This window comes from Candidatus Acidiferrales bacterium, from assembly GCA_035515795.1.
Taxonomy (GTDB): Bacteria; Bacteroidota; Ignavibacteria; order Kryptoniales; family JAKASW01; genus JAKASW01.
In genome coordinates this window covers 1-57,671 of the sequence record DATJAY010000010.1, presented here as the reverse complement: position 1 = coordinate 57,671, position 57,671 = coordinate 1, and the positions used below count along the sequence as shown (strand labels likewise).

Here is a 57,671-nt window from a genome sequence, read left to right as displayed (position 1 = left end):
AGCAATTCAATAAATTTCTGCAGGAATATCCGACATCTCCGTCTGCTTCGCAGGCTCATTATTATCTCGCGATGTCGCAGTTCGAACAAAAAAAATTCACGGCAGCATCCTCTAACTTTCAGAATTTTGCCATGCAATACTCGAGCGATCCGCTGGCGCCGACGGCGTGGGTGAACGCAGGAGAGTCCTACGCGAAGGACGGAGATTATGCGAACGCTGCATTATCATATGAGCGCCTGCAGGTCTTTTATCCAAAGGATAACCGCGCAGCAAGCAGTCTCTCCAGTGCCGCGAAATATTTCGAGCTCTCCGGAGACACGTCTCGTGCTGAGATTTCGCTTCTGACCCTCGAGCAGGAATATCCCACGAGTCCAGGCTATTTCAAGGCGACTCTACAGCTCGGTAATCTGTATTTCAGCTCCGGCCAGGAGCTTAAAGCTGAGGACCAATTCAAGGCGCTCCTTTCCTCGGACAATGATTCGGTGAGAGTCATGGGTTTGGTCGCACTCGGCAGACTGAACCGATTACGCGGAATGTCAGTTCAGGCGGGAAAATATTTTGACGACGCGATTCGAATGAACATAAATCCTCAAAGCACGGACGCCTTGTTGGAACGTATCGAGCTCGAGATGGACGCCGGAAATTTTTCCTCCGCGCTGAAGAGTGCGGACCAAATCGATGTTGACGGATTGACAGCTGATGAAAAAGACAGGCTTGAATTCGAGAAGAGTTATGCCTTGCTCGCGACGGGAGACGATGCGGCATTCAAGGACATTTCCGGCAAACTGAAGTCGCTTCTCCCGGAGTACAAACTAAAGATTGCAGATCTCCTACAGACTAGGAAGAAGTATTCAGAAGGGTTGACGGTACTCAAAGGTTTTCCTTCCAAGGAAACAAATGAACGGGTTCTGAATCTCTACGCCGAGCTTGCGTTCAAAGCGAAAAGAATGAAGATCGCGGACTCGCTTCTGACGATTTTGATTCAGCGCATGAGAACACCGGACGTTAAATATGTCGTGAAACTAGTAGATATCGAATCGAAATACTTGAAAGATACGGAGCTTGCGAGGAGGACATTCTATCAATACCAAAATATTCTCAAAGACAGGCCGGATGCATTCTTGTATTATGCTGCCTGCTTCGATGAAAGCGACGCCAATTATGAAGACGCGATCGACAACTATCGTAAGCTTCTAACATCATATCCGGAGTCCGATTATGCCGATGCCGCCGACAGCGCTTCAAATTACGTTTCAACTTTCAAAAATATCGACTACAAAAATGCAGTTGCCGGTTTGGCGGCGATCGTTTCCGAGCAGGCGATTTCGCCTAATGCAGGCACCCTTTTTGAAATCGGGGATCTCTTCGAAAATGATTTGAAAGATTACAGGAAGGCGGAAGATATTTTCCGCCGGATCATCTCAATCTCGACAGGGGACACTCAAAGGGCGGCGCAGTACCTCCTCGCGAATGTACTGGAAAAAGTTTCGACGGCGAAGGAAGATGAAAAGTCGGAGCCGTATTCGATTTATGAAAAGCTGTCCCTGTCTCCCGAGAATGATTCGGTCGCGGAAAATTCTCTCTTCAAAGTGATCGAGATGCAGATCGAGTCCCGCGATTCAGCCGGAGCCGGGGATTCCGCGGCTTCATTCCTGAAGCGCTTTCCAAACTCGGTTCACGTTCCCGAAGTGAATTGTATACTAGCGAAAACATTTTACGGCTCTGCAGATTATCATGAAGCTATCGTTCAGGCTGAGCTTGTTCAAAGCGATCCTTTTGGTGACGGGACACTTGCGGATGCCCAGCTTGTAATTGCCCGATCGGAGATGGCCATCGACTCTCTTGATGCCGGGAAAACGATTCTCGAAAATTTTTTCAATTCTCAACCGCCTAAAAAATATTTACTGAAAGGACAATTGCTTTACGCTGAACTCTTAAAGAAAATGAATCTGGATGCCGGAGATGCTTATCTGTCGGTCCTTGATGAGCTTCAACCTTCTGCATACAAGGAAAAAGTGAAGTTACAGTTTGCGGATTATTTGTACTCAACGGAGAAGTATGACACCGCATGCTCAACCTATCAGACTATCGGCGATGATGAACCATGGCAGACCATTTCTCCGGATATCCTTTACAAGATGGCTTACTGCAAATTGAGATCGGGAAATTTGAACGGAGCAAAGGACCTTTTTGGAGAAGTAGTGACGGGTTCGGCGAATACGCCGCTGGATGATTCGGCGCGTCGAGAAGTGACGGACTCATACTACCAGCTCGGGAAAATTTATGAATCGCTTGGCGATAAACGGATGAGCGCTGCGTTCTTCGAAAAGTTCGGCGACATAGTGGCACTCGCGAATGCCGCGGAGACGTATCTCAAGTTAGGCGACTATGATAATGCGGCACAGCTCTATAAAAAAATCCTGAGCACTGCGGTCGACACGCTCAGGGCATTTTCGGCGGCGAGGCTGATCGAGATCGATTATAAGACCGACGAGATCAAATCGGCAGACGCCGCTGCGGCAAAGTTCAAGAAAAACTATCCCGGCAAAGACGACAAGTATTTGGCGCAATTCCTCGTCGACAAGGCCGAATATCTTATCCGGAACAAACAATACGAGGAAGCACAGAAGCTGCTGGACAAGGTGGGGAGCGATTATGACGGAACCGCCGCGTACCCTGTCTCGATTCTGGATGGCGCCAGAATCTTGGTCGAACTTGGAGATCTTGTCAAGGCTCAGGATAAGCTGACGGAGCTGCTGAAAAAATTTCCAAACAGCGGGGCGGCTTCGGCGGCTCGCCTTGAACTCGGTGACATATATTACGCCCAGGAGAAATATCAGGATGCAATAAACATATTCAGGGCAATTTATTTCGATTCGCTTTCGGATGGAGATCTTCTGCGTGATGCAATGAGCAGGCTCATCAGTTCGTATGAAAGCGCGGGACAGTATGACGGCGCACTCGATGTCGCGAGGAAATTCATATCGAAGTATCCCGACGACGAGTCCATCATGGATATGAAGATCAAAGTGGGCATACTTTATGAGGAATTGAAATATTTCGATCAGGCGCTCCTCACTTTTCAGAATCTTGCCAAAGAGGCGGGGCGTGATTATCAGGCGGAACTTCATTATTATATGGGTGCGATCTACAACGACAAGGGCGATTACGCAAATGCCATATTGGAGTTTCTCAAGGTTCCTTATTTAGTTTCAAAGGGCGCCGTGATCGATTGGGCGGCACAGTCATATTACATGGCTGGAAAGTGTTACGAGCAAATGAACAAGCCTAATGATGCAATTGCTATGTATCAGAAAATTATAGATAAGCCTCATACCGACAAGCAATTTGTCGACGGCGCACAGAGGGAAATAGACAGAGTGAAGGCATTGCTAAAGTAGTGAAGAATTGAAAGAGAATGGCGAAAAGCGGAATCAGAAAAATGGATTCGGGGAACTGATCGATGTTTGAAAAGGAAATTTCAAGTTTCGCGTTCAATATAGCGAAGCGTTACACCGGCGAGAGGATACCGCTCCGCACGCTTCAATCGGATTCGGAGCTGCCGGCTAATTTTAAGAGGTTTGCCGAGGCTGAGGTGGATGAAATAATCGACGATGAGGAATTCGGGAAGAGCAAAACCGGCAAAGTGGATATGTCTCCCGCGGAGATACAGACACTCTTCAAGGAAATCCGCCATTCCGTCAAAAGCTCTTTCGAGTTTTCCCGAGACGATTTTCTCGACCTGACCGACAAATCTTCAAAGTTCCTGTTCAATTATATCATTCGTCCGCGATGGACGCTGGAGAAATTCCTGTTCAAAGGACTGCGTGATATTTCTAAAGCGAATTTTTACCGGGCAGAGAGATTCCTCAGCGATTACCAGTATTACTCGAAGGGAATAAGTGAATACATGGAGTTCCAGACCAAGGACTCTATCGACGTTGACAGTTGGAGGAAGCTCCACTCGAAAATTGACGAGCATCTTCTGAGCTCGCTGCCGTCAAATGCCGAATCTCTTACCAATCCTCTCCTGGAGTTGTTCGAGTTCGCAGCCGGGTATCCGAAGATTCCGGTAGACGCCCTGGTTCTTTTCTTTAGAGATAAATCTGCGGACGAGATCGTGGACCGCATAGAGTTCGCGAAGGAAGTAAAAGGGTTTCAATCGCTCAACTCCCGCGACGTCGAGTCGCTTCTGCAGGCTCCGGCGAGGGATATGACGCAGACGGTGGACCTGCTCAAGCCGCAAATAGAATCTTCAAAAGACTGGGAGTCATTTGAAAGGAGGGCGGAACGTCAGCATGAGAAAACCGAGATGAAAGGTGCGGATGATAAAAAGGAGGCCGGAGAATACAGTTCGGGGTCGAATCCCCAATCGCAGGCAGAGCCTCCACAGGTCGCCGATGCACTACAGAAAACACCTTCCGTGAGGACTTTGTTGAGCGCAAAGAATGAAGCGAAAATTGTCAAGAAAGTATTCGGAGGGAGCAAGTCGCTGTACCATATTGCAATTCATAAGTTAGATGAAAGCGCAGACTGGAAGGGCGCGTCAAAAATCGTTGAAGGGATATTCATTGATCGTGGAATCAACCCATTTTCCAAATATGCGGTTGCATTCACCGATGCAATTAGTAAAAAATTTAACCACGATGCGAGCACCTGATCCACGAAATTCCAAGATCCATTTCTGAAGCTTCAAAAAATATCGAAATCCTAAAATCAAAAGCCGGTAGACCCTATAGATTCCGGGTTTATTTTTTTGTTGCTTGAAATTATTGGAATCTGGAAAGTCGATGTAAGTATTTTTTTGTCCGACCATGGCACATTTTGTTGACGAAGCAGTAATTCACGTGAGGGCGGGCGACGGCGGCAACGGCTGCGTGAGTTTCCGGCGTGAGAAATACGTCCCGCGCGGCGGTCCCGACGGTGGAAACGGCGGAAAGGGCGGGGACATCGTTCTCGTGTCGGACAAAAACCTTACAACTCTTCTTGATTTTCATTATCGTGCGACGTTCAAGGCGGGACGCGGTCAGCATGGGCAAGGCTCCAACAAATTCGGCAAAAGTGCCGAGGACTTGATCGTCAAACTGCCTGCGGGAACAATCGTCGAAGATGCGGAATCAGGCAAGAAGATCGTCGATATGGTAAAAGACGGGATGGAGTTTGTTGTCGCGAAGGGCGGAAAAGGCGGGAGAGGAAACGCCGAGTTTGCAACTTCTACGGATCGCGCGCCGCGCAGAGCGGAACCGGGAAAATTAGGCGAAGATAAAACTTTGAAACTCGAATTGAAGCTTCTCGCCGACATCGGTCTCGTCGGTTTTCCAAACGCAGGTAAGTCGACTCTCCTCTCTGTTATTTCGGCAGCAAGACCGAAAATTGCGGACTATCCGTTCACGACGCTCGCACCGGTTCTTGGAATCGCGAAGTACAAAGATTTCTCATTTGTCGTGGCAGACATGCCGGGGTTAATTGAAGGGGCAAGCCACGGCAAGGGCCTGGGCATCTCTTTTTTGAGACACATAGAGAGAACGAAGGCAATCGCGGTCCTCATCGAGTCTGTGTCACCGAATCCAATTGAGGATTTTCAAAAGTTGATGGAAGAAATGCGGCTTCACAGCAGCGACCTCCCGAAAAAAGTCAAGATGGTCGTTTTCACCAAGATCGATCTTGTTGATGGTTCGCGGATGGCAGACCTTAAGAAGACGAACTTTCCCGGGAGGCTGAAGAAACATTTTATCAGCGCCGTGACTGATGCCGGTGTAAAAGAGTTGCTTGGAACGTTTTGGTCGATGATCAAGAAATAGTCGCGAAGGCACCTTATCGGGATACAGGTTAAGACAAACGTTGTATTTGCACCCGAACCCCTGCCTTCAAACGTCACCTCATTTTGTCAGTTCGAGGTTTTGCGGTTAATCCGATTCCATTTCTGCAAGCGATGCGCGGATAATATCGATCCCTTTTTCTATCTCGGATGCGGTGACGTTCAACGGGGGTCTGAAACGAATGGTTCGTTCGCCGCATCCTATAATCAAAAGATTTCTGTTGAAGGTTCTCTGGCGGAGTTCCAGCCTCTTCCGCGGAGAAGGCATATCAAACGCACAGAAGAGTCCGCGGCCTCGCGTATTCCGTACAAACTGCGGGAAATCCGATTCCAGATCTCTCAGCCTCGTAAGAAGGAGTTCGCCGATCCTGGCGGCGTTGTCGACAAGTTTTTCTTCCTGAATGATCTGAAGCTGCCGAGTGAAGCGTACCATGTCGGTAAGGTTCCCTCCCCAAGTGCTGTTGAGCCTTCCGGAGGTATTGAAGACATTTTCGATTACCTCGTTAAACATAGTCCCGGCGAGAATGCCGCAGACCTGTGTCTTTTTTCCGAACGAAACGACGTCGGGCTCGACGAAATGCTGGTGCGCCCACATCTTACCCGTGAGGCCAATCCCGGTTTGCACTTCATCAACAATCATGATGATGTCGTTGTCCGTACAGATGTCCCGAAGCCGAATGAAGAACTCTTTTCTGAAATGGTTATCGCCGCCCTCTGCCTGTATCGGCTCGATAATTAGTGCGGCGATGTCCTTTCCAAATTCTACTATTGCCTGCTTGATCTGGTTGAGCGATATTTCTTCTTCCTGTTTTACCAGTTTGAGATTCTCTTCATTCAGGGGGAAGCTGATGGCCGGATTGTGTATTCGCGGCCAGTTGAATTTCGGGAAATACCTTGTCTTGACTGGATCGGTATTTGTCAGCGAAAGCGTATAACCGGTGCGGCCGTGAAACGCTCTCCTGAAGTGAATGACCTTCAGCCTGTTCTCATCTTCGGTCGATCTGTAAAAACCGGAGCTGAGATTTCGTTGCATTCTGAAATCGAAAGCGGCTTTCAGGGCATTCTCAACCGCGAGTCCTCCTCCCTCGATCAGGAAAACGTGAGGAAGGTAATCCGGGATCGCAGTTCGCGAGAATGTATCTATGAATTCCGCCATCTCGACCGTATACGAGTCCGAACATGACGGTTTTTGTACCGAGACATAAGCTAATTTCTCAAGAAACTCCGGCGTCGTCATCTTTGGATGGTTGAACCCAACCGGATTCGAACCGAAGAATGTGAAAAAATCCAGGAACTTTTCTTTGCTCTTTGCATCGTACGCGTAGGAGCCGCTGCTTCGCTTGAGGTCGAATACGATATCGAACCCGTCCACCAGCATATGTTTGCGGAGAACGTCAGCCACATGTTCGGGGCTTATGCCTGGCGAGTAAATGTCGTTATCGGCAGTAGTAATTTTATTTTTTGTTTTCTTAATCTTTTTTGCCGGCATGATTCAACCCTTTGGGAACTTCGCTTTCTGAGTTTTGTATCTCAAATGTCTTCCCATAGAAATCTTCCTTCAGCTAGTCTTTCCGATTTGAAATCATCATCTCTAATCCGGGTTGAAGAATAGAATAATTGCAAGGATAAGTATCAAGACCGGAAGCAGAGAGAAGAACAAAATGTAGTGCAAGGGGCGGTTCAAGATAGGTTCGTCTTCTCGAAAGAGATGCTTGCTGACGAGATGAGAGCCGGCGGCGGATGAGCCTCCGGCAAGCGCAATAAGAGTTATCGATTTTATCGGACCGAGCGAAAACTTCAAGAAAGTTATCTGCGCTGCCATGGCAATCGTTAATCCTGCCAGCAGCCCGTAGAATCCGCCGAGCCAGATTAAAAATGACTTGCTCTGAAAAAGCAGCTTCATCCTTTTAATCCCAGTGTTTTATAAATGTAGTCAACATTTTTCAAAAGTGCATCTAAGCTGAAAATCCCGGCTAGCTCTTCGGGTGAGATTTTCTCAGCGACTTCACGATCTTTGCCCAGCGCCGAGAGGAAATCCTCACCTGTTTCCCAGCATTGCATGGCATTTCTCTGGACGATAGCGTAAGCCTGTTCTCTCGTCATTCCTCTTTCAACAAGCTTCAGCAAAATGTCTTCAGAGAAAAAGAGCCCGTGAGTGATCTGGAGATTCCTCTTCATATTTTCCGGGTAGACGACAAAATTCTTGAAGATTTTCTGAGATTCGAGAATCATGAAGTCCAGTCCCAGCGTCGCATCCGGAAATATCACGCGCTCGACGGACGAGTGGGAAATATCCCTTTCATGCCACAGCGCCTGGTTTTCGAGAGCGGCCATGGCATACGATCGCACCAACCTTGCCATGCCGCAGATTCTTTCCGCATTCACCGGATTCCTTTTGTGCGGCATTGCAGAAGAACCTTTTTGACCCTTTGTGAACGGCTCTTCGGCCTCGAGGACTTCCGTTCTCTGCATGTGCCGGACCTCAAGCGCCATCTTCTCGAACGTGCCCGCAATTACGGCTAGCACAGTCATGAATTGCGCGTGCCGATCGCGCTGGATGACCTGCGTGGAGGCAATCGAAGGCTGCAGCCCGAATTTCTTCGCAACATATTTTTCGACCTCGGGTGAAATGTGCGAATAAGTTCCTACGGCGCCGGAAATTTTTGCGACTGCGATTTCCTGAATGGCGCTCTTGAGCCGCACGATGTCTCTTCCGAGTTCATCGTACCACACCGCGATTTTTAGGCCGAACGTGATCGGCTCGGCGTGTATCCCGTGCGTACGGCCGATCTCGGGGACATCCTTATATTTCAGGCTTAACTCGCCTATGATTTTTTGGATGTCAAGAAGGTGTTTGAGGATGATTTCGCCGGCCTGTTTCAATTGAATTGCCGATGCCGTATCGAGAACATCCGAAGATGTCATGCCGAGGTGGACAAACCTTGCCGGTGGTCCAACATTCTCGCTGACATTCGTCAGGAAAGCGATAACGTCGTGCTTGACTGTTCTCTCAATTTCATCTATTCTTGCGACGTCGAATTTCGCTTTCGCTTTGACTTCGGAAACCGCCTCCGTCGGAATTCTTCCCAGCTGTGCCTGGCATTCCATCGCCGCAATTTCTACATCGAGCCAGATACGGAATTTATTTTCTTCGCTCCAAACGGCACTCAATTCGGCAGGTGAATAGCGTTTTATCATTTGCTGGTTTCCTTTGTTCCAACCTCGAGAGTCAGGGACAATAAGTTGTTGTTGCGGAGAATCTCGAATTTCGCTTTGCTCCCCGGCGGTAAATCGTGGAGCTGCGAAAGAAGTGCGTCGGCATCCCGCACGGGATCATCCTGATATTTTAGTATTATGTCACCCGGATGAAGTCCCGCCTTGTCTGCCGGGCTTCCGGGTTCCACGGTATTCACCATCGCGCCCGAAAATTCGCTCATGTTGAGAGACTTTGCGATGTTTTCATCGACAGTCTGCAGCTTCAATCCGATCCAGCTTACGTGTACCACTTTGCCGTATTTTTTCAATTGTTCCACGATGGCTCTTACTCTGTTTACCGGGATGGCGAATCCGTAGCCGATGTATGATTGACTTACACCGCCGGTGTAAATCATAGTATTCATGCCTATGACTCTTCCGTTCTGGTCGACGAGCGGGCCGCCGGAATTTCCCGGGTTAATCGCCGCGTCCGTCTCGATCATGCTGCTGTAATTTTTTACGCCGCCCATTTGGTCGTCGACTTTTAAGTTCATACCCAGCGAGCTTATGACTCCGACCGTCACGGTCGGTTTGTTGTTGATGTCAAACAGCCCGAAGGGATTTCCAAAGGCTATTGCCCACTCCCCAACAAGGATGCTGTCGCTGTCCCCGAGCCTGCAATACGGCAAGCTGTCTCCGTCGATTTTCAACAAGGCAACGTCGCTATTCAGATCGTGGCCGATTATCTTGGCAGGTCTTCTCGTGCCGTCTGTCATCGTTATGAGAACCCTCGTCGCATTATGGACGACATGTTCGTTGGTTATGATATATCCATCCGCCGAAATCAGAAACCCGGAGCCCAGACTTCGTATCTCAAATTTTTGTCTTTGCATGAACTGTTGGAAGAATGGATTGTCCTGAAAAAACTCACGAAAGAACGGATCAGCGGCAAAAGGACTCATTTGCTGCTCCTGTGCGGTGACATTTATGCCGACGACTGCCGGGCTGATTCTTTGAACGGATTTTGTGATCGCATTTTCCCGCGAAGAAGTCAGATCGTTTTCCTCGGCTCGCACGGATTGTGCCATGACAGTGGAAATTGATGGGGAGGATAGAAACAATACCAAAAGTAAGAGTCTGAGAGTCCCCGTGACGCATCCGGACGGCCTGCTATATTCCATTCTGTAATTCATCTTTTAAGGGAATCATATGTTTTGATAGAACGACGATCAAAAGTAGCGCCGCGAATACTTCAACAATCGGCGCGGCTGCAAATTTTGCAAGGAGCGGTATCGAAGCAATTAGAATTCCAAAAACGCTTGAGAGATATAGTTTTAATTTTGCCGCTCTGAGCGAAATATAGATCGCAAGATAGATTGCGACGGAAAGCGGCTGGACAATCAAAAGCGCGCCTGCCGCAGTTGCGAGTCCTCGTCCTCCTTTGAACTTTATGAAAACTGAGTAGTTGTGACCGAGAACGGCGAAAAAACCGGCCATGACACACAGACCTAAGCGGCCGTCGCCTTCTGAGACTATCGTCGAGCCGGTCAGCCCGAAGATATGTTGTGCTATCATGGTCACGGCGATCCCCTTGAGTATGTCAATTGTTCCAACCGTGACACCGATCAGTTTCGAGCCGGTAACATCATAGGCGTTCATAGCGCCTACATTTCCGGTCCCGTTTCTCAAAATGTCTATGCCTCTTGCCTGCTTTCCAACCACATAAGCCGTCGGAAAAGACCCGATTAAGTAGGCAACAACTGCTAGGGCTAGATTGAACACTAATTATTATAGGCAAAAATGCGCATATTTTCAATTTATCTGCGAAGCCGCAGCGAATTTTGATTTTTGTCTTAGAGAAGAGGTGAAATTGGAATCATGAGATTCGAATGTTGCCTCAAAAACCCATCACGGGAGCTTGAATTTGATTCGAAATCTAGATTTCAAAATTTCTTCAGTATGCTACCGAGAGTATGAAGTCGCCGGAATAAGTGCCGAGAGGCTGCGTCGGTGAGAGGTCAGCCGTGCCGCCGGCCCAGAAATAATAAGTGCCGGTTGAACTGGTGGTGACAGCATCCCCGCTTGAGACTATTGAGGCGTTGTTTTGGTTTGGAGAATTGCCGCCAGCAAGTGAGCAAGTGAAAGGCATGTTGTCCGCGCCGCTTGTCAGATTGGTTGAAGAGAACGAAACGGTGGCGGAGGCATTAGGGCCCGCGTCAAAAGTGAAATAGGCGGTCTGTGCGCCGCCGGTAATCGGGTCCACGCTGATCGACATAACTCCTTGCATGACGAATCCCATATCCATGTCGCGGAGCTTCGTCAGAGTCATCGCTCCGTTGATTTTGATAGTGACATTTGCCGTCGTGGTCGAAGGCTGGGCAAATGATTCCGTCGCTGCAATTGTACACAAGAGTACAAGGGTTGTCAATATTTTTTCCCGCATCTCATGCACAAATAATGCAAGACTTGTGCCGCCCCCTGGAAGCACGAAACAGGTGTTTTTATCAGAAATAAAAAAGGCAGGCGAGAAGAAATCGCCTGCCTGAATTACAAAAAGGAATCACATTTAGTAAGTGACCGTCAGGGTATAGGTGCCAGTGTAAGAACCCGTTGCTTGAGTTGGTGTTAGCGTCGCAGTTCCGCCTGCCCAGAAGAAGTAAGCTCCCGTACCACTTGTGGTGAAAATGCCGGGATTTGTCAGTGGGAGCGAAGTCCCTTGGACATTAACGGTGTTGCCAGAAGCCGTACCAGCGCCCGCGAAACCGATCGTGTTTCCGCCGCTTGCCAAATCAGTTGAACTCCAGCTCACGTTCATCTGAGTGCTTGCAGACGCACCAAGAGTGAATGTCCCGGTGGCGCCAGCGCCCGTAACTGGATTGATTGTCACGGTAGTTACTCCTTGAGGGACTATACCAAAAGATATATCTCGAGTTTTGGTTAACGAAATGGCATTATTGACAGTAAGATTTACAACAGCTGTGGCTTGTGCGAACGATTCGCTCGCGGCAAATGCTGTAAGGAGCACAGCAATAGCTAAGAATTTTTTCATATATTCCTCCGAAGAGTTTTTCAGTTATTGAACGATTTTATAGAAACTCGTTATCTCCAACGCTCTCTGGTGCACGTAATCTAACTCAAGGATGATAACAGTAACAACAGTTTGTGTTTCTCTCTCCAACTCTCCGAGGAGTTCTTCAACCACACAAACCGCCGTTTGGCGGCCGCCGCGTGCGGTGGAGAGCGTCCGCTCTATATTTAGCAACGCTTGTGCCGAAACTCGCCCGCAATATTTTCGGCGTTTTGTAACCTTTGGTTGAAGTTTGAGTTTGTTGCAGTAACAAAACTGTAATACTTTGTTACTTTTTCAAAATAGATCAGCCGGAAGGGAAAAGAGAGTTAGTGACTACTTCTCGAATATGATTCAAATTCAGCGACGGCAGACTTTCTGCCAAACATAAATTGCGGATTTCGAGCGGGAAGAAATCGTTACAGGGATTTCAGAATGAGAGCGATCTCAGATTCCATCGGGTGCCGCATCGACGTTTGTCATGATTCGCAGAATTCCGAATTATCTGAAGATCCGTGTTGACTTACGCGTGGCTTCGTCGTCTCAGCACACATCGTGGGTGGGTATCGAGCCGGTCTATCGCAGCAGATGAGAGTTGCGACACATTTTCAAAGAATGGGCTTGACATTTAATTACGACAGTAGTAAACTTTTCTGCCGTCAAAGTTATCGGTTAAGTTAGCGTTGAAGTGAGCGAAAATGTGACGATTTGAGGCAGTCAGCGAGGATGACTTCCGCCGGTTTAGCAACATGGTACAGAATTTTGCTTCTCCCTTAAGCAGAGGAAAGGAATGCGGTCTCGAGCATTTTTAATGTTTTCTAAGGAGGCATTTAATCTAAATAAACTTCACAGACAGGTGGAGACGTCTGTCTTCTTCCTTCTGGTCGTTGCCGGGACCGCTTCCTCCTTTAACTCGCACCGTATCATAGTTGCCAAGGATGGCAGCGGCCAATTCAGATCGATAACGGAAGCCGTCGACTCGCTTCCGATGTTTAATTATGAACGTATCACGATAGTCATTAAGAACGGCGTGTATCACGAAAAGATCAGAATCGATCAGGACTACATCACTCTCGAGGGAGAGAACAAGGACAGCACCATCATCGAGTACCCTCAGTTGAGGACAGATTGGATTGCTCATAGAGATCCGATCGGGCCCGCCGTCGTGAACATCCATGGCGACGACGACATCCTTCGGAATCTTACGATCAAGAATACCCAGCCTGAGATCGGTCCCCATGCATTCGCGGTATATGATGACGGCACAAGGACTATCATGGTCGACTGCAATATTTTGAGCAAAGGGGCTGATACGGTTTCACCATGGAATTACAAGTCAGGAATGTATTATATGGCGGATTGCAGCTTCAGCGGCTCCGTTGATTTCGTATGTCCGCGAGGATGGTGCCTCGTCAAGAACTCGAAATTTTATGAGGAGAAGAAGGGAAGCGCATCAATATGGCACGCCGGAAGTTTTGACAGAAATCAGAAATTGGTACTGGAGAACTGCTCGTTCGACGGAGTCGAGGGATTTGATCTGGGCAGGCATCATCTCGAAGCACAGTTTTATCTTTTGAACTGCACGTTCTCTAAAACAATGTCGGACACTCCGATATATCGCGTGGTCTACAGCGACTCCGCCGCAAATCAGAGCAGGCCTTTCAACTGGGGAGAAAGAGATTATTTTTATAATTGTCATAAGGACGGCGGCGATTATCCGTGGCTGGCGGATAACCTGAAAAATTCAGAGGGAAATCCTGCTCCGGAGGACATAACACCGTCATGGACGTTCGGCGGAAAATGGGATCCGGAATCGGCCGGCGGTCCGACCGTCGTGAAGCAGGAAGTCGATGATTGTCGTGTGCTTTTCACTTTTTCGGAACCGGTGACAGTTGTCGGAACACCGATCTTAAAATTGAAAGATGGAACGGAATTGAGATACAATTCCGGTGGCGGAACAGTTACGCTGAGATTTGATTCCGACAAGAAACTGATGGATGTCGATTTCAGTGATTTACAAATTGTAAACAATTCAGATATTGGAGGAACAATCGCGAGCGTTCACGAACGTAAAGCAGTGTTCCGCGAGAATCCAAGTAAGTGAACGTTGCGATACATCCGGACTCATTTAGGAAATTTCAAAAAGTTGGAGGTACTGTGAGGAAAAGTTTAATGATTTTGAGTATTGCAGTGTGCATTTCTCATGGTGGCATACTGCTGGCGCAGAACGTCGGTGACTATCAGTCTGCAGGATCGGGCAACTGGAACAGTCTGGCCACCTGGCAAGTGTATAATGGTACTTCGTGGGTGGCGGCGTCTGTGATACCCGATTCCACGAATGTCCCCGATACCTGTGTCATAACTATCCTTTCAGGTAACACGGTAACTTTCAAGGCGACCGACACTCTGCGCAACGTGGTTATTGCCCCCGGCGGTACTCTCATCGACTCGCTTACTTCTGGCGGAAATCCGGTGACTCTCCGCATTGTGAAGCCCGGCATAACGGTAAACGGCACTCTTACGATTGCCGGCTTTGTGACGCAGACCGCTTCTCCATACGGGATCACTTACGGCAAAGATTCATTGCACGTCGGCGGCACTGGCGTAGTCAATATCAACGACACTTCAACGACTAGTTCAACAAAAGGTTTTTTGCCTGCTGCGGTTTGGGCAGCAGGTTCAACTTTGAACATTAACTCCATAGGAGGAGTAACCGCCACTGGCTGGGGTGCAGGCGGTGCACAGAATTTCGGAAACATTAACTACAATGTCACAGGAGCCTACACCGGTAATTTGGGATGGGGCTTTGGAATCGGAAATGTCGTGAGCGGTAATTTTATGGTATCAGCAACCAACAATGGAACCACTGCCGGTCGTCTGCAGTTTTTCGGCGGATCATCCGGTAGCGTTCGCATCAACGGTAACTTGATCGTCACCGGAGGATATGTTACCGGATCGGGAACTGGCAGCAGTGCAACGTTTGACACCGTGTATGTCATGGGTAATTTGAAAGCTACACCGGGCGGCACCGGCGGATTCGCTGTAGACCGCGGAAGCCATGGCGGAGGAAATGACCATTCCGGTGTCGTGTGGTATTTCTATGGTGACAGTGTCACGATCGCGACTACTTCAACAAATACCGGCAACCTGGGAAATTCGAACAGTCAGAATAATACCTACCCATACTATCTCGATTCGAGATTTGTTTTTGCGAAGAGCGGAGTGCAGTATGCGAAGATTAAACCTACCACCTGCACTTCAACTTATGGACTTGACTTCGACGTGATAAACGGTGCACGGGTAAGCATGGTCGATACCTCTTACGTGATTTATCTCAGACTTATCAACGGAACAATAATTTCGCGCAATGCTCCTTTGATGTCCGGATGGTATACTGGCACGGCACTTTATTCCGGCACGATCGAGAATACAAGTTCGTCATATGTCGACGGCACACTGGGAGTTCTGGTGGCCAGTGCATCTGCTGTCACAAAGAGTTTTCCGATTGGCAGCAGCGCAGTCTATCGTCCCGTAGCCTTGAGCCTGACGCAGACAGCGGCGACGCTCTCTATTTACTCGGCGACGGAATTTGACTCAAGTGCGATGTCGCTGGGAAATGCGGGATGGTCGACGCCTGAAGCGTTCTCTCATGTTTCGAAAGTCAGATTTTATAACATCAAAACCTCAGGCGGGTCCGCGTTCACGGGCGGATCTCTGAAAGCTTATTACGGCTCGGATGATCAGGTTCAAACTCCGGCCGACTTGAGAGTCGCGCAGGGTCCGAGCGGATTGGGCACCTGGATCGACCTCGGTGGAACGGGAAGCGGGACGGGAGGCTCGGGACTGGATTCGATCACTACCGCCACGGCGTTCACTGATCTCACAACAAGTACCTTTTTCGCCCTTGCCACCATAGCGAATGACAATCCGATTCTCGGCCTGATAGCAAGCAACGGTACCGGCGGAGGAGATTGGAACAACGCTGCAACATGGAGCGGCGGAATTATCCCTGATTCAACAAACGATGTTATGATTGCCTCGAACGACTCTGTCGTCGTTACATCGACCTTGCCTGCGATCTGCAAAGGTCTGACTATTCAATCGAGAGCCAAGCTCAATGTGACAGCTCCGCTGATGATAAAAGCTGCGCTCACGACTCAGCCGAACGCGTGGTTCTATAACAGCAACTCGAGTCTCCCCTCATTTCCGCTGGCCGCTTCGTACAGCATCGACACGTCTAGCTATTATGTTCACACAAGTTTGGCAGGCACTTCGTTCGGATGGGCGGGTTACGATTCTACTTTTGGTAACGTGATTGTCTCTCGCGGAGGAACCGTCGCGGGAGCAAATCTGTCAATCAACGGGAGCTTGACAGTGCAAACGCCGGGCACATTGAGCGGTGCCGGCCTGAATTCGTTCGTCCACCATGTCCACGGGAATGTCTATGTGGTCGGCGGAGTATGGTCGTGCGTCGACACCAATGGTTCCAACACGATCACAGGTGTGTGGAACGTCGACAGCAGTGTGGTAGTGTCGGGAGGTACAATTGCTCCTTTCTCCAGCGCAGGTACTGCGGGGAACAGAGCCGGCATATTCAACATCAAAAATATTTTGCTGCTCGAACATGGAGCGCAGCTCGACGCCGGAACCAGCAGCAGTTCAACTCTGACCACTGAGACCGGCATAATCAATATCTCGGGCGGCTTCACCGTCGTCGACAGCACCGTCACCTTTGGTACAAATTCCAAAGGCTCACTCGCCATGAACTTCGTCGGAAACGGGAATCAACTCGTGTCATTAGGGAAACCGCTGTTGTTCTCCTCGCCATCGATGCCGTTGACCCTGGACGACACAGTTGCCGCGACTTCGAACCTTATTTTATCCGGAAGCAAATCGTGGGCGTCCACTTCACCGGGGGCCGCAAACGGCGACGGGGCATTTGTCGTGAATGGAATCCTGTCTCTCGGTGCTGCCGACACGATAAAAGGATTGCAATCTTTTGTGCTCGACAGCGGCGCAACCTTCTCCACCGGGAATCCTAACGGAGTTTCTCCAACCGGCAGCATACAGGTAACGGGCGCGAAGTCATACAGCACGAAAGCAAACTTTGTTTATGATGCCACGACACTTGCTCAGGTCACAGGAAGCGATCTTCCGTCGACGATAAACAGGTTGACAATCGTGAACTACGCCGGCGTTACGTTGAGCAAGAATTTGACTCTTACCGATTCTCTCCGCATTCCGAGCGGCGTGCTCCATCTCAGGGCCGATACTCTAACGATGCCAGGGATGATTGGAACTTCAAACATTAACTACATCGTCACAGACAGCCTCGGCGCATTGAAGATAAACGGCGTTGGCCCGACCAAGGTGTTGTTCCCTGTCGGCACGGAAACGGCGTACGATCCGGTCTGGATCGCTAACTCGGGAACCGCCGGTGCGTTCTTTGTCTCGGCTTTTCCTGACACGGCGTTAACTACTAACGGACTCGGAAGAGTCGATGTGGATTGGCAGGTCGCCGGGCCCGCCGGAGGCAATTGCGTCCTCCAGTTTGGATGGATGAGTGCACAGGAAGACACCGTTTTTGCAAAGCATCATTCGGACTATCCGGCGATTTATCTGCTATACAAAGATTCTACGGCAGAGGCCGGCGTTGGAGCCTATTCTACACAATTCACTCAACAGCCTTACACGATCTCGCGCAGAGGGATCACAACGTTCGGCACGTTTGGCGTCGGCCATTTCACTTTGACCGGTGTTGAAAACCAGGAAACCGTTCCGATAGTGTTCAGACTTTTCCAGAACTATCCGAACCCGTTCAACCCGTCGACCACGATAGAGTTTACGGTCGCGAAGGCGGCTCGTACGACCCTCAGGCTTTATAACGTCCTCGGTCAGCAGGTAGCGACGCTGTTCGACAGCGATGCCCAGCCCGGCAAGAAATATGTGGAGCGATTTGACGGCAGCATGCTTTCATCAGGAACTTATTTCAGCGTGCTCGAAAGCGCCGGGCAGAGAGAGATACACAAAATGGTATTGTTGAAGTAGTGTCAACCGGAGTTTGAGAGTTCTCATGAGAAAAGCTTTTCTGTTATTCGCCTTCGCCGTTGTTTGTGTTGCCGATGTGATGGGCCAGACTTCTTCTAACAGTATATGGTCGCTGACATCGAATCAGTCTGCCGTCGTCACAGGCAACGTAAGTGCGGCGGATCAGGCATTGAGCAATATGCAGGTATCATATAGCAGCGGCGCGCAGAGAAGCAGTCCGTCGGGAACGGCGGGGACATGGCCAGGCGAGTCCTCCGAAAACAGCAGCCGGTATATGCAATTCGCTGTTTCTCCAACGCCGGCCTTTGATTTTACGGTCACGTCTGTTTCGCTCTATCTTTACGTTAACAGCGGAAGCGGAATGAGAGCAAACGTTTATTATTCCGCCGACTCGACATTTGCCGCAAGGACTCAGATCGGCAGCACATTTACGCTCTCGAGCTCTGCACCTTCGTCTCCGAACGTTTCCGTTTCCGGAAATATTGATACCGTTAGATCGGGACAGACGTTTTACGTGCGTGTGTATCCATGGTACACAGGTTCAACCACCAGCAAGTATGTCATTGCGAATTCGGTTACTATCTCAGGAACCACTCTGAACAGCACGGTGCCGACCGTTTTTGTTTCGACGACCGGACTTCCTGATTTCGGAAAGGCGGCTGTTGGTGATTCGATTGTCGGCGTGACCTACTCCGTCTCCGGGAGTAACCTTGTCTCAGACATTGTCGTCACCGCTCCTGCAGGTTTCAAAGTGAGCAAAGACAGCATCCTCTTTGCAAACTCGATCAATATTTCTCCATCGGGCGGAACGATTTCAAGCACAAATGTCTACACGGAATTTGCCCCATCATCTGCAAGCGGTTCGATGAACGGCGTAATTACACACACAAGCAGCGGAGCCGCTACAAAAAATGTCGCAGTATCGGGAACTTCTCTCGCTGCCGAACCGGCGGCGCAATCATCGCTGACTTTCGGGACGATCACGGGTAACTCTATCGTCGTCAGCATGTCGGGCGGAAGCGGGAGCAGACGAATTGTTGTTGCTCGCGATGGTGGCGCGGTGACTTGGATGCCGGTTGACGGAAACGCCATCGGCGGAGCAGACAGCAACTTCTCCGCGGCGCTCGATCAGGGTAATGGAAATAAAATTGTGTACGACGGGAGCAACTCGGGTGTGACTGTGGTTGGCCTGGCCGTTGCCTCAACGTATTACTTTGCAGTGTACGAATACAATGTCGTCAGCGGCAATTCTCAAAACTACAATACGACCTCTCCTGGAGTCGGGAATGCAACTACGCTCGAAGCTCCGGGGCTTTCTGTTGCTCCCGCGAGTTTATCGTTCGGCAGTGTCATCGTAGATTCGATATCGGGTGAAAGAACATATTTGCTGTCCGGGTTATTTTTGACGCCGGCATCCGGGAACATCACTTTGACCTCACCGTCAAGTTTTCAAATTTCCACTACAACCGGAACGGGCTTCGATTCGTCGTTGACGATCCCTTACACCGGCGGAACGTTAAGTTCACAGACCATATACGTAAGATTTAGGCCTGGTGACAAAGTAAGTTACGGCGGGAATATTACAAACGACGGCGGCGGGGCGCCCACTGCGAACGTCGCGGTAACCGGAACAGGCGTGGACCAGATCGTCGTACCCGACTCGATTCCTTTCGGTTTCGCATCTTGCGGCGGAGGAACGACGGGCGGGAAAGGCGGCACGGAGATCATTATAACAAGCGGGCAGCAGCTGGAAGACATAATGACGCCGCGGCAGAAAACCGGCGATCCGCGCGCTCCTCTCATCCTCTATATCTCGCAAACAATTACCGGATTTGATTCCGAAGTCGATATCAAGCGGACGGGAAACGTCTCCATCATAGGAACAAGCAGGAATGCGAAAGTCCAGGGTTTCGGTTTTAAGATCGTGGATTGCAGTAACCTCATCATTCGGAATATTACATTCTCAGATTGCACCGCGGGAGAAGGAGACGGTATGTCCGTCGAGGGATGCAACAATGTCTGGGTCGATCATTGCTCGTTCACCGACAGCCCGAGCGTCGACCTGAATGCCAGCACTCACGACGGAGAATTGGACATCAAGAAAGAGTCGTACTTTGTAACCGTGTCGTACAATCATTTTATGAATCATAGAAAAACTTGCCTGCTTGGACATTCCGTCAGCGAGACCGGCGACACCGCTCTGAAGGTGACATACTATTGTAATTGGTTTGATGGTACGTATTCCCGCCATCCGCGCGTGCGTTACGGGAAGACGCATATCATAAACAATCTATACACCGATGTCGGTGTTGTAGGTACGGACTCGGGCGGATACGGCGTCGGAAGCACATGCGCCGCGCACGTTTTCGTCGAAGGAAATTATTTCGATCACACGCCGACTCCGACGCTGATTTCCCAGGTGAACGATCCAGGCGGGACACTCAGCGGGGACCCGATCGGCTACTTGAAAGCGTCGAATAATTATTCCGTAGCTTCCGGCCCTATCGTTGAGAACACGACCGGTTATGATTTTGATCCGCAAAATTTTTATAATTACACTGCGATGGATGCGCAGTCGGTGAAGAATATCGTAATGAAAAGCGCCGGTGCCGGAAATCTAGATTCTGTTTTTGTTCCCGACAAGATCCCCGGTTTTTATCTATCGGTGAGCACTCTGAACTTTGGATCTGTACCGGGCGGTGTGGGGAAGAAAGACACCGTGAACATCTCCAATGCAGGAACAGATACGCTGAAAGTGACCGCTATTTCGTCGACAGATTCGGCGTTTACGTTCGCACCCGCAACTTTCAGCATCGCGCCTTCCGACACTGCACGCCTGGTGGTAACGTTTACGCCGAAGGATACATCCGGTCATTCGGGCTTCATTATCCTCACGTACAACGCGGCAGGTTCGCCGGATTCTATTGCCGTCAGCGGGAAAGGTGTTGGGCCGGATGAAGTGGTCGGTAAGAAATTGCCGGCCGAATTTGCGCTGGGCCAGAATTATCCGAACCCGTTCAATCCGACGACTGTCATCGGTTATCAGCTCCCCGTTGCCGGTCATGTGACGTTGAAGGTATACGACGTGCTCGGTAGGGAAGTGAGGACATTGTTTGATGGAACAAAACAGGCGGGAACATATGAAGTGAGGTTCGATGCGGGCAATCTTCCGAGCGGAGTGTATTTCTACCGGATCGTCGCCGTCCCGTTGGGTCTTACGAAAGGATCTCTTGCGGCGGGAGAGAAGAAATTTGTCGACGTGAAAAAGTTTATGGTCGTGAAATGAACGATCATGTAGAAAACAGTTTCAACAAAAAACAGGAGAGAATCATGGGAGAAGCAATATTGAGTGTAAAACTAATTTTTCAAAAAACAAAAGATGGAGGGAAAATGGTAAGAAGGTTAATGCTTTTGAGCGTCATGGCGACTAGCCTGATGCTCGTTGCGGGAAATGCGTCTGCGCAGATAACAAAGCAGAGCAACAACACCGGAGGCGGAGATTGGAACACCGCCAGCACCTGGAATCCTTCGGGAGTTCCAGGAGCGTCAGACAATGTTGAAATTCTTGGCGGCGACAATGTGACGATGGCTGCAGCCGGAACGTGTGCTCTCCTTCAAATGGACGCCAACTCAACGCTGAGCATAAACGCTGCCGCAGTGTCTATTCCCGGTACGTCATGGAATCTGGCGTCTTCGAGCACCGTAGTACTTACCGGGCCGACGACTGTTCAAACTGCTATGACATACGGGAACTTGACTTACTCTACTACCTCAAGCGGTGGCCCCGCGGCAAATACTACTTTGAACATTGCTGGTAACCTCACTGTTACGGCAAGCACGTTCAGAGGTATTTCTGCGACGTCCGGGACCAACGTTGTGAACGTGACAGGAAATGTTGTTATTGGAACTGGAACGTCAGCGAGAATTACCGCCGTGAACAGCACCGCGTCAACAACTGCAAGCTGCACATGGAATATCGGAGGGAGCGTTTCTCTAACTGGAGCAGCTACTGGCAACCGGGTAATTCTTCAAGAGAGTGCGGGCCCACATAACGGAACCTCGATTATCAATATTGGCGGCAATCTTAACGTTAGTAGTCCCAGCGAGGTGCAGTACAGAAGCAGCACGACTGCGGGCGCCGGTACAGGGACATCGAATCTAAGTGTGAAGGGAAACATCGTGATCAGCGGTACCGGAACTATTCAAACTGCAACCGGCGGCACAGGGTATGTTCAAACGCTTACACTTAATGGAACAAGCGGGCAACAATACACCGGTGCTTCACCCAACGCTTTCGGAGCAGGGCAAACCCTGAGTGTCGTGGATAGTGATATGGCTGGAGTGACTTTTAATAGCGGCTTGACATTGAACACTAATGTTTCAATGACTGTTCAAGGCGACAACTTTACGCTCACGGCTCCTTCGGGAGATGTTTTGGCTACTGGCACTCTAAGCGTGTCAAGGACGATACCGGATAATGGTGGTACTAATTTGCCATCTGCGCTTGATGATGGCGGATATTCACTTACAACAAGATCGGACCAATACTGGACGCTTTCACAGCCAGGGTTTACCACCGGTACCTATAATTTGAGTGTCGATGGAGGAAGCCAAATCGATATTGCTACCCCGAGTGCTCTGAGAATTGTTCATTCGGGTGACGGCGGCACGACCTTCGATCTGGTTGGGACTCATTCTGCTGGTTCAGGAACCGTGGCTAACCGTACTGCCATTCCTGGTGCTACCACAGGACAGTTCTATCTTGGCGGCAACATGACCGATAATCCTCTTCCCGTCCAGGTCACCTCGTTCATTGCTGCGGGGACTCAGTATCTCCACAATGTCACCATGACATGGAAGACCGGCAGCGAGGTGAACAATGCAGGCTTCATTTTGCTGAGGAGAGCTCCGGGCGAGACCAACTTCACGCTCCTTTCAACCTATCAGAGCAACCCGGCACTCAAAGGTCTCGGCACAAGCACGACCGGAAGAACATATTCTTTCACCGATCAAACTGCCAGCGTCATTGGAAATTATGCCTATGAGCTGCAGACTGTCTCCGCAACCGGAGCGGTGAAGAACTACGGCGAAGTGGATGTCGCGGTTTCTAATCCGACCAAGTTCGCTTTGCTGCAGAATTATCCGAACCCGTTCAACCCGTCTACAACTATTACTTACGACGTAAAGTCGACGAGCAGCGTGAGCATCGATGTCTATGATATGCTCGGACAAAAGGTGGCGGAGCTTGTGAACGAGACGAAGGCTGCAGGCGAGTACACCGTATCGTTCGACGGCAGCCGCCTCGCGAGCGGAATTTATTTCTACAGGATGACGGCTGGAAATTATACTTCGACAAAGAGACTCGTCCTGGTGAAATAAGAAATTGACTTAACCCTCGGTTCCCCCTCTCTTTCCAAGAGAGGGGGTCGGGGGATAAGTTAAGGTAAGATCCTGCCGATGGATTCGGCAGGAGGGAGCAGCAAAATGTCAGTCGAGGAATGTCCCGTTTGCGGGACCGAGGAGATATACTCTGAAGGAATTTGTCCGGCGAAAGGACAGGCAAGCGAATCGATCGCTTGCAGAACATACAGGAGTTTGAATTGTGGTCGGCACATTCGCGTTCGTGCCTTACCAGGAAAATCAGTTAGTCCGATAGATGCTGCCGAAAAGCTTCGCAGGATGAGAACTTGATCGCGAGAGGCGTTGAGGCACATTATGAAAGGAGAAATGACAATGAAAAGAGCAGAGAAACATTTTACAATGAGTGAGGGAGCGTTAGAAAGATTTTTTGTTATCTTCCAGCTGTCGGCTTTGGTGCTTCTTTTTCAAGCCGGCTCCATCATGGCACAGCCGATAAGCAGTAATGGAACGGGCGGCGGAGCATGGGGCAGCAGCTCAACCTGGGCGGGAGGGAGCCCGGCGCCGGGTCCCGGCAACGACGTCACCATAGTCACGGGCGATTCGGTTTATACCAGCGGCCCGGTCAGCTGCGCGAGCCTCACTATCCAACCAGGCGCGAAATTAGCTTTAAACGTCGGCAAACTTACCATGACCGGAGACTTCTCCATAGGGGCGAATGCCTGGTTCTATGACAACGATTCGTTGAAAGCCTGGCCGGACAATGCGACATCGTACACGATCGATGCTGCAAGCAACTTTGCGGTAATGGGAGCCAGCGCTGCTACGTTAGGTTCTCAAAGCGCGGATTCGACTTTTGGGAACGTTTATATTTTAGCGAGAACCCCCGGTTTGAGTTTCAGCGCGAACCTGACAATCAAGGGCGACTTGATCATTAGTGATAACACGACCAGCAATGCAATCCGCGGGATCAGCCCGTCAGTGAGGGATAATACGGGCGAAAGTCTTCTGACCCACCATGTCATGGGAAACGTCCGTGTCATCTTCGGAATTCTTTCCGCAGTTGACGGAAAGTTTACCACTGCCAGCTCAAATCCTATAGGCTGTATCTTTAACATTGACGGGAACGTAACCGTCGGCGATTATTCAAACTCGACGCCGCAGGGAAGATTCGGACCTTTCTCAAGCGACGACCAGGGAGTTCCTAATTTTGGTGAGTTCAACATTGGTGGGAATCTTTCTCTTGTTAACGGAGGAAGACTCCATGCCGGAAACAGCACAAGCAATAACTCGGCTAACACAGGCATTATAAATATCGGCGGAAACTTTAGCGTGGACACCAACGCTGCCTTTGCCACAAACTCCAATGGAGAAACTTTTGCGATCAATTTTGTCGGAAACGGGCCTCAGACTGTTTCGCTTGGTAAATCAGTTTCGTTCTCTTCCTCGACTCATCTGATTACTCTGTGCGATACCGTCGGTCCGAATTCGACCGTGCAGTTCACCGGCGGCAAGTCATGGAATTTTAACTGTCCAAGCGCACCGAGCGGGAACGGAGCCTTCGTTGTCTACGGAAAACTTTTATTCGGACCGTCGGATACGTTGAAGGGTTTGCAGAATTTTGTTCTCGAACCGGGCGGAACGCTTGGTACTGCAAACGTGAACGGAATTGATACCACGATCGGAAGCATCCAGGTATCCGGCACAAAATCACTCCCCACCACGGGAAGCTATGCTTACAACGGGAGCGGCACTGCCACACAGGCGGCCGGAGCTGCTCTTCCTCCGACGATGAATGATTTAACCGTCAGCGACTCCGCTGTTGTCGTGCTGGGCGCGAATGAGACAGTAACGGGAACTTTGACGCTGAACACGGGCGGCAAACTCGAACCGGGCTCCCAGACGCTTACCTTGACAAACAAGAAAGCTAATGCCGTGGTCGGGGACAGCGCGTCGTATGTCATCGGCTCTCTGACCCGTGCGGATAGTGCAACGGGTTCTTACCTGTTCCCAATTGGAGACCAGTCGGCGTACCATGGCGTTGCTCTCGATTTCACAACGGCCCCTTCAGCTTCGTCTGACCTGACGGCTTCATTTACAGCTTCCGATCCGGGCGGTTCGGTTTTCCCGAGCGGGATAACCGGCTATTGGAACGGCGGCTATTGGACAGTTAATGCGAGCGGAACTCCTACCGGCACCTTCGACCTTACGGTCTACGCGAAGGAAGCTCTGGCTGTTAACAGTCCCGTTACGCTCATCGGAAAACCGGCACTTAGTGATCCATGGGCTGCGTTGAATGCCACTCAATCTCATGCTTCTGCAGATTCCGGAAACTATGTGACTGAATCGGGAGTGACTGCCTACGGAATTTACGGAGCGGGATTCGGTACGATAGTCGGATTACATGAGAAGCCGAGCGGCATTCCGACGAAGATAGCGATCGGAAACTATCCGAACCCGTTCAACCCAACGACCACCATACAAATCGCGGTGCCGAAGAATGCACATGTGGCGTTGACGATCTACAACGATTTAGGGCAGAAGGTCGCTACCATTGTCGACCAGAACCTGAAAGCCGGCTACTATGAGGAACTCTTCGACGGTTCCACTTACTCCAGTGGAGTTTATTTCGCGAGATTGAGCGTCGGCAATCAGGTGATAGTAGGCAAAATGTTGATGATTAAATGATTCAAAAACATATTTTCAGAAATCCGCCTTCTATTGGCGGGATTGATGCTGAAGTAACAAACTAAACCACTTCATCATCCCCCTCTCTTTCCAAAAGAGAGGGGGATGACGGTGTACCATCAAAATCGGGAGAACCTTGTTCAATAGTAATGGTATGAAAAATTCTCGGCATGTTTTTGTCTTTCTCGCTTTAGCTGCAGTTCTGATTTCGGTTTCTGCGGCAACAGCTCAAGAGATCAGAGATGAAGTCGAGAAATACACTTCAAATCTTCCTTTTGAGATGCCTGCAATACAATTGCCCGACTTTCCGAACAAGATATTCAACGTAAAGGACTATGGCGCAGTCGGCGACGGGCATTCGATGAATACCGCCGCGATTCAGAAATCTATCGACTCATGCTCCTCGGCCGGTGGCGGCACAGTTGTAATCCCGGCGGGGTTATGGCTGACCGGACCTATTCAAATGAAGAGCAACGTCAATCTGCATCTCAATAGAGGAGCCGTTGTCGAATTCAGCCGTAACCATGAGGATTATCCGATCGTGAGCGTACCAGGGCGGGGATGGGTTGTCGAGTCTCCGATATTTGGAATAGGTCTTGAAAATGTGGCCATCACCGGATCCGGTCTCGTGGACGGGAACGGTATCACGTGGAGGCCTGTGAAGAGCAACAAGGTTTCGCCCACACTCTGGAAAGAATTATTGAAATTCGGCGGCGTGGTCACTCAAGACGGCTCCATGTGGTGGCCGTCCCAGGAAGCTGAGAACGGTGAACAATACCTGAAGAATCTCAGGACGACGAAGAGCAAGGACGAATTGGCGGCTCGGGATTTTCTACCCGCCAGAGATTTCTTGCGTCCGGTTCTCGTTCTGTTTATAGATTGCAGGAAAGTTCTGTTCGACGGCACGACTTTCGAAGATTCTCCATCATATGCACTGTATCCCAACTGGTGTGAAGATGTAGTTGTCAGAAACGTGAAAATTAACAACGAATACTGGGCGCAGAACAGCGACGCAATCGACATAAGCGCATGCAGAAATGTGCTCGTTTATAAATGCACGGTGACTGCCGGCGACGACGGCATCTGCATGAAATCAAGTTTGAGAAAAAACGTAAGCAGTCCATCGCTGAAGAACGTCGTCATTGCAGATTGCGTCGTGTACCATGCCCACGGCGGCTTTGTCATCGGGAGCAATACCGACGGAGGGATGGAAAATATCTCGGTGAAGAATTGCGATTATGTCGGCACCGATATAGGTTTGAGATTTAAGAGTTCCAGGGGAAGAGGCGCGCTGGTGAAGAATGTCTATGTCGATCACATTTACATGAAGGACATCGTAGACGAGGCGATACTATTCGACACGTATTATGAAGGGAACGCTCCCGGTGAAGGCGCGCCGCCAAAGAATTTCAGTCCCCAGCCTGTCAATGACAGGACACCGATCTTTCAGAATTTTTATATCGACAGCGTTTACTGCGACGGTGCGAAACAGGCCATCCGCGTGGCCGGCCTGCCTGAAATGCCGGTCCATGACATCACGATTTCTGATTCGTACATAGCTGCCGATAAAGGCTTTGAGTCGAACTTTGCATCGGGCTTCACTTTGAAGAACGACGAGATTCTCCCCAGGAAAGGAAATGTCTTCTCGCTTTCCGAAAGCAAGGATTTTGTAATAGATAAAGGTTTTTGTCCGAAAACTGCGGATGTTTTTCTGTATGTCAGCGGGAAGAATTCGTCGAACATAAGGCTCATCGGCACCGACATTTCTTCGGCAAAGATCCCGGTAAAATACGGGGCTGATGCTGACACCAGCGCCGTCGTCCGACAATAAAGTTCGTTAACGTTTTCTAGAAGGTTAAGATGCTTTTCAAGTTCAAAAGAGTTTCAAAGAAAATAAATTATCACCATGTAATTTCAGTTTTCATTTTAGCATGGTTGTTTTTGTTAAGTGCCGGCTCCCACTTTTCCAATTCCGGCGGCGGCAAAACGGTCGATGAGGAATCGGGATGGAGCAAGGTCCCGGAAATACTCAAACAAATTATCCCGCCCGCTTTTCCAGATCGTGATTTCAAGATAACAGACTACGGCGCAGTCGGCGATGGAAAGACTCTCTGCACCGAATCGATCAACAAGGCGGTTGAAGAATGTTCAAGGTCAGGCGGCGGCAGGGTTGTTGTGCCGAAAGGAATTTTTCTAACCGGCGCGATCCATCTTGAAGATGACGTCGACCTTTACGTGTCGGACAGTGCCATGCTCGAGTTCTCCACAAATCCCGCCGATTATCTACCGGTTGTCTACACCCGCTGGGAGGGCGTGGAGTTGATGAATTATTCCCCGCTCATATATGCCTTCGGCAAGAGAAATGTTGCCGTGACCGGGAGAGGAATTCTCAATGGCCAGGCTGATAATGAGCACTGGTGGCCATGGAAAGGGGGAAAGGAGTTCGGCTGGAAACAGGGAATGCAGAGCCAGCTGGATAGCACTTGCCGCCCGCTGCTGATGAGAATGGGCGACAACGATGTACCCGTGAAGGACAGAATATTCGGCGACCACCATTTCCTGAGACCGACCTTTGTGGAATTCTATAATTGCGAGAGCGTGCTCATACAGGGAGTAACTTTAGAGAATGCTCCGTTTTGGTTTCTCCATCCGACGCTGTGCAGGAACGTCACCATAGATGGAATCAAAACCGACAGCGACGGCCCTAACACCGACGGCTGCGACCCGGAGTCATGTTCGGGCGTGCTCATCGAGAACTGCGTGTTCAATGACGGCGACGACTGCATTGCGATCAAGTCCGGACGCAATGAAGACGGCAGGCGAGTAAACGTTCCGGTAGAAAATATTATCATTCGCGACTGTGCCATGAAGGAGGGACATGGGGCAGTTTCAATCGGAAGTGAGATCAGCGGCGGCTGCTCGAATATTTTTGTCGAGGATTGCAGTTTCGATAGCCCGCACCTTGATCAGGGCATTCGGATAAAATCAAATGCAAAGCGCGGCGGCGCGCTGACCGGCATATATGTCCGGAATCTGAAAATCGGCCAGGTCAGGGAATCGATCGTCAGAATAACGATGAACTATGATCCTCCCGAAGCGGAAGGTTACAAGTATTTCCCGGTTATGAAAAATATTTTCGCAGAAAATGTTGTGAGTCAGAAAAGTGAATATGGATTGTACTTCGATGGGCTTCCGGAATCAAAAATTGAAAACGTCTCGATCAAAGACTGCAAATTCGATGGAGTCTCAAAAGGAGACAGCATCGTAAATGCAATCGGTGTGAGGCTCGAAAAAGTTTATGTCAACGGCAGCCCCGTCCATGATGAAGATGATTCGCAGAAATAAATTCTTTATTAAGTTCTTCTTCAATTAGATAAACGAAATGTCAAAGATAAAACAAATATTTTTTCTAGTGCTTCTTTTGAGCGCGGCTTCTTTTGCTCAAATTTATGTCTCGCCCACCGGCAGCGACTCCAATCCCGGGACGATCGGTCAACCGTATCTGACGATCTCGAAAGCCATGTCGATGGCAGCTGCAGGGACGACGATTTACCTGAGGGGCGGCACATATAACATATCCTCCACTTTGGGCGCCGGAGTCAGCGGTTCAGCGGGTAATTACATCAACCTATGGGCGTACCCAGGCGAGACTCCGGTCCTTGACTTCTCGGGAGAATCTTATTCATCTTCTTCACGCGGTATCGAGCTCAAGAAAAACTATTGGTACTTGAAAGGATTGGTGATCAAAAACGCGGGCGACAATGGGATCTACATATCGGGTTCATACAACATTGTGGAGAACTGCCAAATATCAAATAACAAAGATACCGGCATACAGATAAGCAACGGCGGAAGCTACAACTACATCCACAATTGTGATTCCTTTGGAAACAATGACCCGGCCACTCAGGGACAGAATGCGGACGGAATAGATGCAAAATTGGGCGCCGGTCCGGGAAATGTTTTCAGAGGCTGCCGCGTCTATGATAATTCGGATGACGGGTACGATTGCTATGAGACGTCTTATCAGGTTGTGTTCGACAGCTGCTGGGCCTTTCATAACGGATACAACTTGTGGAATATCTCCGGCTTCACGGGGAACGGAAACGGTTTCAAGCTCGGCGGTAATTATGTGCCAGGGCCGCATATCGTAACGAATTGTGTCTCGTTCGATAATGTCGTTAAAGGGTTTGATCAAAACAACAACACGGCAGGAGTTACTCTCTACAATTGCACCGGGTATCGAAACGGAACTTATAATTTTTCATTCCCGACTGCCCCTGATACCGGAAACGGTCAGGACACTCTGAGGAACGATTTGTCTTTTGAGGGCGGCCAGGGAGATTACAAATTGAACTCCGATGTTGTCCAATCGAACAACAGCTGGCCCGGCCACACGGTTTCACAATCCGATTTTCTGAGCCTCGATACTTCGCTCGCTCGAGTCGCCCGCCTTCCTGACGGTACGCTTCCATCTACTGACTTTCTCCACTTGGCTCCATCAAGCGGTCTGATTGATTCAGGCGCGTATGTCGGGATCCCTTACGCAGGTGCGGCTCCTGATATCGGGGCGTTCGAGAGCGGAATCGGTGTCTCATATGTTGCCTCAAATGGAACCGGTGGAGGAGATTGGAATTCACCTTCGGCATGGAAGAACAATATCATACCGGACGATACTACCGATGTCCTGATCACAAGCGGTGACTCGGTAGTAGTCACTGCGACTCAGGCGGCGAAATGTAAGAACATCGTAATCCAGCCGCGTGCTAAACTAAATGATGCTGCACTGCTGAGCGTGAGCGGCTCACTATCACTCCAGCCAGGTGCTTTTTTTTATAATAGCTACTCGCTGCTTCCATCCTTTCCGCTTGCGCTGTCATATTATATCAGCAGCGGCAGCTACTATGTTCATACCAAAGCGGCGGGGAATACCCTCGGAGCATCCGGGTACGACTCGACTTTTGGAAATGTAATCGTGCAAAGGGGAGGCACAACTGCAGGGAATGATCTGCTGATCAACGGAGACCTGACAATAGAAACGGGGGATACTGTCGGGACATTTGCAGGTGCAAGGACTTCGAGTTTGACACACGTAGTACATGGAAATGTCTATGTCAAGAGCGGACAGATGTCGGCGGTGGATTCCAACGGGACTGCCACCGTATTAGGAGTCTGGAACATCGACGGAAATGTGTCGGTGGGTGATTCCTCTGCTCCGAGTTTTGCAGGCCTGGAACCTTTTTCTAACGTTGGTACTGCAGGGACCAGGACAGGTATCTTTAATATCAGCGGAAACCTGAATATCCTCAATGGTGCGTGGCTCCAGATGGGAAATAATCCAAACTCGACTTCTACGACAGAAATTGGGATCGCAAATCTCAAGGGAAATTTCCTGATCGAGAAATCTGCCGAGGTCGCTGCGAATTCTGACGGAGCGTTTGCATTGAATTTTGTTGGAAACGGATCTCAGTCGGCTACACTCGCCCGGCCGCTATTCGACTCTTCATCATCTTTTCAAGCTGCGGTCTTTGACACGGTCGGGGCAAATTCATCGTTAGCATTTAGCAGCGACTCGACCTCATGGTGGGTAAGGACACAAGGAACTTTTGTGGTGAATGGAGTACTGAGCCTTGCTGCTCACGACACTATAAAAGGAGGCCAGGGTTTCGTTCTCAATGGTGGTGGAACTCTCGCACTTGCTGACCAAAGCGGGCTCGATTCCAGCGGGTGTATTCACGTAACAGGGGCGCGCTATTTCAGCAAAAGTGCCAACTATGTTTTCAACGGGTTAAATTCTCAGATTACAGGAAGCGCCTTCCCCGATAGTGTAAATAATCTAACCGTTGTCAACGGTGCTGGAGTTTCTTTGACAAATAGCATTTCAGTCAAAGGCAGACTCTCCGTTTCGATCGGACAGCTAATCCTAAACGGAAGGAAGATCAATGCTGCATCGGTTGCCGGCGGATCGTCGACGGCTTACGTCAGAACTGACAGTCTCGGCGGAGCGTTAAGTATCCTCAATCTTGATTCCGCGATGTTCCCGGTGGGGACAGCTGCGGGATACGCTCCTTTATGGATAGCGAACAAGAATACGGCGGACGCATTCACGGTCGCTGCCATGGTTGATTCGTCTATTCCCGAATATAAGAACGGAGACGGCGGAAGAGTAAATGTCAGATGGGATATTAGCGAATCCTCAAGCGAAACACCCGACTGTTCGCTGCAATTCGGTTGGGTCAGTGCCGAAGAGGATTCCGCCTTTGCTGCAAACCGAAGTAAAGACGCGGGAATATTTTCTCTTTCAACTCCTGATTCGAATGCGGGATCGGGAAGCTATGCCTGGAATTTTTCTCCATCGGCCGGACAGCCGTACACGGTGTGGCGGGGCGGCATTACGAAGCTCGGTCCATTCGGTGTCGGCGCCTTCGGGGTTATCACCGGAGTGAAGCATCTTGATAAGATTCCGGCGGAGTTTGCATTGTATCAGAATTATCCGAACCCATTCAACCCTTCAACCATGATCGAATTCACCGTAGCTCAAAAGGGTTTTACCACGTTGAAGGTCTACAATATCCTTGGACAGGCGGTGGCAACGCTGTTCGAAGGAAATGCCGAATCCGGGAAAAAATATTCCATTCAGTTTGGTGCATCCGGTTTGTCTTCCGGAGTTTATTTCAGCGTACTTAGGAGCGGCAGAGAAATGCAGCTTCGCAAAATGTTGTTAGTTAAATGAGAGATTTTATGAAGTTGAATACAAAAAAGTTAGTTCTTGTATCGATGATATTATGTCCGCACCTGTTAATTGCCGGAGAGAGAGGCAGATACGATAAACCAAAAGTTGTTATTGCAATTGATTCGACGGGCAATGGAATCGTCGGCGACAGTACTACGGACAATACGAAGGCAATCCAGGCTGCGATCGACAGTTGTTACAACGCCGGTGGGGGAACAGTTGAGTTCATGAACGGGAAATTCATTACCGGACCGATCACATTGAAGAGCAGCGTGATATTTCAGGTTGACAGTTCTGCGGTCATATACGGCACCACCTATGTCAAGGCATACTACCCGGTGGGTTATGACACTACGCAGTCGATGCCTGGCTCACTGCAGCCTTTGATAGCGTGCGCAAAAAATTCGGCCAACATTACCATTACCGGGAATGGAGTGATTGACGGTCAGGGTCTGCCATGGTGGAACGCCTACAATGCGAACAATAACTATCCCCGGCCAAGGCTGATCCAGTTGAGTCACGCACAGAATATCCTTATAGAAAATGTGACTTTGCAGAATTCTCCCCAGTTCCACGTCTCATTGCAGTATTGCTTAAACGTCGTGGTTAGGAACGTTACGATCCTCGCTCCATCGAATTCGCCTAACACGGACGGAATCGATCCTGCCACCTGTCACTTTGTGCAAATTCTCAACTGCAAAATTGACAATGGAGATGATAACGTCGCGGTGAAATCGGGAAATAACGATCCGGCAGATCCCAACGCCGGAACGTCGAACATCTTCGTTTCCGGCTGCACCTTTTTGCACGGCCATGGGTGTTCTATCGGAAGCGAGACGAACGGCGGCGTCGATACCATGGTTGTTACCAATTGCACATTCAACGGAACCGACAACGGACTGCGCATCAAATCATATCGTGGCGCAGGAGGAAACGTCAGAAACGTGACTTACAAGAATATTACGATGACGAACGTGAAGTATCCCATTTATTTCTCGGAATATTATCCGAGCATCCCTGCGCAAACGGATCCGGCACAGGCCGTAAACTCGCTCACTCCGTATTTTCATAACATCGTTGTCGACAGCTTGACCGCGACCGGCGGATCTACATCGAACCCGGGCTGTGTCATTGTCGGTGTTCCCGAAACTCCGATGAAAGACATCTTCCTGGAGAACGTCAACATTTCCGGCAAATATGGATTGGAAGTCCGAAACGCAACAGTATACACGAGCAACGCGACGATAAGTGCCACAACTCCTCCGTCTGTCATCTACCAGGTCAACGGATCAATTAATCCCGTCCTGTTATCTAACGGAACGGGTGGAGGAAATTGGAATTCCCCGTCGACATGGTTGGGCAATGTCGTCCCTGATTCCGCAGATTACGCCGCGGTGGTGAACGGGGACTCGATCGTTGTTGATCAGGCGTTGCAATGCGGCAGCCTTGCGATCAGTTACGGGGGTATTTTGAATGAACTTGCACAGTTTTCCGTCAAGGATACCTTCGCACTCCACGACAATGGGAACTACTACAACAATTGCGCAGGATATCCTTCGTTCCCGCCTGCTTCTTTATATGATATAGGCGGTGCCAGCAATTATGTACAGACGATGAACGCCGACAGTATTTTAGGATCATCAGGATATGATTCGACCTTTGGAAATGTGACTATCATGCATGATGGTACAACTGCGGGAGCAAATCTCACCGTTAACGGGACGCTGAACATCAACGGGAAGTTTATTCTTGGTCAGAAAAACCTTCTCGCGGGTTCTATCAGCGGAGGGTCTCCGACCCACTATATACTTACCAATGGGTCAGGTGTTCTGAAGATACCGGGAATCGTCCTGACTCAAAAGATTTTTCCAGTAGGTACAGATTCGGTCTATGCACCTGTGTGGATTAAGAATGCAGGTACCGCAGACACCTTCAGCGTATCTGTAGATACGGGGAGCGGGTCGACTATGTCGGGGCGTGGTCGCGTGAATCTAAGATGGAAGCTGAGTGAAAACTCACCAGGCAAGGGCAATTGCACGATCCAATTAGGCTGGATGGCGTCAGCGGAAGATACCACATTCTCTGCGATTAGAGCGGCGGAGGCAAGGATATTCTACTTGAGCGACTCCACCGATACGATGGAAGCTGGAACGGGTAGCTATACAACTCAGCTGTCAACTCAGCCGTTCTGGGTTTCTCGCAGTGGAATAAAAACGCTTGGTTCTTTTGGAGTGGGAGATTTTACTCTGACTTCTGTGGAACCGAGGGATGGTGGTACACCTTATGAATTTGAGCTTTACCAAAATTATCCAAACCCGTTCAATCCGTCGACTGTCATCAGATACCAATTGTCAGCGGGCGGTCGGGCTACACTGAAAGTTTATGATCTGCTCGGAAGAGAAGTCGCAACCTTGGTGAATGAAAGACAAAATGCCGGTACGCATTTCGTCACGTTTGACGGTTCGCGTCTCGCAAGCGGCGTTTATTTCTATCGACTTAACGCAGGGAATTTTGTGAAAACTAGGAAGTTGCTGCTGGTTAAATAAAATCTCAAACCAATTAAGAATAGGATCTAAAATGACAGTACATGCAAAAACGAGAAGGACGCAGAAAATCAGGAAGACCCGGAGAAACGGGAAGACGCGGGTCACCAGAAAGGCGCAAAGAAAAGGATCGATTCCGAAACTTGAGAAGGAACTGGGAATCTCCGTATATCCCAATTCAATCAACGAGTATCATGGCACAAAAGTGTTCATGGCTCGCGAAAAGAAAGGGAAATTTCTCTATGCGGTTTCGGACAGCGACGACGAATCTGCGTTCAAGGGATTCGAAGGAGAAGTGATCAGAGCCACCGGTGGTGAGGTCATGAAGAAATGTCCGGTGAATCACCACAATGCCGAAGCTCTTCAAAAAATTTGCCCGTTTACTAAACCGGTAACTATAGGCTTGAAAAACTCCTACGGCTTCGGTGACCGACTCGGTCTGGCAAATCCCGGTCACCTCAGGGCGTTAAAAGGATACAAGTTCATGCCTGTTCTTGCACAACAATCAATTCGTGAGCTGACGAGAACACAAAGAACACCTGAGGAGGTTATGGACGCTGCAGTATGGGCAGCATTTCAGGAGGGATACAAAGACGGTTTCGGTGCTGACGCCGATCACCTCAAAACCACTGACGATGTAGACCGCCTCATGAAGGCAGGATTTACGATGTTTACAATCGATCCAAGCGACCACGTCGTCAACGGTGTGGCAGAGATAAGTGAACCGGATCTGCTGAGAAGAGTTGCCGGGTTGCCATGGAGCGATTTCGGCGATTCGTATGAAAATCTCCTCGCAAGGTACGAAAGTAAATCGACGAAGTTGCGCGGCGGGTATTCGATCACTTCCACAAAAAGGAGCGTCCTCGAGGCGTGCCTGAAGTATATGGCAGCTATCATCAATGTCAAGAGAATTCATAATCACCTGAAGACCAAACACGCCGACCATGATTGCGAAATCGAAGTGTCAATTGATGAGACCGATACCGTGACCACGCCTTTTGAGCACTTCTTCATCGTGAATGAGCTGAAGAGGATGGGAGTTGGTTTCGTAAGCCTTGCACCGAGATTTGTCGGAGATTTTGAAAAAGGAATCGAGTATAAAGGAGACATAGAGCTTTTCAAGGAGCATTACCTCCAGCATGCTGCCATAGCCGAATATTTTGGATTCTACAAGATCAGTTTTCATTCAGGCAGCGACAAGTTCAGGATCTATGAAGCCGTCGGCGCAATGAAGCAGACCCGCATTCACGTGAAGACTGCGGGCACGAGCTACCTGGAAGCGTTGAAGGTTGTCGCGATGAAGGACCCAAAGCTGTTTAGAGAGATACTTGATTATGCCTTAAGCTTGTTTGACACCGAAAGAAAGAGTTATTTTGTTTCGGCAGATATGAAAAAAATCAGACCTGGCGCACAATATAAAGATAACGAGCTTGCAGGACTGTTTGACTCTAACGATGTCAGGCAAGCTCTTCACGTTACTTACGGCAGAGTGCTGACAGACAGGAATGAGAAGGGTCAATATATTTTCAGAGACCGGATTTATGAGTGCTTGAATAATAACGAAGCGCTCCACTATGATTTGCTGGTGAAGCATTTTGATCGCCATCTCAAACCGTTCAAGAAATGGAAATGAATTCTGATCAACGAAGTAAGGACCAGCGCAAATTGCATTGCGCGGCAAGTCACGAATGATTCTCTTGGCAAAGCGAATTATTCATAATAGAAGACGAAAATATCAACTCAAAGGAGATGTTGGCAAATATGGAAATCTCGTCTGAAGCATCCGCCGGCAACCAGGTAAAAATCGGCAACTATCGTTGGGTGATTTGTGGGCTCCTCTTTTTTGCCACAACCGTCAACTACATGGATCGGCAAGTTATCAGTTATCTGAAGGAATTTTATTGTAAGCCGTCCGACCTCGGAGGGTTTGGCTGGACGAACTCGCAATTTGCTTATCTGACTTCTTTCTTCACCGGTATATACGCGGCGGCAACCATCTTTGCCGGATGGTTTATTGATAAAATCGGGACCAAAATTGGGTTAGCGATTTCTCTAATCGCGTGGTCAATTTTTGGAATCCTCAACGCTTTTGTGGGGAGCCTGGTTTCGATGCACATCGCCATCCGAAGTCTGTTCGCAGTCAGCGAGTCCGGCAACTTTCCGGCTTCAATCAAAAGTGTCGCCGAGTGGTTCCCGAAACGCGAGCGTGCCTTGTCAACGGCCATTTTCAACGCCGGTTCGAATTTCGGCGCAATGATCGCCGCACTATTTGTGCCATGGTGCTTGATTTATTTCGGGGAACAGCAAGGTTGGAAACTGGCGTTCATTTTGACCGGCGCAATCGGATTTCTCTGGCTGATCTTCTGGTTCTGGTTCTACGAAACGCCCGCAAAGCAGAAGCGGCTCACGAAGCCAGAATTCGATTACCTCCGCATTGATGACGATGTCGTGGCCAAGGAGCAAACCAGCTCGGGAGCAGAGAAACTTTCGTGGTGGAAGCTGTTCAGCTACAGACAACTGTGGGCATTTTTTGCGGGCAAGTTCATGACCGACGGCATATGGTGGTTCTATCTCTTCTGGTTGCCGGACTATTTGATAAAGCAATTTCACATGACAACCGGGCAAGTCATAATGCCGACCTTCATCGTTTATGGCGTGGCAATTGTCGGTAGCGTTTATGGCGGGAGCATTCCACGGACGCTCATCAACCGCGGCATGCCGGTCTATAAGGCGCGCATGACCACGATGTTCGTTATTGCGGTTTTCCCGCTGGCTGTTCTTGCCACGCAGTATTTCGGTGATGTGGCAAGGTTTGGCAGCCTGGCTGTCACCCTTGCCGTTGCCATGATCTGCGTCGGCACGACGGCGCACCAGGCGTGGTCGGCGAATCTCTTCACGACTGTTTCGGACATGTTTCCCAGAAAGGCAGTTGCCTCCGTCACCGGCATCGGCACAACCGCCGGCGGCATCGGGGGCGTCATTGTGCAATTGCTTGCAGGACGGCTCACCGACACTTTCGCAGGACACCCGCAGACCGCCTACTTCATCATGTTCGTCATCTGTGCGTTGAGTTACCTGATAGCTTGGGCGATCATAAAGGGGCTTGTGCCGCGGCACGAGCCAATTACTGATTTGTAAAAATGAGAAATGAAATCCAAATTTCGAAGCGTTGTGTAGCAGCGATTCAAAATTCAAGATTTAAGGCTCTTTGTTGATCCATGTTGTTGTATAGTAAAGGCTCAGTCGATGCAAACCTTTCGCTTGACGATCTGAGGGAAGGATTGTATCAGGCATTGGATAAACTCGGCCCGAGGCGGAAAGTGATCGCCATTCCTCCGGACATTACAAGGTACCACTCTCAGGCAGGTGTGCTGACGGAATTGGTTTGGGAATATTACCGCGAAAAGCTCGGAGATGTTCTTCCGTCAATCGGCACGCATTATCCTATGAGTGATGATGAAATCGGAGCAATGTATGGGAATACTCCCAGGAATCTGTTCCGCGTTCACGATTGGAGAAACGGTTTTACGACTATGGGCGAGGTGCCGTCAGATTTCGTGAGGAATGTTTCGCACGGCGCGGTCGATTATCCGATACCGATTCAGGTTGACAAGCTCTTGATCGAAGGAGGACACGATTTGATCCTGTCGATCGGCCAGGTCGTTCCGCATGAAGTTGTAGGTATGGCAAATCATAACAAAAATATTTTCATCGGGACTGGAGGACGGGAAGGAATAAACAAGACCCACTTTCTCGGAGCGGCGTACGGTCTCGAGAGAATAATGGGACGAGCCGATACACCGGTAAAGCGCGTGTTGAATTATGCTTGCGAACATTTTGCGAATAATATGCCGATCATCTACGTGCTGACGGTAGTTGATAAGGTCGCCTACGTCCCGGAGTTCCAGCGCCAGGATGATGAGGCTGACCTGGCTTCACGAGAGGCTTCCGCGAATGGAGGCGGGTTCGCTGTGAGAGGTTTATTTATCGGTGATGATATCGAGTGTTTTAATCTTGCGGCCGCCCTTTCTCTTAACGTCAATTTCTTCATGCTGGAGAAACCGCTGGAGAAGGTTGTGGTTTACCTCGATCCGACTGAGTTCAAAAGTACATGGCTTGGTAACAAGGCAATTTATCGCACCCGGATGGCAATCTCGGACGGCGGTGAACTTATCATACTTGCCCCGGGCTTGAAAGAATTTGGAGAAGACCCGGGAAACGATGCGATCATTCGCAAGTATGGTTACGCAGGTACGCCGAAGATTCTCGACCTTGTAAAACGTAACGCCGAGCTCCGAGATAATTTAGGCGCAGCTGCACACCTGATCCATGGTTCCTCTGAGGGCAGATTCTCAATTGTGTATTGTCCTGCACATATTTCCAGGAAAGAAATCGAGAGCGCATATCTCAAATACTCGGACATAAATGATATGATGAAGCGGTATGACCCCCACAAGCTAAAAGACGGTCTTAATAAGCTGCCGAATGGAGAAGAAATTTTTTACATCTCAAACCCAGCCCTCGGCTTATGGGCATATAAAGGAAGATTTAACGAGGATTAGTCGTCTCGGCCTGACCCTTTCCAGGGGGAAGAGTTGCGGGACATAAATTTGAAATCAAAAATATCTAAATCAAGAAGGAACAAATAAGAATATGTCATCGAAAGCAGATATCGGTTTAATTGGATTAGCGGTGATGGGAGAAAATCTTGTGCTCAATATCGAGAGCAGGGGATTTACAGTCGCCGTTTTTAATCGCACTGTTGAAAAAGTGACGAATTTTGTCAACGGTCGTGCCAAGGGAAAGAAAATTGTCGGGACTCATAACATCGAGGAATTAGTTTCTTCACTTAAGACCCCGAGAAAAATAATGTTGATGGTGAAGGCCGGAAAGCCTGTCGATGAATTCATCGAGATGCTTATTCCTCATTTGGAGAAGGGCGACATCATCATTGACGGCGGTAACTCGCATTATCCGGATACAATCCGAAGGACAAAGCACCTCGAGAGCAAGGAGCTAATGTTCATAGGGACCGGAGTCTCCGGCGGAGAAGAGGGAGCGCTGCGAGGTCCCTCGATCATGCCGGGCGGCTCGCCTGCGGCCTGGCCGCACGTGAAACCGATATTTCAGGCGATTGCTGCAAAAGTCGAAGATGGCACACCATGCTGTGACTGGGTCGGGAGCGACGGTGCCGGTCATTTCGTTAAGATGGTACACAACGGAATCGAATACGGCGACATGCAGTTAATCAGCGAAGCATATCAGATTATGAGAGAGCTATTGGGTATGAACGCACTCGAAATGCATGAAGTGTTCAGGAAATGGAACACGGGAGATCTGAACAGCTACCTGATCGAAATTTCAAGAGACATTCTCGCGTACAAAGACGGTGACGGTCAGCCGCTTGTGGATAGGATTCTTGATACAGCAGGACAGAAAGGGACAGGAAAATGGACAAGTGTGACTTCCCTTGATCTCGGGATTCCTCTCACGCTTATCAGCGAAGCCGTCTTTGGCAGATGTCTTTCAGCGATGAAGGAAGAAAGGGTAGCGGCGTCAAAAGTGTTGGCGGGACCTAAATCAAAATTCGCAGGAGACAAGCAGGCATTCTTGAACGACCTTGAGAAAGCTTTATATGCTTCGAAGATCGTCTCGTATGCCCAGGGTTTCACCATGCTGCGCTCGGCGGCTGAGGAATATAAATGGGACTTAAACTATGGCGGCATCGCGCTGTTGTGGAGAGGTGGTTGCATCATCCGAAGCGTTTTTCTCGGGAAGATCAAAGAGGCGTTTGACAAGAATCCCGATCTCAGCAATCTGCTTCTTGATCCCTTCTTCAAAAACAAAATTGACTCAGCTCAAGACTCATGGCGAAGGGTTATCTCTACCGCGGTCTTGAACGGCATCTGGGTACCGGCGTTCTCCACTGCATTGAATTATTTTGACGGCTACAGAAACGCCCGACTGCCGGCGAACTTGCTCCAGGCACAGCGCGACTATTTCGGAGCGCATCAGTATGAAAGAGTCGACAAACCTCGCGGAGAATTCTTCCACACCAATTGGACTGGCCGGGGCGGGGAGACAGCATCGTCGACATACTTAGTGTGAAAAGGTTAGAACATCGATAATTTTGAGAAAACAGGGACTCAGATGATTCAGAAGGACTTGACAAAGCCGGCTTCTTTTTGTATTATAAGATGTCAGACATCTTACTATGAGCGAACGAGCTACCTTTACGACGATTGGGAATCGAGAGCTTTTGAGCAAAACGGTTGCTCAGAAGATCGAAGACGCGATTCATGCTCGAGTTCTAAAGAGCGGCGATCGTCTCGCACCGGAGTTTGACTTGGCAGCGCAATTTGATGTCAGCAGGACCGTGATCAGAGAAGCCCTCAGGACGCTTAGTGCCCGAGGGATAGTTGCCATTAAAAAGGGAAAGGGCGTTTTCGTCAAGGGTTATTCTGCTGAAAGCGTAGTTGAGCCGCTCCATTCTTATCTCAGGTTCTCGATTCAAAAGGATTATGCACTCGACGTTATTCACGCGAGGCAGATAATTGAGCCCGCAATTGCTTATGTTGCAGCCCTCAGACACACGAGTGAGGATGCATCAAAACTTCAGAGTGATTGGGAGGAACTCAAGAATTGTCCGCCAAACGACCACTCCGAGCTGGCGAGACTTGACTTGCTGTTCCACCTTGACATAGCGAGGGCGACCCATAACATCATCATCCCTCTGATGATCGAGCCTATCCATCGGTTGATGCCGGCGATAAAGATCTCCGTTTATAACGCCGTTCGGAATTCCAAAGATTCCGCGGTGGAAAAACATGGGAAGGTTCTTTCGGCAATCTTGAAGCGGGATGCTGAAGGTGCAAGGCGGGCCATGACAATTCATTTGAATGTGGCCGAGGAGCATGTGAAGTTGACCGTGAAATCTGGAAACCAAAAAGTTGAAAAAAACTGAATCCGCATTTGTGCTAGCATGTATGACATGTGACGTTATAACTCATTCATCGCCGGGTGAAGTGTTTGGTTCGTTATCGTTTGGCCAGGTTCCTTTCAAGTCGACGACGTGGAGTTCGCTCCGTCGAAGACATCAATGCTATCGGGCCCGCGCGCATTGAGAGTAAGATGCGATTTAATTGGTTGTTCTCGAAAAACGTTGTCATAGAATAAAAGGGCACGGAAAGAGTTTCTTGTTTTGTCTGATGACCCGGTGGTTTGCCCTTGTCGTAATTTTTTTGTCGTTGCAGTTAACGATAAAGTGATCGCTTAAGGTTCTTTTTAAGTTTGGAGGCTGCGCGTTCGTGTTTGCTCATGACGCGTCTCTCTCTTATGAAGTTGCCGGCCTAATTGAGCGCGAATCAATTTGGCTCCGTTTTACAAATAATCATAAATGTTACGGATCAAAAGAGCAGACAGGTCGGCGCGCATCTATTATCAAATGAAAGTCAAAAGCTATTAACCTTTTTAAAAGCTATGAGGTAGGAACATGAAATGGCGTTACGAGTTCATTTGCTTTTCTTTCTTTGTCGTCGTTCTATCAAATCATGTCTTTGCCCAGGGAATTCTGCAAGGATATGTGCTGGATTCCTTATCTAAAGATCCGCTCCCTGGCGCTAATGTCCTTTTTGTTGGCACGAGCTTGGGTGCCAGCACGGACCTGGACGGACATTTCAGAGTTACGGCCATACCGGAAGGGCAGTACAAGGTTCAGGTGTCTTACATAGGATACGGAAGTAAGACAATAGATGTGACGGTCAAAGGCAAGGAGATGACGATTGAGAGTTTCCTGTTACCTCCGCAGGAGGTGAGGGGCAAGGAAGTTATAGTTGTTTCACAGGCGAAGGGACAGCTCGCCGCGATCAATCAGCAGGTCAGGGCAGCAACAATCATGAATGTTGTTTCCGAAGAAAAAATCCAAGAGCTGCCGGATGCCAATGCCGCAGAGGCGATCGGGCGGCTACCCGGTGTATCAATAATTCGAAACGGAGGCGAGGCAAGTAAAGTTGTCCTTAGAGGGCTTAGCTCAAAGTTCAGCAACATCACGGTCGACGGTGTGACGATACCCGGTACCGATTCGACAAGCCGGGACGTCGACCTCAGCATGATTTCTCAAGGCTCGTTGGCAGGTATTGAATTATACAAGGCGCTCTTGCCGGATCAGGATGGAGACGCAATAGCAGGTACGATAAATTTGGTTACAAGAAAAGCTCCTTCCGAGAGATTGATCCGTTTTGATCTCAAGGGAGATTACAATCGACTCATGAATTCGGCAGGGCAATATGATTTCTCTGGTCGATACGGTGAGCGATTTTTCAACGGCATTCTTGGCGTTCAACTTCAAGCGAATGCAGAACAAAAGATTCGAAGCAAAGAGAATACCTCTACGGGATATCAATACGTTCCTAATCCTGATTTGCCGCCTAATCCCTCGGGCTATACTTGGAACGATTACAAAATGGGGCAGTTCACCGTCGCGTTCACGGATGAGACCAGAAAGAGACAGGGCGGCCAGGCGATCTTTGACGTCAATACTCCCGACAGCGGTTCTGTGAAGCTGAGTGGTTTCTATAACGGCACGATTAGGAACATACTCGTCCATAGCAGGGTTTACCCCGGCGGTCAGCCGGGTGTGGTCTGGGATTACGACTATCGATATACTCAGACGAACATGAGCACTTCGAACGTCTCACTGCAGGGTAAGAATTTTCTTTCCGGATTTGAGGTCGATTGGCTTGGTTCTTACGCTGACTCCAGAATAAAAAACCCATTTGACTATGAGATGAAATTCACCGAAGTTCCGGGTGTAATATCCGGCGAGTCGGTTCCTTCAGGAAGAGACCATCCCGAACTAAACATCATACCTTATGCGGCAAATCTTTATAATGATGCGGCTTGCAGTAGCGCAGTCTATTATCAGGAACAAAATTTCGAGAGGCAAAGATCAGCCGCATTGAACATCTCAAGAAAGTACTCGGTGGGAAGTCTCATATCAGGTGATCTGAAAATGGGAGGTAAATACAGGGACAGATCAAGATGGATGGATCAGAGCGAGCTCGATAACAACACATACTTATACCAGTTCAATTCGTACAACAAAACCGTCACGGGCGACTCAATAAATTTGATGGGTACCCGTTTTCAAGATTATCGTGAAAACCGAGCCGGGGGTCCACCGGATTTGTCTGATTTCATTGACCAGCCTGTGCCTTCGCGCAATCTCCTTAACCTGTACAGAATGACACCGCTTATAAGTGTGGATGCCATGAAACTATGGTATCAGCTTAACAAGAACGGCTTGTCTACTGCGGGTTTGGAGTACGTTCCAAGTGCAGGAGCATCTTTGAACGACTACAGTATCAATGAGGGTGTTTCGGCCGGATACATCATGAACACTTTTGATTTCGGATACCTGGCCACTTTGATGATGGGTGTGCGTGTTGAGAACGAAAACGACAATTATGGTGCCAGGTTTGCAACGGGCGGTCTGCAGACAATTGGCATCGTTGTCACACCTTCGCCGGGGACTGAGATTAAAGATTCAACCACTAAATACGCGGAGACGATCTGGCTTCCAAACGCGCAGTTGATTCTCAGGCCTACTGATTTTTTCAGCATTCGCTTCGCTGCATACCGCGCGCTGGCCAGACCTGATTATAATCTGCGTCTCCCGCAGTTCATCATAAACAACAACTCTCAAGGTACTCCCGTCATAATGGGAAATCCTAATCTGAAAGATCCGAAGGCGTGGAATTTCGAGATCAATCCTCAAATATACAGCAGCACCATCGGACTCATCTCTGTCTCGGCATTCTTCAAGAGGATAGATGATCTGTACCACCAAATGGACGCCGTTGGCATCAGCACCGGTTATGATTCTGTGTTGAACGCCATTGGCGTGACCTGGCAAAACACGAACTATTTCAAACAGTTGGGTTCAAAGAGCAGTTTTCTCTTTACGGTGCCGTATAATGCAACACAACCCACGTATGTCTGGGGACTCGAGTTTGAGCACCAAATGAATTTCCTCTTTCTGCCCGGCTTTCTTGCCAATACCTCCTTGTCCTATAATTTTTCTATAACTCATTCTCAAACTTACATCATCACAAGGGAACTGGTACCTGATTCGGTCGCGCACGTTGTCCGCGGAGACACCACCTGGGGACCAGGTCCGGGACATAACATCGCCGTTAATGCCAAGAGGAATTCGGAGAATCAACCCGTGTTTTATGGCAACGCCGCTCTGGGATATGACATCGGAGGATTCTCAGCTAGAGTCTCTGTTTTCTTTCAAAGCCAGTATGTACAGTCATACTCTGCCGACGGCACCCAGGATATTCGCGTCAATGGTTTTGTCAAGCTGGATCTTGCTCTCAGGCAGCAACTCACGAAAGCTTTTTCGCTCTTTTTCAACGTTGACAACTTGACAAACACTCAGGAGACCACTTCTCAAGTGAACACGGTCAATAATTGGTTCCTGAATAGCACGAGGGAATTGTATGGAACATCCGCGGAATTAGGTCTGAGGATAACTCTGTGAACCTAGATTATTGTGCCTCACAGTTATTGTCAAATAGATAGAATGATTTATTGTGACGATCTCATTTATGGTTAATCAGTAACTCAACAAAAACAAAAAGGAGAAGAACATGAGAAGTAAAATGTGGTTCGCGCTGTTGTTGCTTTTTCCTGTGACAGCGTTGTGCCAAGATTTAGTAATCGAAGATTACTATTCCACTTCCGGCACCGGTGCCGGGCAGTACCTGAATACTGTAATCCTGGCGGATACGAGCAGTGCCGCTTTTAAGGCAGGTACTCGCGTCTATGTTTTGCACAGGAACGGAATTTATCTTGTTAATGCGGCCCTTACTTTTGCTGGTGGGAGCACTATTACATTTAAGGCGGGCTCGGAATACACCTATCCCGGATTTCACTATGATCCGATAGTTTATCTGGCTCCGACGACGGCGGGAACGGGCGCTCCTCCGGGACAGTTCATAAACTTGAGCGGCAATTCCACACTGTCCATGACACACATCATGGTCTCAGGATACCGGGAAGATCAGCTTCCTAACGATACCCTTCTGCAGTATTCAAACACCATGATACTTCGCACACTTTCCACCGGCACCAACAATCGCATCATCATCGATAGTTGCGTAATGAAAACGATTGCAGGGCAAATCATAAGAACGGAAGGACCAGCGGCATTAATTCAGATTACTCATTCTATCTTTGCGGACATGGGACATCCGACTTCTAATTTCGGTGCGGGTAAGTTCATCGACGCAAGGAACGTAGAAATCGATACGATGATTATTCAAAATTGCACGCTCGTAAACCTGTATGATAGGGTTGTTCGACACTATCAATCCACGTTTCCCATTGAGAATTTCATCTTCGACCATAATACCGTTGTCAATTCCATGTCGTACCACGGATTCCTCTCCTTAGGCAAGGTTGATTCTACCGGGACCGGCACGTTGCAAATCACCAACAACCTGTTAGTTGATCACTTTGCACTTGGTGAAGATACTGCTGCCATCCGTCAGGTGGAGTTCAGCGATCCGGGTGAAAAAGATACGGTAAACGGGACATGGAGAATGACATGGGTCCTTACAAACAAAAATAACGCGGCAGTTTGGAATATCCAGAAAAACTACTATGCTTCCTCGGATTCGGGTGCAGCGATACTCGCGCTAGGTCCGCCAAACGATACTATTTACGCGGGTCCTTTTTACCATAAGCAAGGTCCGCCGTACCTGACTTGGAACATGAATACTCTTCTGGCATCTCAAGGCAAAGACACAGTGCATACGTTCATACCGGTCACGAATGTAAAATTTACAAACGCTCCCGGTTTGATGACGGAACTGATAAGGTGGGTTTTGAACAAAAGCTTAGACGACAAGAACAAACCTACTCTTAACACGAGTTCAATCTGGAACTGGACATACGATTTCCATCGTCACCACCTGGAGTATTATTTTGACTCACTGAATTGTTCTTACACATCTACCACTGATCTTTCTATGGCGGGCACTGATGGCCAAATCATAGGCGACACTAGGTGGTCATTTACTTTGATCCCTGTGCTGACGTTTAGCGTGACGCCGAAGACTGTTGATTTTGATAGTGTAATGTTGACTCTGACAAAATCTGATACCGTAGTGGTCAGCAATCCCAGCGGAAATACGGCCCTCGTAGTCGATTCTGTGAAGTCTTCGTCTGCTGAGTTCACCGTCTCGCCTGCAAGTGCAAGTATTCCCATCGGTGGCAGTCAGAAGTTTGCCATTACGTTTGCGCCGGCATCTCTCGGTAGTAAGTCAGCATCGGTCGTGTTCTATGACAATGCTCCGACGGCTATGGATACCGTGTCTGTCAGCGGGGTAGGGAAGCGTCTGGTCGGAGTCAAAGATCAACCGGCTCTCCCCAAAGTTTTCGCGCTGCATGATAACTATCCCAATCCTTTTAACCCGTCCACCAAGATCAAGTATGATTTACCAAAAGATGTAAAAGTGACGCTCAAGGTTTATGACGTTCTTGGTAAAGAAGTTGCCACGCTTGTGGATTCGAAGCAGGCAGCCAATTATTACGAAGTAGAATTTGACGGTGCAAGATACGCAAGCGGAGTCTACTTCTATAGACTAATTGCTGGTACTTTTGTGCAGACAAAGAAGATGTTACTGCTGAAGTAAGATTCACGTTTGAGGCGAGGCGGCAATGCCTCGCCTCTTGCTTTTTTGTCTGCGGACCCAACGTGAGCCGCAGTTTTATTCGCAGGGTAGAAACAAATGAAAGGTGAAACGATGGAGGTACGATACGCTCCAGATGTAAAGAGTTACAAGAAGTTAAGCACAGAAGAACTCAGGAATGCGTTCCTGATGGAAAACCTCTTTCAAGATGGGAGTATACAAACACTATATTTTGATCTCGACCGTGCCATCGTCGGCGGCGCCGTTCCGCTGAAAAAATCGCTGCCGCTTCTAAGCAGCAAACAAGAGATGGCCTCTCAATATTTTGCAGAGCGAAGAGAAATCGGGATATTTAATATCGGAGGTTCGGGAAAAGTCAAGGTCGACGGTAAAGAATTCTTGCTTGAATTTAAAGATGCCGTCTATGTCGGAAGAGGTGCCAGGGAAGTCTCGTTCTCCAGCAGTCACCATAAGAAACCTGCGAGATTTTATTTTGTCAGTTATCCGGCTCATTCTTCCTATCCATCTGCGTTCATTAAGTTTGGAAAGATTTATTCGACCAGGACCGGAAACAAGCTCGATGCTAACGAAAGAACGATCAATAGGTGCATCCACGCGGACGGCATCAAGAGTTCGCAGCTCGTTATGGGTCTGACGGATCTGAGTGAAGGAAGTGTCTGGAATACGATGCCTGCACATACCCATAGGAGAAGAACCGAGATATATTTATACTTCGGACTTGACGGTGATTCGGTGGTTTTTCACATGATGGGTGAGCCTGATGAAACGAGGCACTTGATCGTCCGTGACAAGCAGGCTGTGATTTCACCTAGCTGGTCTGTTCACACCGGGGTGGGAACAAAAAGCTACTCGTTTATATGGGCGATGGGAGGTGAAAACCAGGACTACGAAGATATGGACGCTGTCAAGATGTTGGATCTGAAGTGAGAATGTTGACAGGAAGGATAATGGAACGCTGGACTAATATATAGTCTATTTGCGAAAACGATATCTTCATGGAACACAGAAACGAGTTTTAAAATGATACTTGACAAGTTTAGGCTGGACAATAAGGTAGCTATCGTGACAGGTTCTAACCAGGGAATCGGAATGGCTTACGCGATCGCATTGGCCGAAGCGGGAGCCGACATCATCAGCGTTTCTTTTGTCAAAGATTTCGCTGCGATTGAAAAAGAGATAAAGGAGCGAGGGCGGAGGTTCAAGTCTTACACGAGCGACTTTTCGGATCGAAAATCGCTTTATGGTTTTATCAGGAACGTAAAAACCGACTTCCCAAAAATTGACATACTGGTCAACAATGCCGGGACGATTATGCGAAAACCAATCTCCGAACACCCGGATGAGTACTGGGACAGAGTTATCGAGGTGAATCTCTCTTCGCAGTTCGTGCTGACACGCGAAATCGGAAAGAGCATGGTGACCAGAGGATACGGGAAGATTGTTTTTATTGCTTCACTGCTGGCTTTCCAAGGTGGAATACTTGTCCCGGGATATTCCGCATCAAAGGGCGGCGTCAAGCAGCTCACGATGGCTTTCTCGAATGAATGGGCTTCGAGCGGAGTAACGGTCAACGCGATAGCCCCAGGTTATATTGCAACCGACAATACTAAAGCCTTGCGAGATGATCCGGGACGGAATCAATCAATATTGGAAAGAATACCGGCAGGAAGATGGGGAACCCCTGAAGACCTAATGGGAACTGTGGTATTCCTGTGCTCCGACGCGTCCAACTATCTGAATGGCAGCGTTGTCACGGTCGACGGCGGTTGGATGGGCAGATAACCACTTGGCAGGTGACTTATGAAACATATTGCGCTTATAGCTCTGGTCGTTCTCCCTTTTCTATACGTAACGAGTCCCGGACAAGTCAGTCATAGTGTTCCAAGCGCCCAAGATTCATTTCTGGTAACGGCAATGAATCCGACGAATGTTTCCCGCGCCTATGAAGTGATTGCGCTCGACCTGGAAAAGATCAAATCAAAGTTTCCCTCTTTCAACGAGAAGGCTTTCTTCGTGACTTACGACAAGAATGAAATTGCGAGCCAATTGCTAGGTGCACGAGGATCGTGCGAGAACAGCACGTCTGGAAATTCATCAATGATGATTTTTGTTTCCTCCTTCGCTCCCCTGGAGAAGAAAGAATTCATCATAAGATGGACAACGGATACTGTTGAAGAGCATACATATCCCCCAATGACCCGGGCAGCTCTAGGTGTCAAGACAGATTACAGGAAAGTCAATGGTTATTATACAGGAGGCAGATTTGTCGATGTCGATTCGACGAGCGTTCCATCCGACCATTTCGCCCACGATGCGCTTTACAGGATCGAAGGCCCTGGATGGGAGTCGGACAGGATAGTTTACAGATTTTATTTGGATTCACGAAACAGGAATGACATTTTTGGGAAGAGAACGCATCAACTCGTTCTCGAGCAGATCGGTGCAAACGATCTCGTGTCGGACAGCAAAGAATCTTATACGAATATGCTCGATTGGGGGATGGACATATTTAAGGTTGGAGAGTCTCTGGGCATCGGTTCGATTGCGATGTACCACGATACAGAAGTCGCAACAGTCAGCAACGTCGAACGGGTCGAGTGCAAGATCCTAAATGGACCGATAAGGTCAGGGGTATCTACAAAATATTTTGGCTGGAAAGTTGCCGGAAAGCTATACGATCTGTTTGCAGATTTATCTATTTCGGCAGGAAGCAGGTTGACGAAAGTTTGCGCATCGGTGAATAGTGACAGTGTTCAACTCTGTACTGGCCTCGCAAAACATGTGGGCTGCGATCTGATAAAATCCCCCGAATCTTCGGATGGGAAATGGAGATATTTGGCACTGTACGGAAAACAGAGTCTTTCCGGAGACAATTTGGGGATCGCCATTTTTTACAGGAAAGAAGATGGAGCTAAGCTTACCGAAGACGGCGTAAGTGAGATCGTGGTGTTCCGTCCGATTGCGGGGCAGGTTATGTATTACTTTGGTGCCGCGTGGGAGGATGAACCGGGTGGGATTAAGAATGAAGAGGGATTCAAGAAATATTTGGAGGATACAGTCACGAGTCTGAACGATCCGATACAAATTGATTTCTGAGAGCAAGTAATAGAAAGAAGGTAAAGAGACGTAAATGGAAATTAGGAATCGAGATGTGGTCACTGCAGGAGCGCTTTTAAAAATGAGAACGAAAAGACGGATTCTTTCTGGGCATTCGCTGTTTCGAATCTTTTTAGCTCCTGATCTTCTAATGTATGTTCTCATTATGCTGCTATGCTCTTTTGGTTCCGCAGTACCTCAGGCCGGAAATCAAAAGATGTCATTTCCAAATGTAATCGCCGGAAAGTCATGGTCGGACCTTGCAGCGGACGAGGTGCTGCGGATTCACCCGCACTATGTCAACTATGATACACCGTCGCTTGCGTGGAACTATCCGCAAGGACTGATCCTTTATGCAATCTGGAATGTTTGGTTGGAAACGCACGATCAAAAATATTTTGATTATGTCAAGGAGAGCGTCGCTTTTTATTTACCCGATACCAGCGGAATAAAAACTTATGTGCAAGATGATTTTCGGCTCGACGACATTCTGATGGGACGAGTAATCCTTGACCTGTACAAATTGAGCGGAGAGGCAAAGTACAAGAAGGCGGCGGCTATTTTGCGCGAGCAGCTGACCAGGCAGCCCCGCACTCCGGAAGGCGGTTTCTGGCACAAGAAGATTTATCCAAATCAAATGTGGCTCGACGGACTCTATATGTCGGAGCCTTTTTATGCGCAGTATGCGAAAATGTTCAATGAGCCCGATGATTTCGACGACATCGCGAGACAATTCGTACTCATGGCAGAGCACGCTTTGGATCCGGCGTCGGGCCTCATGTATCATGGATGGGATTTCGCAAAAAAAGAAAAGTGGTCAAATTCGCAAACGGGTGATTCACCATGCTTTTGGGGGAGATCCATAGGCTGGTACATGATGGGGCTCGCCGATGCGCTTGACTATTTTCCTGTAGATCATCCTCAAAGGCAAAAGTTGATTTCTATATTTCGAGATTTGTGCACATCGGTTCTCAAGTATCAGGATAAGAAAACGCACCTGTGGTACCAGATCGTCGACCGACCAGGATCGTCGGGGAACTTCCTGGAATCTTCTGCGTCAGCTATGTTTGCGTATTCCTTTGCTAAGGGAGCAAAGGAGAAATATCTGGACCATGAGTTTTCTGATATCGCAGCAAGGACTTTTGATGGCCTCGTGAATTATTCTGTAAAGATAAAACAAATCACCATTGACTCCGCGAGCGCGCCGCAATTTGAATTCATACTTGAGAATACCTCCGGAACTGTCGGGCTTGGGGGAAACCCATACAGAGACGGCAGCTATGAGTACTATGTCGGTGTCCCGAAAGAGGAAAACGATTTCAGAGGAGTCGGGCCGTTTATTCTTGCCGCCCTCCAAATTGAATCGTCGGAGAAGGCAGAGAAATAACGTATAGCGAGTTCGCACTTCTTAGCAGATTTTCAGAATAGTTTGGGATTTACTTCAAGAGGACGGCGGTAATCAGGCAGCAGACTCAAATCCTGCATATTACATGCTGGATACGTCCTGACGACGGGGCATTTACTTATTGCTCGGAAAACCTGATATTTAAAGAAAACAGGTAGAACTCACTCTATAAATGTCCACACTTCAAGAATTTCCAAGCCTGTAAAATAGATGCAATTCGTATTGAAAATTAATTAACTAGGGAAATAAAAATGAGTAACGATTTAAATGTACCATCAAAGGGTGTGTTGGATTTTGTTTCGTTGGGTGCATTGGTGCACCGTCTTGACCCGGGAATCATCCCTTTCAGGAAGGCGACTGAATGCAGGATTCACGTCAGCGGCGGTGAGTTCAACGTTGCGGCGAACTTGGCGGATTGTTTCCGCTTGAACACGGGCATTGCCACTGCCATGGTCGATTATCCGATAGGCGACCTTATCGCAGAACGGGTAAGAGCGATGGGGGTGAAGCCTTTTTACAAGCATTTCAAGCACAACGGCGTGACAGGTCCCAATATGGCGACTGTATATAGTGATACAGGGCATGGCATTCGGCCGCCGGTCGTGTTCTATAATCGCTCGAATGAGGCGGCGGCGCAGTTGAAATCGGGAGATTTCAAATGGGACGAAATTCTTGCCGGTGGTGTTAAGTGGTTTCACAGTGGCGGAATTTTCGCTGCGCTTTCCGAGACGACCGGCGAAGTCATCATTGAGGGGATGAAAGCCGCCAAGAAAGCAGGAGCTATTATCAGCTTTGACCTGAACTTTCGAGAGAAGCTCTGGAATTTATGGGGGGGGCAGAAGAAAGCCGAAGAGGTCGTCGCAAGAATTGTGAAGAATGTCGATGTGCTCGTCGGCAACGAAGAAGACTTACAAAAAGGCCTGGGTATTCCCGGACCAGAGGTTGCAGCGAAATCAAAGCTGGATCCCGGAACTTTCTTCGGAATGATCAACAAAGTCGTTGAGAAGTATCCGCAGGTCAAAGTAGTTGCGACCACTCTTCGTGAAGTTTATTCGTCGAACCATCATAGTTGGGGAGCCGTCGCATGGGTGAACGGAAAAACATATACATCCCCAACTTGTGAACTCAATGTCTTAGATCGCGTCGGCGGTGGCGATGGCTTTGCGAGCGGCTTCTTCTATGGTCTCATATCAGGAGAAACACCTGAAGAGGCTGTGAAGCTTGGCTGGGCCCATGGAGCACTCCTGACGACCTTCCCCGGTGACACAACAATGGCAACGGTCGAGCAGGTGCGCACTTTTGCTAAGGGTGGCTCGGCCCGGATTCAGAGATAAAAGAATCAAATTCGGAAGCAAGACATGATTTTCCTCGTCGGCCTCATCAGGCCGGTGAGAGGTGTAGAGTGGCTTGGACGACTGAATGCCGAAGGCATTAGTGACAATTTTTGTTCATTCATTGGATATGCCGTTCAATTGTTCTCGAGGGGAAGCAAGTCGGAGTTCTTGAGAAAACCAAAAAGTCTGACATCCCGCGGGCAGAATCTCACATAACTAAAATAATTCGACCCACCTGGTAATTTTTGAAGAAGTCAAAATTTTCCATTCAAAGAAACATGCACGCTTTTGGTTCCTTGAAGCATGCGCATTCTCATCTCATTTAAGTTTTTATTGGTTGTTTTGGAGATTCTTGGCGTCTAGGATTGAGCGAAAGCAAAGAGGACGGAACGTAACCTTGTAGAATATTTTTATTTGAAATATACTTCTCGTTTATTATAATTACCGCTGAGAGAATTCGTTCCGTCTTAAAAGGAGATGAGGAGAGTGAGGACTTTAGCTTGCATTTCTGTGGCTGCGTTATTTGCCGCTGGGGCATTAGCAAACGCCCAGGAAAAAAATCCTGACGCACTTGTTGATCCCTTCATCGGTACCGCTGCCCACGGGCATGTTTTTCCAGGTGCGACCTTGCCGTTCGGGATGGTTCAATTGAGTCCCGACGAAGAAGTAAATGGATGGGATTGGTGTTCCGGGTACAACTATTCTTCAAAGACAATAATGGGATTCAGCCATACGCATCTCAGCGGCACGGGCGCAATGGATTACGGGGACATTCTTTTCATGCCGACGGTTGGAAAGGTAAGGGTTGTCCCGGGGACCGACGAAAATCCGGATTCAGGATATCGATCATCATTCAGCCATTCGACAGAGAAGGCGTCCCCCGGCTACTACAGCGTTTTTCTCGACAGATATGGTGTCAGAGTCAAGCTTACGGTGACTTATCGCTGCGGCCTGCACGAATATTCTTTCCCAAGATCGGACAGCTCAAATATTGTAATTGATCTTCAGCATGGAATCGGGAACACTTGCACGGGGTCATGGATAAAGATTGTCGGAGACAAATGGGTGGAAGGGATGAGGAGGTCTCACGGTTGGGCAAATGATCGGTGCATTTACTTCGTTGCTCAATTCTCGAAACCATTCAGGAGATTTGGAACAGCAAATGGAGATACTGTAAGTAGCGGCAATAGAAAGCAAGATGGCGACAATGTAAAAGCATTTGTGACATTCTCCACGACTAAGGATGAGGTGGTTCTGGTGAGAGTCGGAATTTCGGCCGTGAGCCTCGACGGTGCGAGGAAAAATCTTGCAGCAGAGATGCCGGATTTTGATTTCACGAAATACCGGATGAGCGCTCAAGAGATTTGGAACAAGGCGCTGGGCAAGATACGCGTCGAAGGTGGCACAGAATCAGAGGAAAGAACATTCTACACTGCACTCTATCATTCCATGATGCATCCCAATGTGTTTCAGGACGTCGACGGGAGGTATTATGGGATGGATCAGAAGATTCATACGGCGAAAAATTTCGTCAACTACACTGTGTTTTCATTGTGGGACACATTTCGCGCCTTTCATCCTCTGATGACGATAATTGATCCGAATCTCGACGCTGATTTTGTCAAAACACTCGTTGAAAAATACAGGGAGGCGCGACTCTTGCCTGTGTGGGAACTTGCAGGCAATGAGACTTACACTATGATCGGCTACCCATCAGTCCCGTTAATTTTTGATGCATACGAGAAAGGACTTGTCTCAAACCAACAAAGAGGTATCAATCTTGACACTGCATTGTCCGCGATGGAGCACAGCGCGGAAATGGACTGGCAGGGCCTGAAATATTACAAGGAACGTGGATTCATTCCCGCCGACAAGGAAAACGAGTCCGTGTCGAAGACGCTGGAGTATGCCTATGATGATTGGTGCATCGCACAACTTGCGAAGCGACTTGGTAAAAGGGATGTTTACCGGCAATATAACCAGCGTTCCCTTTTCTATCGAAATGTTTTTGACAGCTCCGCTGGGTTCATGCGAGGAAAGTTGTCCAACGGCAAATGGTACACCCCATTCGACCCTTATTCGGTGTCTGGAAATTATACAGAGGCGAATGCATGGCAGTACAGTTTTTTTGTCCCACAAGACATTGGCGGATTGATCAACTTATATGGAGGAAAAGAAAAATTTGCGAGTAAGCTCGATTCGTTGTTCAGCGAATCGAGCCAGGTCACCGGCAGGTATCAGCCGGACATTAGCGGAATGGTTGGCCAGGACGCTCAGGGAAATGAGCCGAGCCATCACGTCCCGTATCTGTATGACTATGCTGGTGAGCCGTGGAAAACCCAGCGAGTTGTCAGGGAGATTATATCAAAGTGGTACACCGACAAGGTCGACGGCCTTTGTGGGAATGACGACTGCGGTCAGATGTCGGCATGGTACGTCTTCAGCGCAATGGGTTTCTATCCGGTCACACCGGGTCAGAACACTTACGTGATTGGATCCCCGCTTTTTAGAAAGATAACCATCGAACTCGGTAAGGGGAAAACATTCATGATCAGTGCGGAGAACGCTTCTGATGAAAACATGTATATCCAATCATCAACTCTGGACGGCAAACCTTACGATATGCCTTATCTCACGCACTCAGACATAATGAAGGGAGGAACTCTGGCTCTGGTGATGTCAAATGTGCCGGACGAGCAATGGGGGCTGAGTGACTCGGGCCTTTTTATTATGGCACCAAACCACAACATCATTCCCATGCCGGAGATAGAATCAACCGGCGGCGTTTTCTATGATTCCACTGTGGTCTCATTGAATTCCAGCGAAGCGGGTTCGCGGATTCGCTACACACTAGACGGGGACGAGCCCGATTCACAATCGCCTATCTATGTTGCACCGGTTACGATTCACAAACCGTGCACTCTCAAAGCTGCGGCATTCAGTGAGAACTCAGACCAAAGCATGACAAGCGAAGCTAAATTTGTTAAATCATTCTACCCGCCCGCGACTTACCGATATCCGTTCGCCGCAAAATACACTGGCGGCGGGCCGATGGCTCTGACCGATGGCAGGGAAGGCACGACAAATTACCAGACCGGCGAATGGCAGGGATTTGAAGGGACAGATTTGGATGTAGTAATTGATTTGGAACAAGAAAAGAAGATCGACGAGGTATCAACCGGATTCCTCCAAGATACGGGCGTGTGGATATTTCTTCCTGAGTATGTGGAGTACTATGTGTCTCAGGATGGAAAAGATTTCAAGAAGATTTCTGAGATTAAAAACGATGTGGATCCGCAGAAACAGAGCCTCCTTGTGAAACATTTCACTGTAGTGCTGGACGGAATCAAAGCGCGGTACTTGAGGGTCGTTGCCAAGAACATCGGTGTATGTCCACCATGGCACGTCGGTGCCGGCGGAAAGGCGTGGCTCTTTGTCGATGAGGTCAAAATTCAATAGAAAGGTGCGTTCTGATATTAAGGAGAATAGTAAAGATGAAAAATAATTTGAAAAGGATGATTGATGTTGTCATTCTTGCCATTTCTACCATAGCGGCAAATGTGTACGCTCAGAATAATCAGCCCGATACATTAAAAGAAGGATTGTTTCTGCGCACTAGCCTGAGCGTGGTCGGGCCTGCCGATCCTGTGATCCAAAAAATTGTGGA

33 protein-coding genes (1 of these 33 running past the window's edge) are annotated in these 57,671 nt (G+C 48.9%); 26 read left to right on the top strand and 7 right to left on the bottom strand.

Features of this window, described 5'->3' with window-relative positions; all coding sequences use genetic code 11:
- The 3 genes from VLX91_05355 to obgE all read left to right on the top strand — a co-directional run.
- Nucleotides 1–3,401, top strand: partial view of a tetratricopeptide repeat protein gene (locus VLX91_05355; GenBank protein HUI29621.1) — the 3' portion only. It extends 160 nt beyond the left edge of the window; only the last 3,401 of its 3,561 coding nucleotides appear in the window; the start codon falls outside the window, past its left edge; the stop codon is at nt 3,399–3,401.
- A gap of 62 nt (nt 3,402–3,463) precedes the next feature.
- Nucleotides 3,464–4,660 (top strand): hypothetical protein, encoded by a 1,197-nt coding sequence (locus VLX91_05350; protein ID HUI29620.1) that lies wholly within the window; start codon nt 3,464–3,466, stop codon nt 4,658–4,660.
- A 154-nt stretch (nt 4,661–4,814) separates the two neighbouring features.
- A complete protein-coding gene (gene obgE, locus VLX91_05345) occupies nt 4,815–5,801 on the top strand; it encodes a GTPase ObgE (GenBank protein HUI29619.1) in 987 nt (328 codons plus the stop codon).
- 105 nt (nt 5,802–5,906) lie between these two features.
- On the opposite strand, the gene lat is transcribed toward obgE, so the two are convergent.
- From lat to VLX91_05310, 7 genes are all read right to left on the bottom strand, one after another.
- Nucleotides 5,907–7,307: an L-lysine 6-transaminase gene (gene lat / locus VLX91_05340; GenBank protein HUI29618.1), complete on the bottom strand. Its 1,401-nt coding sequence runs from the start codon at nt 7,305–7,307 to the stop codon at nt 5,907–5,909.
- A gap of 102 nt (nt 7,308–7,409) precedes the next feature.
- Nucleotides 7,410–7,721 (bottom strand): hypothetical protein, encoded by a 312-nt coding sequence (locus VLX91_05335; GenBank protein ID HUI29617.1) that lies wholly within the window; start codon nt 7,719–7,721, stop codon nt 7,410–7,412.
- Nucleotides 7,718–9,016 (bottom strand): adenylosuccinate lyase, encoded by a 1,299-nt coding sequence (purB, locus tag VLX91_05330; protein ID HUI29616.1) that lies wholly within the window; start codon nt 9,014–9,016, stop codon nt 7,718–7,720. The genes VLX91_05335 and purB overlap by 4 nt, the downstream gene beginning before the upstream one ends.
- Nucleotides 9,013–10,206 (bottom strand): trypsin-like peptidase domain-containing protein, encoded by a 1,194-nt coding sequence (locus VLX91_05325; protein HUI29615.1) that lies wholly within the window; start codon nt 10,204–10,206, stop codon nt 9,013–9,015. Before VLX91_05325 ends, purB begins: the two co-directional genes overlap by 4 nt.
- Nucleotides 10,184–10,795 (bottom strand): glycerol-3-phosphate acyltransferase, encoded by a 612-nt coding sequence (locus tag VLX91_05320; protein ID HUI29614.1) that lies wholly within the window; start codon nt 10,793–10,795, stop codon nt 10,184–10,186. The genes VLX91_05325 and VLX91_05320 overlap by 23 nt, the downstream gene beginning before the upstream one ends.
- Nucleotides 10,796–10,967: 172 nt before the next feature.
- The gene (locus tag VLX91_05315) at nt 10,968–11,441 is read right to left on the bottom strand and encodes a DUF4402 domain-containing protein (GenBank protein HUI29613.1); all 474 of its coding nucleotides are present in this window, start codon (nt 11,439–11,441) and stop codon (nt 10,968–10,970) included.
- Between the two features lie 138 nt (nt 11,442–11,579).
- Nucleotides 11,580–12,062: a DUF4402 domain-containing protein gene (locus VLX91_05310; protein HUI29612.1), complete on the bottom strand. Its 483-nt coding sequence runs from the start codon at nt 12,060–12,062 to the stop codon at nt 11,580–11,582.
- An 874-nt stretch (nt 12,063–12,936) separates the two neighbouring features.
- Between VLX91_05310 and VLX91_05305 the strand changes: the two genes are divergently transcribed.
- The 23 genes from VLX91_05305 to VLX91_05195 all read left to right on the top strand — a co-directional run bounded on the left by VLX91_05305 (nt 12,937) and on the right by VLX91_05195 (nt 57,463).
- Nucleotides 12,937–14,184 carry a pectinesterase family protein gene (locus tag VLX91_05305; GenBank protein HUI29611.1) on the top strand — a complete coding sequence of 416 codons (1,248 nt, stop codon included), beginning with the start codon at nt 12,937–12,939 and terminating at the stop codon, nt 14,182–14,184.
- Nucleotides 14,185–14,252: 68 nt separating this feature from the next.
- A complete protein-coding gene (locus tag VLX91_05300; GenBank protein HUI29610.1) occupies nt 14,253–18,128 on the top strand; it encodes a T9SS type A sorting domain-containing protein in 3,876 nt (1,291 codons plus the stop codon).
- A 25-nt stretch (nt 18,129–18,153) separates the two neighbouring features.
- Nucleotides 18,154–21,414 (top strand): T9SS type A sorting domain-containing protein, encoded by a 3,261-nt coding sequence (locus tag VLX91_05295; GenBank protein ID HUI29609.1) that lies wholly within the window; start codon nt 18,154–18,156, stop codon nt 21,412–21,414.
- Nucleotides 21,415–21,458: 44 nt separating this feature from the next.
- Nucleotides 21,459–23,507: a T9SS type A sorting domain-containing protein gene (locus tag VLX91_05290; protein HUI29608.1), complete on the top strand. Its 2,049-nt coding sequence runs from the start codon at nt 21,459–21,461 to the stop codon at nt 23,505–23,507.
- Between the two features lie 105 nt (nt 23,508–23,612).
- The gene (locus tag VLX91_05285; GenBank protein HUI29607.1) at nt 23,613–23,819 is read left to right on the top strand and encodes a hypothetical protein; all 207 of its coding nucleotides are present in this window, start codon (nt 23,613–23,615) and stop codon (nt 23,817–23,819) included.
- Nucleotides 23,820–23,861: 42 nt separating this feature from the next.
- Nucleotides 23,862–26,174, top strand: a complete 2,313-nt coding sequence (locus VLX91_05280; GenBank protein ID HUI29606.1) for a T9SS type A sorting domain-containing protein — start codon at nt 23,862–23,864, stop codon at nt 26,172–26,174.
- A 154-nt stretch (nt 26,175–26,328) separates the two neighbouring features.
- Complete coding sequence (locus tag VLX91_05275) at nt 26,329–28,005, top strand: glycoside hydrolase family 28 protein (GenBank protein ID HUI29605.1); 1,677 nt, start codon at nt 26,329–26,331, stop codon at nt 28,003–28,005.
- 29 nt (nt 28,006–28,034) lie between these two features.
- The gene (locus VLX91_05270) at nt 28,035–29,519 is read left to right on the top strand and encodes a glycoside hydrolase family 28 protein (protein ID HUI29604.1); all 1,485 of its coding nucleotides are present in this window, start codon (nt 28,035–28,037) and stop codon (nt 29,517–29,519) included.
- A 37-nt stretch (nt 29,520–29,556) separates the two neighbouring features.
- Nucleotides 29,557–32,907: a right-handed parallel beta-helix repeat-containing protein gene (locus VLX91_05265; GenBank protein ID HUI29603.1), complete on the top strand. Its 3,351-nt coding sequence runs from the start codon at nt 29,557–29,559 to the stop codon at nt 32,905–32,907.
- Between the two features lie 8 nt (nt 32,908–32,915).
- Nucleotides 32,916–35,453, top strand: a complete 2,538-nt coding sequence (locus VLX91_05260; GenBank protein HUI29602.1) for a glycosyl hydrolase family 28 protein — start codon at nt 32,916–32,918, stop codon at nt 35,451–35,453.
- 31 nt (nt 35,454–35,484) lie between these two features.
- Complete coding sequence (locus VLX91_05255) at nt 35,485–37,083, top strand: tagaturonate epimerase family protein (GenBank protein ID HUI29601.1); 1,599 nt, start codon at nt 35,485–35,487, stop codon at nt 37,081–37,083.
- A gap of 128 nt (nt 37,084–37,211) precedes the next feature.
- The gene (locus tag VLX91_05250) at nt 37,212–38,588 is read left to right on the top strand and encodes an MFS transporter (GenBank protein HUI29600.1); all 1,377 of its coding nucleotides are present in this window, start codon (nt 37,212–37,214) and stop codon (nt 38,586–38,588) included.
- 80 nt (nt 38,589–38,668) lie between these two features.
- On the top strand, nt 38,669–40,012 hold the full coding sequence (locus VLX91_05245) for a lactate racemase domain-containing protein (GenBank protein HUI29599.1): 1,344 nt from the start codon (nt 38,669–38,671) through the stop codon (nt 40,010–40,012).
- 91 nt (nt 40,013–40,103) lie between these two features.
- The gene (gnd, locus tag VLX91_05240; protein HUI29598.1) at nt 40,104–41,558 is read left to right on the top strand and encodes a decarboxylating NADP(+)-dependent phosphogluconate dehydrogenase; all 1,455 of its coding nucleotides are present in this window, start codon (nt 40,104–40,106) and stop codon (nt 41,556–41,558) included.
- 106 nt (nt 41,559–41,664) lie between these two features.
- Complete coding sequence (locus tag VLX91_05235; GenBank protein ID HUI29597.1) at nt 41,665–42,414, top strand: FadR/GntR family transcriptional regulator; 750 nt, start codon at nt 41,665–41,667, stop codon at nt 42,412–42,414.
- Nucleotides 42,415–42,942: 528 nt separating this feature from the next.
- Entirely contained in the window at nt 42,943–45,993 is a 3,051-nt protein-coding gene (locus VLX91_05230) for a TonB-dependent receptor (protein HUI29596.1), read from the top strand.
- Nucleotides 45,994–46,102: 109 nt separating this feature from the next.
- The gene (locus VLX91_05225) at nt 46,103–48,151 is read left to right on the top strand and encodes a choice-of-anchor D domain-containing protein (GenBank protein ID HUI29595.1); all 2,049 of its coding nucleotides are present in this window, start codon (nt 46,103–46,105) and stop codon (nt 48,149–48,151) included.
- 111 nt (nt 48,152–48,262) lie between these two features.
- Nucleotides 48,263–49,096, top strand: a complete 834-nt coding sequence (kduI, locus tag VLX91_05220) for a 5-dehydro-4-deoxy-D-glucuronate isomerase (GenBank protein ID HUI29594.1) — start codon at nt 48,263–48,265, stop codon at nt 49,094–49,096.
- A gap of 93 nt (nt 49,097–49,189) precedes the next feature.
- Nucleotides 49,190–49,951, top strand: a complete 762-nt coding sequence (locus VLX91_05215; GenBank protein HUI29593.1) for an SDR family NAD(P)-dependent oxidoreductase — start codon at nt 49,190–49,192, stop codon at nt 49,949–49,951.
- A gap of 18 nt (nt 49,952–49,969) precedes the next feature.
- Nucleotides 49,970–51,265, top strand: coding sequence for a DUF4861 family protein (locus VLX91_05210; GenBank protein ID HUI29592.1), 1,296 nt, complete (start codon nt 49,970–49,972; stop codon nt 51,263–51,265).
- 217 nt (nt 51,266–51,482) lie between these two features.
- The gene (locus tag VLX91_05205) at nt 51,483–52,652 is read left to right on the top strand and encodes a glycoside hydrolase family 88 protein (GenBank protein ID HUI29591.1); all 1,170 of its coding nucleotides are present in this window, start codon (nt 51,483–51,485) and stop codon (nt 52,650–52,652) included.
- Nucleotides 52,653–52,921: 269 nt separating this feature from the next.
- The gene (locus tag VLX91_05200; protein HUI29590.1) at nt 52,922–54,004 is read left to right on the top strand and encodes a sugar kinase; all 1,083 of its coding nucleotides are present in this window, start codon (nt 52,922–52,924) and stop codon (nt 54,002–54,004) included.
- Between the two features lie 486 nt (nt 54,005–54,490).
- A complete protein-coding gene (locus tag VLX91_05195; protein ID HUI29589.1) occupies nt 54,491–57,463 on the top strand; it encodes a GH92 family glycosyl hydrolase in 2,973 nt (990 codons plus the stop codon).
- Nucleotides 57,464–57,671: the final 208 nt, after the last annotated feature.

Coding starts and splice junctions, on each gene's coding strand:
- VLX91_05350 (HUI29620.1), top strand. CDS start 3,464: ATGTTTGAAAAGGAAATTTCAAGTTTCGCGTTCAATATAGCGAAGCGT.
- obgE (HUI29619.1), top strand. CDS start 4,815: ATGGCACATTTTGTTGACGAAGCAGTAATTCACGTGAGGGCGGGCGAC.
- lat (HUI29618.1), bottom strand. CDS start 7,307: ATGCCGGCAAAAAAGATTAAGAAAACAAAAAATAAAATTACTACTGCC.
- VLX91_05335 (HUI29617.1), bottom strand. CDS start 7,721: ATGAAGCTGCTTTTTCAGAGCAAGTCATTTTTAATCTGGCTCGGCGGA.
- purB (HUI29616.1), bottom strand. CDS start 9,016: ATGATAAAACGCTATTCACCTGCCGAATTGAGTGCCGTTTGGAGCGAA.
- VLX91_05325 (HUI29615.1), bottom strand. CDS start 10,206: ATGAATTACAGAATGGAATATAGCAGGCCGTCCGGATGCGTCACGGGG.
- VLX91_05310 (HUI29612.1), bottom strand. CDS start 12,062: ATGAAAAAATTCTTAGCTATTGCTGTGCTCCTTACAGCATTTGCCGCG.
- VLX91_05300 (HUI29610.1), top strand. CDS start 14,253: ATGATTTTGAGTATTGCAGTGTGCATTTCTCATGGTGGCATACTGCTG.
- VLX91_05295 (HUI29609.1), top strand. CDS start 18,154: ATGAGAAAAGCTTTTCTGTTATTCGCCTTCGCCGTTGTTTGTGTTGCC.
- VLX91_05290 (HUI29608.1), top strand. CDS start 21,459: ATGGGAGAAGCAATATTGAGTGTAAAACTAATTTTTCAAAAAACAAAA.
- VLX91_05285 (HUI29607.1), top strand. CDS start 23,613: ATGTCAGTCGAGGAATGTCCCGTTTGCGGGACCGAGGAGATATACTCT.
- VLX91_05280 (HUI29606.1), top strand. CDS start 23,862: ATGAAAAGAGCAGAGAAACATTTTACAATGAGTGAGGGAGCGTTAGAA.
- VLX91_05275 (HUI29605.1), top strand. CDS start 26,329: ATGAAAAATTCTCGGCATGTTTTTGTCTTTCTCGCTTTAGCTGCAGTT.
- VLX91_05270 (HUI29604.1), top strand. CDS start 28,035: ATGCTTTTCAAGTTCAAAAGAGTTTCAAAGAAAATAAATTATCACCAT.
- VLX91_05265 (HUI29603.1), top strand. CDS start 29,557: ATGTCAAAGATAAAACAAATATTTTTTCTAGTGCTTCTTTTGAGCGCG.
- VLX91_05260 (HUI29602.1), top strand. CDS start 32,916: ATGAAGTTGAATACAAAAAAGTTAGTTCTTGTATCGATGATATTATGT.
- VLX91_05255 (HUI29601.1), top strand. CDS start 35,485: ATGACAGTACATGCAAAAACGAGAAGGACGCAGAAAATCAGGAAGACC.
- VLX91_05250 (HUI29600.1), top strand. CDS start 37,212: ATGGAAATCTCGTCTGAAGCATCCGCCGGCAACCAGGTAAAAATCGGC.
- VLX91_05245 (HUI29599.1), top strand. CDS start 38,669: ATGTTGTTGTATAGTAAAGGCTCAGTCGATGCAAACCTTTCGCTTGAC.
- gnd (HUI29598.1), top strand. CDS start 40,104: ATGTCATCGAAAGCAGATATCGGTTTAATTGGATTAGCGGTGATGGGA.
- VLX91_05235 (HUI29597.1), top strand. CDS start 41,665: ATGAGCGAACGAGCTACCTTTACGACGATTGGGAATCGAGAGCTTTTG.
- VLX91_05230 (HUI29596.1), top strand. CDS start 42,943: ATGAAATGGCGTTACGAGTTCATTTGCTTTTCTTTCTTTGTCGTCGTT.
- VLX91_05225 (HUI29595.1), top strand. CDS start 46,103: ATGAGAAGTAAAATGTGGTTCGCGCTGTTGTTGCTTTTTCCTGTGACA.
- kduI (HUI29594.1), top strand. CDS start 48,263: ATGGAGGTACGATACGCTCCAGATGTAAAGAGTTACAAGAAGTTAAGC.
- VLX91_05215 (HUI29593.1), top strand. CDS start 49,190: ATGATACTTGACAAGTTTAGGCTGGACAATAAGGTAGCTATCGTGACA.
- VLX91_05210 (HUI29592.1), top strand. CDS start 49,970: ATGAAACATATTGCGCTTATAGCTCTGGTCGTTCTCCCTTTTCTATAC.
- VLX91_05205 (HUI29591.1), top strand. CDS start 51,483: ATGTCATTTCCAAATGTAATCGCCGGAAAGTCATGGTCGGACCTTGCA.
- VLX91_05200 (HUI29590.1), top strand. CDS start 52,922: ATGAGTAACGATTTAAATGTACCATCAAAGGGTGTGTTGGATTTTGTT.